This is a genomic window from Pseudalkalibacillus berkeleyi, assembly GCF_021608225.1.
In the GTDB taxonomy this organism is placed as follows: Bacteria; Bacillota; Bacilli; order Bacillales; family Fictibacillaceae; genus Pseudalkalibacillus; species Pseudalkalibacillus berkeleyi.
In genome coordinates this window covers 1-57,671 of sequence record NZ_JAKIJS010000005.1, presented here as the reverse complement: position 1 = coordinate 57,671, position 57,671 = coordinate 1, and the positions used below count along the sequence as shown (strand labels likewise).

The 57,671-nt window shown below is 40.5% G+C and carries 54 protein-coding genes, 2 tRNA genes and 2 riboswitches; of the genes, 6 read left to right on the top strand and 50 right to left on the bottom strand.

Annotated elements, in window-relative coordinates:
* Positions 1 to 52 precede the first annotated feature (52 nt).
* The 15 genes from L2716_RS17735 to L2716_RS17665 all read right to left on the bottom strand — a co-directional run bounded on the left by L2716_RS17735 (position 53) and on the right by L2716_RS17665 (position 16,606).
* Positions 53 to 343: a hypothetical protein gene (locus L2716_RS17735; RefSeq protein WP_236338961.1), complete on the bottom strand. Its 291-nt coding sequence runs from the start codon at positions 341 to 343 to the stop codon at positions 53 to 55.
* 37 nt (positions 344 to 380) lie between these two features.
* A complete protein-coding gene (locus L2716_RS17730) occupies positions 381 to 1,640 on the bottom strand; it encodes a hypothetical protein (RefSeq protein WP_236338959.1) in 1,260 nt (419 codons plus the stop codon).
* Between the two features lie 38 nt (positions 1,641 to 1,678).
* The gene (locus L2716_RS17725) at positions 1,679 to 2,401 is read right to left on the bottom strand and encodes a CS domain-containing protein (protein ID WP_236338951.1); all 723 of its coding nucleotides are present in this window, start codon (positions 2,399 to 2,401) and stop codon (positions 1,679 to 1,681) included.
* Between the two features lie 5 nt (positions 2,402 to 2,406).
* Complete coding sequence (locus L2716_RS17720; protein ID WP_236338942.1) at positions 2,407 to 2,781, bottom strand: TadE/TadG family type IV pilus assembly protein; 375 nt, start codon at positions 2,779 to 2,781, stop codon at positions 2,407 to 2,409.
* A gap of 13 nt (positions 2,782 to 2,794) precedes the next feature.
* Positions 2,795 to 2,998 (bottom strand): hypothetical protein, encoded by a 204-nt coding sequence (locus L2716_RS17715; RefSeq protein WP_236338939.1) that lies wholly within the window; start codon positions 2,996 to 2,998, stop codon positions 2,795 to 2,797.
* 51 nt (positions 2,999 to 3,049) lie between these two features.
* Positions 3,050 to 3,988 carry a type II secretion system F family protein gene (locus L2716_RS17710; protein WP_236338937.1) on the bottom strand — a complete coding sequence of 313 codons (939 nt, stop codon included), beginning with the start codon at positions 3,986 to 3,988 and terminating at the stop codon, positions 3,050 to 3,052.
* Between the two features lie 4 nt (positions 3,989 to 3,992).
* Positions 3,993 to 4,922, bottom strand: coding sequence for a type II secretion system F family protein (locus L2716_RS17705; protein ID WP_236338935.1), 930 nt, complete (start codon positions 4,920 to 4,922; stop codon positions 3,993 to 3,995).
* Positions 4,922 to 6,196, bottom strand: coding sequence for a TadA family conjugal transfer-associated ATPase (locus tag L2716_RS17700; RefSeq protein ID WP_425589740.1), 1,275 nt, complete (start codon positions 6,194 to 6,196; stop codon positions 4,922 to 4,924). Before L2716_RS17700 ends, L2716_RS17705 begins: the two co-directional genes overlap by 1 nt.
* 82 nt (positions 6,197 to 6,278) lie before the next feature.
* Entirely contained in the window at positions 6,279 to 7,397 is a 1,119-nt protein-coding gene (locus L2716_RS17695; RefSeq protein WP_236338923.1) for a CpaE/TadZ family protein, read from the bottom strand.
* Positions 7,398 to 7,419: 22 nt separating this feature from the next.
* Entirely contained in the window at positions 7,420 to 8,148 is a 729-nt protein-coding gene (gene cpaB, locus L2716_RS17690; protein ID WP_236338921.1) for a Flp pilus assembly protein CpaB, read from the bottom strand.
* A gap of 503 nt (positions 8,149 to 8,651) precedes the next feature.
* Positions 8,652 to 9,947 carry an NCS2 family permease gene (locus L2716_RS17685; RefSeq protein ID WP_236338911.1) on the bottom strand — a complete coding sequence of 432 codons (1,296 nt, stop codon included), beginning with the start codon at positions 9,945 to 9,947 and terminating at the stop codon, positions 8,652 to 8,654.
* 148 nt (positions 9,948 to 10,095) lie between these two features.
* Positions 10,096 to 10,197, bottom strand: a riboswitch (purine riboswitch).
* Positions 10,198 to 10,275: 78 nt separating this feature from the next.
* Entirely contained in the window at positions 10,276 to 11,814 is a 1,539-nt protein-coding gene (gene guaA, locus L2716_RS17680) for a glutamine-hydrolyzing GMP synthase (RefSeq protein WP_236338909.1), read from the bottom strand.
* A gap of 210 nt (positions 11,815 to 12,024) precedes the next feature.
* Positions 12,025 to 12,126, bottom strand: a riboswitch (purine riboswitch).
* Between the two features lie 43 nt (positions 12,127 to 12,169).
* Entirely contained in the window at positions 12,170 to 14,383 is a 2,214-nt protein-coding gene (locus L2716_RS17675; protein ID WP_236338898.1) for a DUF4129 domain-containing transglutaminase family protein, read from the bottom strand.
* Positions 14,370 to 15,635: a DUF58 domain-containing protein gene (locus L2716_RS17670; protein ID WP_236338881.1), complete on the bottom strand. Its 1,266-nt coding sequence runs from the start codon at positions 15,633 to 15,635 to the stop codon at positions 14,370 to 14,372. The genes L2716_RS17675 and L2716_RS17670 overlap by 14 nt, the downstream gene beginning before the upstream one ends.
* The gene (locus tag L2716_RS17665; RefSeq protein WP_236338879.1) at positions 15,632 to 16,606 is read right to left on the bottom strand and encodes an AAA family ATPase; all 975 of its coding nucleotides are present in this window, start codon (positions 16,604 to 16,606) and stop codon (positions 15,632 to 15,634) included. Before L2716_RS17665 ends, L2716_RS17670 begins: the two co-directional genes overlap by 4 nt.
* Positions 16,607 to 16,902: 296 nt before the next feature.
* Here L2716_RS17665 and L2716_RS17660 point away from each other — a divergent pair, with 296 nt between their 5' ends.
* Positions 16,903 to 17,160 carry a hypothetical protein gene (locus L2716_RS17660; protein ID WP_236338877.1) on the top strand — a complete coding sequence of 86 codons (258 nt, stop codon included), beginning with the start codon at positions 16,903 to 16,905 and terminating at the stop codon, positions 17,158 to 17,160.
* Between the two features lie 647 nt (positions 17,161 to 17,807).
* Here L2716_RS17660 and L2716_RS17655 read toward each other — a convergent pair.
* From L2716_RS17655 to groES, 5 genes are all read right to left on the bottom strand, one after another.
* A complete protein-coding gene (locus L2716_RS17655) occupies positions 17,808 to 18,548 on the bottom strand; it encodes a hypothetical protein (RefSeq protein ID WP_236338867.1) in 741 nt (246 codons plus the stop codon).
* 154 nt (positions 18,549 to 18,702) lie between these two features.
* Positions 18,703 to 19,488, bottom strand: a complete 786-nt coding sequence (locus L2716_RS17650) for a GNAT family N-acetyltransferase (RefSeq protein ID WP_236338864.1) — start codon at positions 19,486 to 19,488, stop codon at positions 18,703 to 18,705.
* A 371-nt stretch (positions 19,489 to 19,859) separates the two neighbouring features.
* Entirely contained in the window at positions 19,860 to 20,576 is a 717-nt protein-coding gene (locus L2716_RS17645) for an Rv1352/Rv1906c domain-containing protein (protein WP_236338854.1), read from the bottom strand.
* A gap of 392 nt (positions 20,577 to 20,968) precedes the next feature.
* Positions 20,969 to 22,612 carry a chaperonin GroEL gene (gene groL, locus L2716_RS17640; RefSeq protein WP_236338845.1) on the bottom strand — a complete coding sequence of 548 codons (1,644 nt, stop codon included), beginning with the start codon at positions 22,610 to 22,612 and terminating at the stop codon, positions 20,969 to 20,971.
* 85 nt (positions 22,613 to 22,697) lie between these two features.
* Positions 22,698 to 22,982 (bottom strand): co-chaperone GroES, encoded by a 285-nt coding sequence (gene groES / locus L2716_RS17635; RefSeq protein WP_226552736.1) that lies wholly within the window; start codon positions 22,980 to 22,982, stop codon positions 22,698 to 22,700.
* A gap of 237 nt (positions 22,983 to 23,219) precedes the next feature.
* Here groES and L2716_RS17630 point away from each other — a divergent pair, with 237 nt between their 5' ends.
* On the top strand, positions 23,220 to 23,927 hold the full coding sequence (locus tag L2716_RS17630) for a CPBP family intramembrane glutamic endopeptidase (RefSeq protein WP_236338828.1): 708 nt from the start codon (positions 23,220 to 23,222) through the stop codon (positions 23,925 to 23,927).
* A gap of 2 nt (positions 23,928 to 23,929) precedes the next feature.
* The gene (locus L2716_RS17625; protein WP_236338826.1) at positions 23,930 to 24,133 is read left to right on the top strand and encodes a DUF4305 domain-containing protein; all 204 of its coding nucleotides are present in this window, start codon (positions 23,930 to 23,932) and stop codon (positions 24,131 to 24,133) included.
* A 28-nt stretch (positions 24,134 to 24,161) separates the two neighbouring features.
* On the opposite strand, the gene L2716_RS17620 is transcribed toward L2716_RS17625, so the two are convergent.
* Both L2716_RS17620 and L2716_RS17615 read right to left on the bottom strand, forming a co-directional pair.
* The gene (locus tag L2716_RS17620; protein WP_236338823.1) at positions 24,162 to 25,688 is read right to left on the bottom strand and encodes a zf-HC2 domain-containing protein; all 1,527 of its coding nucleotides are present in this window, start codon (positions 25,686 to 25,688) and stop codon (positions 24,162 to 24,164) included.
* Entirely contained in the window at positions 25,685 to 26,185 is a 501-nt protein-coding gene (locus tag L2716_RS17615) for an RNA polymerase sigma factor (protein WP_236338821.1), read from the bottom strand. The genes L2716_RS17620 and L2716_RS17615 overlap by 4 nt, the downstream gene beginning before the upstream one ends.
* A gap of 146 nt (positions 26,186 to 26,331) precedes the next feature.
* Here L2716_RS17615 and L2716_RS17610 point away from each other — a divergent pair, with 146 nt between their 5' ends.
* On the top strand, positions 26,332 to 26,757 hold the full coding sequence (locus L2716_RS17610; protein ID WP_236338820.1) for a hypothetical protein: 426 nt from the start codon (positions 26,332 to 26,334) through the stop codon (positions 26,755 to 26,757).
* Between the two features lie 79 nt (positions 26,758 to 26,836).
* Here the strand turns inward: L2716_RS17610 and tatC are convergent, their stop codons facing one another.
* From tatC to moaC, 4 genes are read right to left on the bottom strand one after another with little or no spacing between them, the layout of a single operon-like run.
* Positions 26,837 to 27,589, bottom strand: coding sequence for a twin-arginine translocase subunit TatC (gene tatC / locus L2716_RS17605; protein ID WP_236338817.1), 753 nt, complete (start codon positions 27,587 to 27,589; stop codon positions 26,837 to 26,839).
* A gap of 18 nt (positions 27,590 to 27,607) precedes the next feature.
* Positions 27,608 to 27,820 carry a twin-arginine translocase TatA/TatE family subunit gene (locus tag L2716_RS17600; RefSeq protein ID WP_236338808.1) on the bottom strand — a complete coding sequence of 71 codons (213 nt, stop codon included), beginning with the start codon at positions 27,818 to 27,820 and terminating at the stop codon, positions 27,608 to 27,610.
* Between the two features lie 31 nt (positions 27,821 to 27,851).
* Positions 27,852 to 28,493, bottom strand: a complete 642-nt coding sequence (locus L2716_RS17595) for a redox-sensing transcriptional repressor Rex (protein ID WP_236338806.1) — start codon at positions 28,491 to 28,493, stop codon at positions 27,852 to 27,854.
* 30 nt (positions 28,494 to 28,523) lie between these two features.
* The gene (moaC, locus tag L2716_RS17590; protein ID WP_236338803.1) at positions 28,524 to 29,006 is read right to left on the bottom strand and encodes a cyclic pyranopterin monophosphate synthase MoaC; all 483 of its coding nucleotides are present in this window, start codon (positions 29,004 to 29,006) and stop codon (positions 28,524 to 28,526) included.
* A gap of 458 nt (positions 29,007 to 29,464) precedes the next feature.
* On the opposite strand from moaC, the gene L2716_RS17585 reads away from it, so the two are divergent.
* Both L2716_RS17585 and L2716_RS17580 read left to right on the top strand, forming a co-directional pair.
* Complete coding sequence (locus L2716_RS17585; RefSeq protein ID WP_236338801.1) at positions 29,465 to 31,393, top strand: ABC-F family ATP-binding cassette domain-containing protein; 1,929 nt, start codon at positions 29,465 to 29,467, stop codon at positions 31,391 to 31,393.
* A 439-nt stretch (positions 31,394 to 31,832) separates the two neighbouring features.
* Positions 31,833 to 32,237, top strand: a complete 405-nt coding sequence (locus L2716_RS17580) for an SET domain-containing protein (protein WP_236338799.1) — start codon at positions 31,833 to 31,835, stop codon at positions 32,235 to 32,237.
* Positions 32,238 to 32,393: 156 nt separating this feature from the next.
* Here L2716_RS17580 and L2716_RS17575 read toward each other — a convergent pair whose 3' ends face one another.
* From L2716_RS17575 to L2716_RS17460, 24 genes are all read right to left on the bottom strand, one after another.
* A complete protein-coding gene (locus tag L2716_RS17575; RefSeq protein ID WP_236338797.1) occupies positions 32,394 to 32,645 on the bottom strand; it encodes a GNAT family N-acetyltransferase in 252 nt (83 codons plus the stop codon).
* Positions 32,558 to 32,824, bottom strand: coding sequence for a GNAT family N-acetyltransferase (locus L2716_RS17570; RefSeq protein ID WP_236338972.1), 267 nt, complete (start codon positions 32,822 to 32,824; stop codon positions 32,558 to 32,560). The genes L2716_RS17575 and L2716_RS17570 overlap by 88 nt, the downstream gene beginning before the upstream one ends.
* Before the next feature lie 175 nt (positions 32,825 to 32,999).
* On the bottom strand, positions 33,000 to 34,223 hold the full coding sequence (locus tag L2716_RS17565) for an MFS transporter (RefSeq protein ID WP_236338795.1): 1,224 nt from the start codon (positions 34,221 to 34,223) through the stop codon (positions 33,000 to 33,002).
* Positions 34,224 to 34,285: 62 nt separating this feature from the next.
* A complete protein-coding gene (locus L2716_RS17560; RefSeq protein ID WP_236338793.1) occupies positions 34,286 to 35,530 on the bottom strand; it encodes an MFS transporter in 1,245 nt (414 codons plus the stop codon).
* A 281-nt stretch (positions 35,531 to 35,811) separates the two neighbouring features.
* On the bottom strand, positions 35,812 to 37,041 hold the full coding sequence (locus L2716_RS17555) for a helix-turn-helix domain-containing protein (protein ID WP_236338791.1): 1,230 nt from the start codon (positions 37,039 to 37,041) through the stop codon (positions 35,812 to 35,814).
* 467 nt (positions 37,042 to 37,508) lie between these two features.
* A complete protein-coding gene (locus L2716_RS17550) occupies positions 37,509 to 38,549 on the bottom strand; it encodes a zinc-binding dehydrogenase (RefSeq protein WP_236338789.1) in 1,041 nt (346 codons plus the stop codon).
* Positions 38,550 to 38,646: 97 nt separating this feature from the next.
* On the bottom strand, positions 38,647 to 39,663 hold the full coding sequence (gene tsaD / locus L2716_RS17545) for a tRNA (adenosine(37)-N6)-threonylcarbamoyltransferase complex transferase subunit TsaD (protein ID WP_236338786.1): 1,017 nt from the start codon (positions 39,661 to 39,663) through the stop codon (positions 38,647 to 38,649).
* Positions 39,663 to 40,112 carry a ribosomal protein S18-alanine N-acetyltransferase gene (rimI, locus tag L2716_RS17540; RefSeq protein ID WP_236338775.1) on the bottom strand — a complete coding sequence of 150 codons (450 nt, stop codon included), beginning with the start codon at positions 40,110 to 40,112 and terminating at the stop codon, positions 39,663 to 39,665. The genes tsaD and rimI overlap by 1 nt, the downstream gene beginning before the upstream one ends.
* Before the next feature lie 9 nt (positions 40,113 to 40,121).
* A complete protein-coding gene (tsaB, locus tag L2716_RS17535) occupies positions 40,122 to 40,814 on the bottom strand; it encodes a tRNA (adenosine(37)-N6)-threonylcarbamoyltransferase complex dimerization subunit type 1 TsaB (RefSeq protein WP_236338773.1) in 693 nt (230 codons plus the stop codon).
* Positions 40,795 to 41,265: a tRNA (adenosine(37)-N6)-threonylcarbamoyltransferase complex ATPase subunit type 1 TsaE gene (gene tsaE / locus L2716_RS17530; RefSeq protein WP_236338770.1), complete on the bottom strand. Its 471-nt coding sequence runs from the start codon at positions 41,263 to 41,265 to the stop codon at positions 40,795 to 40,797. Before tsaE ends, tsaB begins: the two co-directional genes overlap by 20 nt.
* A gap of 20 nt (positions 41,266 to 41,285) precedes the next feature.
* Entirely contained in the window at positions 41,286 to 42,260 is a 975-nt protein-coding gene (gene thiL, locus L2716_RS17525) for a thiamine-phosphate kinase (RefSeq protein WP_236338759.1), read from the bottom strand.
* 411 nt (positions 42,261 to 42,671) lie between these two features.
* Positions 42,672 to 43,622, bottom strand: coding sequence for a threonine ammonia-lyase (ilvA, locus tag L2716_RS17520; protein WP_236338757.1), 951 nt, complete (start codon positions 43,620 to 43,622; stop codon positions 42,672 to 42,674).
* A gap of 56 nt (positions 43,623 to 43,678) precedes the next feature.
* On the bottom strand, positions 43,679 to 44,254 hold the full coding sequence (gene leuD, locus L2716_RS17515) for a 3-isopropylmalate dehydratase small subunit (protein WP_236338753.1): 576 nt from the start codon (positions 44,252 to 44,254) through the stop codon (positions 43,679 to 43,681).
* A 14-nt stretch (positions 44,255 to 44,268) separates the two neighbouring features.
* Positions 44,269 to 45,681 (bottom strand): 3-isopropylmalate dehydratase large subunit, encoded by a 1,413-nt coding sequence (gene leuC, locus L2716_RS17510; RefSeq protein ID WP_236338744.1) that lies wholly within the window; start codon positions 45,679 to 45,681, stop codon positions 44,269 to 44,271.
* 40 nt (positions 45,682 to 45,721) lie between these two features.
* Positions 45,722 to 46,837, bottom strand: coding sequence for a 3-isopropylmalate dehydrogenase (gene leuB, locus L2716_RS17505; protein ID WP_236338742.1), 1,116 nt, complete (start codon positions 46,835 to 46,837; stop codon positions 45,722 to 45,724).
* Between the two features lie 33 nt (positions 46,838 to 46,870).
* A complete protein-coding gene (locus L2716_RS17500; RefSeq protein ID WP_236338741.1) occupies positions 46,871 to 48,412 on the bottom strand; it encodes a 2-isopropylmalate synthase in 1,542 nt (513 codons plus the stop codon).
* Complete coding sequence (gene ilvC, locus L2716_RS17495) at positions 48,399 to 49,424, bottom strand: ketol-acid reductoisomerase (protein WP_236338739.1); 1,026 nt, start codon at positions 49,422 to 49,424, stop codon at positions 48,399 to 48,401. Before ilvC ends, L2716_RS17500 begins: the two co-directional genes overlap by 14 nt.
* 15 nt (positions 49,425 to 49,439) lie before the next feature.
* On the bottom strand, positions 49,440 to 49,964 hold the full coding sequence (ilvN, locus tag L2716_RS17490) for an acetolactate synthase small subunit (RefSeq protein WP_236338729.1): 525 nt from the start codon (positions 49,962 to 49,964) through the stop codon (positions 49,440 to 49,442).
* Positions 49,961 to 51,670: an acetolactate synthase large subunit gene (ilvB, locus tag L2716_RS17485; RefSeq protein WP_236338717.1), complete on the bottom strand. Its 1,710-nt coding sequence runs from the start codon at positions 51,668 to 51,670 to the stop codon at positions 49,961 to 49,963. Before ilvB ends, ilvN begins: the two co-directional genes overlap by 4 nt.
* A 503-nt stretch (positions 51,671 to 52,173) precedes the next feature.
* The gene (gene ilvD, locus L2716_RS17480; RefSeq protein WP_236338715.1) at positions 52,174 to 53,841 is read right to left on the bottom strand and encodes a dihydroxy-acid dehydratase; all 1,668 of its coding nucleotides are present in this window, start codon (positions 53,839 to 53,841) and stop codon (positions 52,174 to 52,176) included.
* A 17-nt stretch (positions 53,842 to 53,858) separates the two neighbouring features.
* Positions 53,859 to 54,761, bottom strand: a complete 903-nt coding sequence (gene ilvE, locus L2716_RS17475) for a branched-chain-amino-acid transaminase (RefSeq protein WP_236338713.1) — start codon at positions 54,759 to 54,761, stop codon at positions 53,859 to 53,861.
* Between the two features lie 460 nt (positions 54,762 to 55,221).
* Positions 55,222 to 55,297 (bottom strand) — tRNA-Asp (locus L2716_RS17470).
* A 188-nt stretch (positions 55,298 to 55,485) separates the two neighbouring features.
* A tRNA-Met gene (locus tag L2716_RS17465) sits at positions 55,486 to 55,562 on the bottom strand.
* Between the two features lie 291 nt (positions 55,563 to 55,853).
* The gene (locus tag L2716_RS17460; protein WP_236338711.1) at positions 55,854 to 56,987 is read right to left on the bottom strand and encodes a trans-sulfuration enzyme family protein; all 1,134 of its coding nucleotides are present in this window, start codon (positions 56,985 to 56,987) and stop codon (positions 55,854 to 55,856) included.
* Positions 56,988 to 57,671 lie beyond the last annotated feature (684 nt).

Here is a 57,671-nt window from a genome sequence, read left to right as displayed (position 1 = left end):
TAAGTATATAAATACATTTCCACATTCTATCCGTATTCATTGATTAATCCTACTAACTAAAATCTCCTCTCAAGTACCAAACGAACATTAGTCCGCCAACTGTAATTCCGATCCACAATAACGTTTGACCGATGACTTTAGCATCTATTATTCCACCATTACGACTTCGTACTTCCACAAGAGTTATAGTGCAAATGCAGATGCCTATTAACACTAACATCCAATTAAACCACCATGGACGCTCTATCATTCTCCTGATGCCATTTCCAACAGGATCAGTTGCAGCAAAATAAGTAAACAAAATCCCACTAATTGAAATTACATAACATATTATTTGAATCATTCTCCATTTTTTATTACTCATAGAGTACTCCTTGTGTCTATTTATTTTTACTGGCGTTTACTTTTTTATCTGAAGAGTCTGTAAAAATATCACCAATTTGTTTTTTAATATATTCATAGGTGTATTCAGCGCTAGTGTTATTGACAAATTTAGTTACAACTGCATCTGGTATTACAAAAGTCAATCCTACTGCTGATCCCACTAAAAAGTCCGTACCAGTAGCATCACCTTTAAAGGCTTGAATAGCAACATTAGATACTCCTCCTAGTGTTGCACTTCCAAATATCGGCGAAGCCAAGCCTTGGAATGTTTTTGCCGAACTCCAAAAACTTTTTGTTAATCCAAAGCCAAGAGGTGCGGTTATTAAAGCAATTCCTGTATCAACCACCATCTCTCCACCATTAATATCCCCTGTAAAACCTAAGTTAACTAAGTGTGAAAAAGCGGTTATTAAGGACGCTGGACCTCCAACCTTCATCCAAGCTCCACCTAGTCCTTTTGCTACTTGCAATCCTGCTCTTATACCGCTTCCTGTTGCGAATCTGTTGAGGAAGTATCCTAGTCTCATCGTTGCGAGTTGTCGACCTGCAAATACTCTTAACGAACTTAGGCCTGCACTAACAGCACCAATGGCTTGACCGACACCACCAATTATAGCTCCTCCTGCTGTCCACCCCAGCGACCCTAAGAAACTGTATGCTTCAGATCCGCCGTTTAGTAGATAGTAGAGTCCGCCTGCTATTCCTGCTCCAGCAACAGCGACTGCTGCAACGGGTGCGGATATGACACCGGCAATTGCCGTACCTACGACCGCTGCTGAAACCCCTAAGAATGATATCGTTGATTTGACCCAATCAGGAGTGGCTGCCCAAACATCGCCAGCCCATTCAGTAAAGCCTTCCCAGGCATTCTTCGCAAATGCCCAACCATCGGAGAGCATTCCTTTTGCCCAGTTCCACCCCTCAGAAAACTTGTTTTTCATCCAGTCCAAGCCTTCTGAAACCTTATCTTTTATTAAATCAAACGCATCACCAACTGCATCTACTGCTGGTTGGAAGAAATCTTTAGCTTTCCCGAAAAGACCTTTAGCACCGTTTAGCAAGTCTTCCAATTTACCAAGTAAACCGTCTTTATCCCCGTCGTCCTTTTTACCGTCACTTTCGGTACTCGTCAGTCCATTATCCTCATAATCGAAGTTTCCTATGTTTGCACTTACCTCAGAAACCGGTAAGAGAAATGCAAATAGGGCGACCATCACTAGAAGTATAGTCTGCCTTTTTTTCGTAGATTCCATCATTCCCTTTCCTCCCGAGTTCTCTCACAACTCCTAATCGTTTAATGCCACCATCCACCACAACTAATATCAATTTTTTTGGGCCGTTTGATTGTAGCTGAAGCATCCGCTTTAATGCCATCAAACAACGAATCTTCTGCTGTCACATAAGTACCTTTCTTCTCAGATTCTACGATGATCCTAAATTTTTTCTTGTCGAACTTGACCATTACGTTTTTATCAGCGCCATTTTTCTTCGCGTATTCTTCGGCTGCTTTTCGAATCCTATCCATATTGTTTGAAACAGATGAACATGCCACTGTACTAAGTTCATCCTCATCATAAAAGTACTTCAACGCCTCCACAGGGTCGACCTTTACCTCGGGATCTTCTAACCAATCTCGTAGATTGGGAGGCATCGTTGCTTCTTTGTATGATTTGTTTACTTCATCTATGATGCTATCAAGTAAAGAATCTTCTTCTGGAGGAGGATCACCTTCCTCCCCCTCTTCTTCTTCACCTGCAGCTTTTTCGTCGTCAAAAAGATCTCTTAAGCCCTCTAGTTCGGTCTTAATCATGGAAGTATATTCTTCCTCATATACTTCTCTGGCTTCCTTTGCAGCTGCAAGAGCGGCTGCGTCAGCACTCGTTTGACTTACTCTTTTGGAAATATATACGTTAAAGAAATCGAAGAACATAAAACTGATAAAAATGGAGGCAAGAAGCATTCCTACAATTATGAATAACATGCCGCCGCCACGTTCATTTTTTAAGTACTTTTTCATGGTCATCAACTCTCAAATTCTTTTTCAATCGGTATGGTAGCATCCGCATCCAATGTGTAGTTAATTTTTCCGATGAACGGAATGGATACAGTCGGAACCTTAGCTACTACTATCACGGTAACTTCTTCAGCAGATTCATTAGTAGTGACACTTTGTAATTTCAGACCACCTGCTGATCGTTCCGCTACTTCTTTTGCATTTCCTTCTACAGCCGCAGCACGGGCACCATCACGGGCTGCAGATTCAGTAATGACAACCGTGTAAGCAACTAAGGCCATTTGCCAAATAAACAGCATCGCTAATATGACCATTGGAAACACCGCGATAAACTCAATTAACTGAGAACCACGTTCATTTTTGACGATTTTTCTCGGCTTCATTTTCATCATTAGACTACATGTTATTAATTAGTTCTGCTATTTTGGATACGATGGCATCCCCAATCGCTCCGCCGTTACCTTTAACAGCTGTAGCAACTGCAGCCATGACCGCCAACACGACCAATCCTAACGCTACCCACTCAAGCGCTTGAGCTCCTCGTTCATTTTTTACGTATTTATTAAGTGCTGACGTCATCTTCACATACATGTTCATCATAATAAGATTTCTCCTTTAGTTTGTTTTTTTATTTATTGTGAACCCTTCCTATTAGAAGAAGGAGTCTAGACCAAATGCACTCGGATTATATATAACATTCAAAATTAACATACCAATAATAAGGAAGAATACAGCTGGTGCTACAAAGAACGTTGTAACAAGAGTAATTTGCGGGCTTGCTTTTGCAGCCTTCTCTTTAGCCTTAAAGCCACGCATCGCACGTAGATCATCCGCCTGTATTTTAAACGTTTGTGAAACTGGCACACCTAGAGATGAACCTTGAATTAAAGATGTTACGAGCATCTTCAGTTCTTTAGAATAATTACGATTCAGTAGATTTTCATATGCCGTTCGCCTCGGAACACCTAACTCAATCTCTCTACTAAACCGATCAATCTCTTCACTTAGTGGTCCAGATAATTGTTTTGTTACTTGCCTAAGCGCACCATCCAAACTAACACCCGCTTGGAGCGTTACACTTACTGTATCTAGAAAATCCGGCATCGTCGCGCTAATTTGCTCTTGTCGTTCTCGAGCTTTTAACCATAGCCAGATGTTTGGCCCGAAGAAGCCACCCAAAGGCAAAAGAACCATCATCATAAGGCCGAACGGTAAACCTAGAAAGACATAAAGAATAGTGAATAGCAATGCGCTCAGGCCTAAAACAAACCTTAATCCATAAAAGCTTTCTAGCCGTAAGTCCATGGGGTTTCCAGCACTGACAATCAATCTTTCGTCTTTCTCTTTGTCCGAAAAAAACGGATATTTAATCCCAGTTGGTCCCGCATACTCTGCAGCCTTGATAATCGGTTTAGCCATTCTTTCTCTGAATTTCAGTCGTGCTCTCATTTGTGTTTCAGATATTTTCACATGGGACATCAACCGTTGTTTCTTCCCGATGAATAAATAAACGTATACAAATCCAATTAATAATAAGAGTAAAATTATGCTAAACAGCAATACTGTATAAACGCTGAATTGTGAGCTCATCTCTTTACACCCTTATCCTTGTAATCCGTTTAATAAGTATGAAAGCAAATCCAATCATGCAAGCGAATACGGCTAGCAGTATCAATCCGAAAGTCGTAAAAAGGACATTCAAAAACCCTTTAATGAATAGGTTCATCATCACAGCCATCATGAGTGGCATGATCACCAAAATATAAGCAATTGATTTCGATTCTGCAGTAACGGTTTGAATTTCCTTATACACTCGCGCACGTTCTTCAAGTGTTCCTGCCATCAAATCTAGAATTTCTGCTAAATTTCCACCTACACGCCTTTGTATCAGGACTGTACTCACGAAGATGTTAATTTCATTGCTCGAAACTCGCTCTCGAAATCTGTCCATCACTTCATCAAGGTCATCTCCTAATCGGAGCTGTTGATCCATCTGTTTAAATTCAGGACCAGAAGGCGCCTTTACTTCATTTCCAACCATCGCAATTCCTTGTGGTATCGTTTGTCCAGCTTTCACGGCATTGGCCATCATCCGACAAATTTCCGGTAATTGTTGATTAAAGCTTTCGTTCCGCTTGTTTTGCCTAGAACTAAGATAAAGCTTGGAGGCTAGCCAAGTAATCAAATAGGAAATCGTTAAGCCGATAAACAAATATAACCCTAATATAAAATAGTTAAAAAACCATAATGATGTCAGCGTGAGTATATAAATACCCATGTATTCGGAAGGCTGTAATTGAATATTGGCCTGGACCAACTTTTTCTTCAGATCACTTGAGAGTTCAGATTGATCAAAGCGATCCCCAATTAATAGAACAAAACTCTTCCGCTCTAACTGATTGGCATCCTCAAACCATTCTTCAGCTCTGCTTGTCGTTTTCTTAATGGTCATCATGCGCTTGAAGTAATAAGCGGATAAAATAAAGGCACAAAAGGAAGCACTTAAGAAAATCCACGGCAGCATTATTCGAGCACCCCTTCCTCAAACATCAAATCAGGAACTTGGATGCCATGCGCCTTAAACCGTTCATATGCTTTTGGTACATACCCGGTTGCCTCGAAGTGACCTTTTACATTTCCATTTGTATCTACTCCTGTACGAACAAATCGGAAAATGTCCTTGATTACGATCTCTCCACTTTCCTCATATACCTCAGCAATACTGACCACCTTACGCTTTCCATCAGTTTGCCGTGATGTCTGGATAATCAAATCTAATGCACCTACAAAATAACCTCGAATGACATCAACCGTTAGCGATAAACCAGACATAATGACCATTGCTTCCAGACGCCCTAGAGCATCCTTTGGTGAATTAGCATGGACTGTTGTGAGTGAGCCTTCATGCCCAGTATTCATCGCTTGGAGCATATCTATCGCCTCCGAACTTCTTACCTCACCTACGATAATTCGATCAGGGCGCATCCTTAAAGCATTTTTTACAAGTTGGCGAATGGTTACTTCACCTTTCCCCTCCATGTTTGAAGGTCTCGCTTCCATTCTGACGAGGTTATCGTATGTAAATCTCAATTCTGCCATATCTTCAATCGTAACGATCCGTTCACCCTTTGGAATGGAATCAGATAAGACATTTAGCAATGTCGTCTTCCCACTACCTGTTCCACCTGAAACTAGGACATTGAGTTTTGCCTGAACCACTGCCTTCAGAAATTCCCCCATCCGATTCGTGAAGGAATCGAATTGCATTAAATCTTCCATTGTAAAAGGTGTCTTATTAAACTTCCGTATCGATATAGACGGACCATCCAGCGTAATAGGTGGAATAACAGCATTTACACGACTACCATCCAATAGTCGAGCGTCAACCATCGGTGAACTCTCATCAATTCTTCGTCCTAATGGCGCGATGATTCGATCAATGATATGACGGATGTGCTGATGATCTTTGAACTGGATTTCTGTCCGTTCAAGCTTTCCTTTCCGCTCGATATATACCTCTCTCGGTCCATTAACCATAATTTCAGTAATGGAGTCATCTTGTAGTAATGCTTCTAGAGGACCATACCCCACAGATTCATTTATAATTTGGCGGATAATCTGATCCATTTCATGCTGAGGAATGATGACCTTCTCTTCTTCAATCATCTGCTTCACTAAACGTTCTATGGTTTGTTTTCGTTCTTGAGGAGGTAAAGTCGTAATTGATTCAAGATTAGATTCTTTAATTAAACGACTCTTATAATGCCTGACCCAAGAATCCTGTTGTTCAGACTCCACATCCCAATTCTTTTCAATACCGTTTTGTACCGAAGTTGACCCTGATGCTTTTTGTAACCAAGACAATTTCCATCACCACCTTTTATAACAACACTTTTTCTACATAAGAACGAACATCTTTAGCAGGTTTAAATTGTCCTTTATCCTTTTCCTTCTTATAGAAGCTGTCACCTAAATTTAAGTAAGGTTGCAGAGCAAAGTAGTCTGAGCGAATACTTGCGTCAATTTCTTTTCCAATTAATTTCGAAACATCCTTTTGACCTAATTCACTCTTAGGGTGAACACGGTTTAATAAAATAGATAAACTGCCTCGATTTCCTAGTTGAAATCTTTCAAACAATGCATTTGCATGCTTATAGCTTCTTAAAGATAGACTATCTGGGTTTAAGATGTAATGGATTTTGGTTGCCTCGTTTAATCCTGCAAAGCTAATCGTGTTGATCGCTGTCGGTAAATCTAAAATGACGTGATCGAAATGTGCACGACATGTCCGAATGATCTTCGTGATCAATTCCTCTGAAGTTTCTTCCGCCTTAGCTGGGTTTGCCGGGCCCAACAAAATATAGTTCCCGGTCTCCTCATCCTTTGTCGCTACATTTTCAATATGGTTGAGGGATAGTTCTTGCATAACTGGTTGTAGATCCAAATACGAACGACTATCTTTGACACCATACACGGTTTCTAGTCCGCCAAATTGTGCACTTAAATCTATTAAAATAACCCGTTTGTCGTGATGAATTTGCAAAGATTGTGCAATCATAGAAGCCATAAGCGTCTTACCGCTTCCACCCTTTGCACTGTAGAAGGCATTAACCTGTCCGCCGCCAAAGGTTGTATCTCCAAAGCTCTCTTTTTGCTTTTCCACCTTCCCTTTTACAGAAGAGATGATGTCATTTAGGCGCGATTGCTCATCAGGGTAAACGACAACATCATACGCCCCAGCCCTCATCCAGGCTCTTCCTTCATCAAATGACCGTTCAGAACTCATGCCTATGATGAAACTTGAAGCGGGTGCTGTAAATTCTTCTATCATTTTTAACGATTTATAGTCTATGAAATAAAATGTATAGTTTGCTTGAGCAAATGAACGTTTCCATTCGATATTCACTTCAGCTTCAATTTCATGAGCCTCTAGGATTTCTATTAGAGAATGTTGTATTGTCTCGTTTTCAGTAATGATTATTGCTTTCATTTGGCTCATTGACGACCGTCTCCTTTAACGATTACTGATTGTTTTTTTGAGCATCTTCACTTTTCTTTTCTTTATCCTTTTGCTTAGGAGGGTTCCCCTCTGATTCCTTGGGTTCCTCACTCTTTTGTTCAGGTTTTTTGGATTCGCTACTTTTCGTAACTTGATTGACTCTCAGGACTCGAATTTGTTTAGCGGCATTCTGTGTATAAATTAACTTTTCAGCATCTGTAACAGATAAAGAAACCTTTATCGCAGGTGGTCCTTCTTTCTTTTCTTCAAACTGTACGACTTTTATGTTTTGAAGGAGACGTTCTGTCGTAACACCTTCTTTATTCTTTAAAACAGAAATGACATCGACGAGATCTCCTTCTGCTACTCCTTGGTCTACTAATACGTTTTCACTTGGGTTCAACCAAACCACACGGTGATCCGCGGGTATATCTATTTTTTTACGGACAACACTCTTAGTAACGAGGTCTCCTTCTTTCAAATTGACAATTGTAATAGAATCCTTCATATCGTCAGATTTCTTAATAAAAGAATCTACCTGAGCAGTCATTGGCATCTCAACCCATTCAATGTCACTCTCGTTAATTGAGGTGTACGATTGAATATCTGTATCTGCTGCAGCCACTTTAACTGTCTCTCCTAATGAATCTTGCGCCATTTGTATTTGATTGATAATAAACCCCGCTGCCACAACAGCTAAAATAAAAGCCAAGGTTAAAAATATAAATGCTTTTCGTTTGGCATCGATCATTGCTTCGTCACTCCATCACTTAATGTTTGGTTGAGCATTTGTTAATTATGTATTACCATCTTTTAACGATGGTCCTTTCGCATGATTAAACACAAATATGACAAAATTTGTTCATATCCTAAGGAAAAACTACCAAACTACTATAGGTAGGTCAAAATAACTTTTATACCAACAATGTATTTTTTTGTAATTAATAATGGACTTCTTTACCGACCTCTCGAATTAAGGGTTTTTTCTTGTGAATTTCAGCGGTAAAAAAGACACCGCTACATTTTTTACAAAATTAGCCTTTTTTCTTGTTTATTCTTACATACCTCTATTGTGGTTACTGTTAAACCTGTTTTTAATAAGAAAAATAAGTCACCAGAAACATTTCGATAAAATTACAATTATGTTTATTAGATTTCACATTATAGGACTTCAGTCATTTTCTTGTTTTCTATTCATTAAAAGCAAAAAAGAGACTCCCCTTTAAGGGAAGTCTCTTATATTTGTATGTTATTCTAAGCCAAAAACACGAAGTATAGTATGAAGATGAAGAACATGGCGTACATGATTGGGTGGACCTTTTTGCCTTCACCTTTCACGATCATGGTGAGTGGATAAAGAATGAATCCGAGTGCAATTCCTGTTGCGATACTATAGGTCAATGGCATGGCGATGATCGTGAGGAATGCAGGTGCTGCAATTTCGAAGCGATGCCACTCAATTTTACCTAGTACCCCTACCATTAGTACCCCAACGATAATAAGGACGGGTGCGGTTACAGCTGGTGTAATGACACCTAGTAATGGTGAGAAAAGTAATGCGAGCAGGAAGAACCCTGCTGTTACAACCGATGTAAATCCTGTTCGACCACCAGCTGCGACACCCGAAGAGGATTCAATATACGCTGTGGTTGTCGATGTTCCAAGAACAGAACCGATCACTGTTGCTGATGAATCTGCAAGTAAAGCGCGGCCTGCTCTAGGTAATTTGTTCTCTTTCATCAGACCTCCTTGGGTAGCAACTGCCATCAACGTACCTGCTGTATCAAAAAAGTCGACGAATAAGAAAGTAAGGACGACGACAAGCATATCGATGGTCGAAATTTGGTCTAAATAAGAGATTGCAACACCGAAAGTTGGTTCTAAGCTCGGAACAGCCCCAACAACACCAGAAGGTAGAGGAATCAGCTTGAACACCATTCCGACAATGGCTGTGAGCACCATCCCGTAAAAAATACCGCCCTTCACACCTCTAACCATGAAGATGACGATGGTGACCAGTCCGAACACTGCAAGTAAAGTTGAGCCATTTGTTAAATCACCAAGCTGGACGAGTGTAGAATCATTGTTTTCTACAATACCAGCATTTTGTAGGCCGATAAATGCGATGAAAAGTCCAATACCACTAGCTGCAGCGTATTTCAATTCTTGTGGGATTGCATTAATAATTGTTTCTCTGATTTTCAATAATGTAATAACGATAAAAACAAGTCCAGAGACGAGAACGCCGGCTAATGCGGTCTGCCAAGGAATCCCCATAACCATGACGACTGAATAGGTGAAAAATGCATTAAGTCCCATACCTGGTGCTAGTGCAATCGGATAGTTTGCGAGTACACCCATAATCAGTGTCCCTACTGCAGCAGCAAGGGCAGTCGCAACAAACACTGCCCCTTTATCCATACCCGCGTCACCTAAGATCGCCGGGTTAACAAATAAAATATAAGCCATTGATAAGAAAGTTGTTAATCCTGCTATAAATTCTTTACGATAGCTCGTCCCATGTTCCTTAAATCCAAAAAATCGATCCATTCCCTAACACTCCCAATTGTCTATATTTCTTTCTATCTCTGATGAGCAACAAAGCAAAAAGCTCCAGGCAGGTTACCTGGAGCTTTAACGACAAAGGGAATAGAACGAACCAAAACGGAGCATCCATATCAAATGGACAGTCTCGTTCTATTGTATGAAATCCCTTCGTAGTCAAGCCATTTACGGTAGCCTGGTAGAAACTTTCGAGCCTTATTCTCGACGTTATACGATGGTTTTAAGTTGTATTTTTCTAAATTGTATGGGTTTTGACGAAATTTGTCAACACCATTTCCGAACAATGTGCTATCTTCTTTTATCTATCGTTCGTTTATTCCCACTCGATCGTGGACGGCGGCTTAGATGTGATGTCATACACGATTCGGTTGACATGATCGACCTCATTCACAATTCTTGTCGAAATTTTCTCTAGTACATCCCAAGGGATACGCGCCCAATCCGATGTCATGCCATCAATGGACGTAACAGCACGGATTCCAACTGTGTAGTCATACGTTCTTGCGTCTCCCATTACCCCTACACTTCTCATGTTCGGTAGAGCAGTGAAGTATTGCCAAATGTCGCGATCAAGACCAGCTTTCTTAATCTCTTCACGCAAAATGAAATCTGATTCACGGACGATTTTCAGCTTTTCTTCCGTCACTTCACCAAGCACTCGAATGCCAAGTCCTGGTCCAGGGAACGGCTGACGCCAAACGATTTCATCAGGCAATCCTAGCTCTGTACCGACTTTTCGAACCTCGTCCTTAAAGAGTGCATTGAGAGGCTCAATCAATTCAAATTGCATATCCTCTGGTAATCCACCGACGTTATGGTGTGATTTAATCGTTTGAGCAGTATCGGTACCACTCTCGATAATATCTGTATAAAGCGTACCTTGGGCAAGATAATTAATGCCTTCAAGCTTTGCCGCTTCTTCATCAAATACATAAATGAATTCGTTACCGATGATCTTCCGCTTCTGCTCAGGATCTGATACGCCTTCAAGCTTACTTAAGAAACGATCTTTTGCATCGATCTTGATCAAGTTCATGTTAAAGGATTCACCGAACGTCTTCATAACGCTATCCGCTTCACCTTCACGAAGGAGTCCATGATCGACGAACATACAAACAAGTTGATCTCCAATAGCTTTATGAATCAGTGCCGCAACGACTGAAGAGTCTACTCCGCCACTTAAGGCACAAAGTACTTTCTGATCTCCAACGATGTTTCGTACTTTTTCAACCTCTTCTTCAATAAAGTTTTCCATCGACCAAGCCGCTTCACACTTACAAATGTTCATGACAAAATTCTTTAGTAGTTCATTTCCATATTCACTATGTCTTACTTCTGGGTGAAATTGAACACCGTATAGGTTGCGAGATGGATCACTCATACCTGCAACTGGACAAGAAGGACTTGTCACATCTGTTTGAAAATCTTCAGGTGGAGCTACGACTAGGTCACCATGACTCATCCAAACCGTTTGCTCTTCAGGAAGGTCCTTGTATAGATCGTTGGCTTCTCGGATTGCGATTGTTGCTTTTCCATACTCACGATGATTCGCTTTCTCAACCTTGCCACCAAAGTGATGCGTCATTAACTGCATTCCATAACAGATACCTAGGATTGGAATGCCTAATTCAAAGATCCGCTCATCACATTGTGGAGAGTCTGGTGCATAAGCGCTGTTCGGCCCTCCTGAAAAGATAATCCCTGTCGGATTAAGCGCCTTAATTTCCTCGGCTGTAATCTTATGTGAATGGAGCTCACTATATACACCAAGGTCACGAATTCTCCTCGTAATTAGTTGATTGTATTGACCACCAAAGTCAAGTACGATAATCGTTTCTTCAGTTGCATGCATGCTTGTCAGCCACCTCTCTTAAAAACTTGTATTTGTATAGAATGAACGATGGAACAAGATTCGATCCATCATGTGAAAAGATGTACATAAATATATAAAGAAAACTTGGTAAAACCAAGCTATTTCGCGCAGGTTGAGCCTTAGTTGAACTCATATACAAAGGTATAAAAAAGAACCCATACCATTGAAGGCAGGGTCCTGTTGTGCGCGCATAACAGTGCCTGCCTTCATAGTCAGATCATTTACGGTGATCTGGTAGAAACATTCGGGCCATATTCCCAAACATATATGAAGGAAGAAGAATAATCCTAACGTATAAAATATGGATTTATTCTAACAGTCACCTATACCGCGGTCAAGGTCGTATCCTTTTAATTAAATTTTCCCACAATTCCTTCGTATCATTCCAGTCGACATGCTGACTCTGTAAACCATATCTTTCCTTCTCATATTTCTTCGTCAGTAGCTTCATATCGCCCGTATCGAGATAACGATCTACTTCAATTGCGTATTCACGCAACGTTTGTTGAGGTCTCTTCTTTACACCGTATTGCTCTAATAACCAGAGCAGTCGATGGTATGCGTCTTGGAACACCTTCTCATCTTCCCGTTTTCTAAACCGCCATAGAAAGAACTTATTCAACCATTTCTTTCTCGTCACAAAGGCTATTGTACCACCTAAAGCAGCCAGACCAAGAAGTCCTAGCGCGCCCCACTTTAGTACTGTAAGCACTTTTTCGACATCAAACGGTAGATTGAAACCTGATGATTTAGAGCCATCTTCAAGGTTTTTATTTTGTTGATTTTGATCGTCTTGCTCGACTGGAACATCTAGGTTCGTATCGTCTTCTTGGTAATCATCTACAAAGTTACCAAGGTCTCTAAATCCACGTGTCGGTTCAAATGGGACCCAACCAACACCTTCAAAATAGACTTCAACCCATGAATGAGCATTTGAATTAGTAATGACGTACTCACGAACACCGTTTTCGAGTGTTTTTTCATACTCCCCGCCAGTGAATCCTTTCACCCACCGCGTCGGTATGTCAATCGACCTTAACATGACCGCCATAGATGTGGAGAAGTTATCACAATAGCCAATCTTTGTATCAAACAAAAATTGATCAACGTAATCATCACTTTTCCCTGGTACCGCAACATCTTGTGTATTATACCCATAACCGTTATTAGCAAAATACTTTTCAATCGCTTTCGCTTTACCGTATGGGTCGTTTTCCCCTGCGGTAATTTCTTCCGTGAGCTTTTTCACACGATTCGGAAGGTTCTCAGGTAATTGCAAATATCGCTCATTAATATAGTCTGGATAATCTGTACTCGCGCTTCGAAGCATCGATTCTGAGAACTCAGGATACGTATAGTTGACCGTATAGTTTGGAATTCCTGACTCTCCCGCTTGTTTGAACGTCATCAACTTACCCGTTACCGTATTCATTTGGTAATCTCTATTTTCCTCGGTACCGACCGAGTTGATTTGACCTGGATAGATGATGAAAGGATAAAGACCCTTCTTCAATACTTCTACTTGTGCGGTCATTTCCTCTGTCCGAACGTCATCTCCATAAGTGATCGCATGAGGTGAATTTACAGTAATATTCTCAGGATTAACTTGTTCACTTGGAGGATCTGCAGGGTTTGTCTCCCAACCCTTACCTGTATAGAACTCTTTAGATTCCACTCTCCAGTAATGAACGTCTTTTATTTCTGTACTGAAAACAGGCGTATCATCAAACACAAACGGTCCACCGAGACGTGCATCGTTCGTTCCATAGCCAATTTTCTGTATACCGCCACCTCTACCTGCGCCTTCTCCTTCACCCGCTTGACTTCCGACCGCAGTAATAAACGGTACAGGATCCGGCCATTGCGGAGCTGCTTTCGGCGCTAAGTAACCGAGAACAGATGAAAACGAAATTAATAAGGCTAACGGTATAACCCACATAAGCGGAAATTGGTTTCGGTATACACGGAATCCTTTTTGTTCAATAATTCTAATAAACCGGAGGATGCCTAATAATACAAACCCAATCATCACCGTTCGAACAATGGCTGCTGTTGCATCATAAACGGTGAACGTATCTACAACGGTTACGTATAACACCGTAATGATGAAGAATAGAAATATTCTTCTTGCTTGAATCAGCCAGTAATGCATTAAATAGCTGATTAGCCATAATAGAATCAAGAACAAGAACGTTTTGCTCAAATTACTCATCGAATTCCAATCTCTCATCCATACAAGCTTAGACGCTTCGATTAGGTCATTAAATAAATAAGTGACCCATTGAACATCGAAAAAAGAGACAGGAAAATAGATCGTATGTAGCGCATAAGCGAGCGCTAAAACTTTGATTGGAGTGGCCACCCAAAACGATAGTTCAAAATAAGAAATCGTAAATAGAAACGCTGAAAAAAGCACAAAAATCGATAAGTAGTTCGTATCGGTAAACGTCGAAAGTGGACGTAACCATTCCCAAAACAGGAAGAATCCGAGCATGTATAAGAGAAACGAGCCTACTGAGAATTTTTGACGGTCATCAACTTGTGGCATTTTGAACACCCGCCTTTACAACCTCGTTAAAGTCATCAATGGTGACAGCGTACACGACTACATTACGTGCTCTCAATCTTGTTAAAAGGTGCTGCTCTTCCTTCGAAACTACCTTTTGCTTCGCAATATAGAAAAACATCGTTTGGATTTTGTTTGCAGCCATCCGTTCAACAGTGTTCACGAACGTATCGGAGAGATCTGGTGTAATGATTAAAACCGATACACCCTTAGCCATTTCGTGCGCTTCGTGCTTTAACACCGCTGTTAACGAAGACTTCGTATCCGGTTGAATTCGGGCTAAATGATACATCCATTTAGACTCGAAATTTTGACCTGACTGGAAGGATAACTGAGCATGCTCCCTCGCAATCGTATGAAAATCAACTGATGTCCCTTTAGTGATCGCATGCTTTAGAAGAGATGCCGCAAGTGATACGGCTCTTTCGAAAAGATGCTGACCATTTCGCTGGTAACCAGGGTGGCTACCATCAAGAAATACGACAAAGTCATCGTTTCGCTGCGTTTCAAACACTTTTGTAACAAGCTTGTTTGATCGAGCCGTTGCTTTCCAGTGTAACCAAGACATTTTATCCCCAGGTGTATAGTCACGGATACTAACAGCTGAAGTGAAGTCTTGCTGCGCTTGTTTCCCTGCTCTTTTTATCCCAGAAGGATGGGTCTCGAAAACGTTCCAGCCAGATAACGGTTGCGTTTTCGGATACACTTGAATCGACCTCTCTAAAGGAATCGATACCTTTTTGTTAATAAAACCAAATAAATCTCCTGTATCTAGAGATACGTTATTGAACGTGTGTATTCCCCTAGGAACAGGTTTAATGACATACGTGTAAGACGCCTTTCTTTTGAAAAGCGGAAATAACAGTGCTTTCGATTCTGATTGATAAACATAATGTTTCTCACTTGCATGGTTGCCGAGTAACTTCGGCAATTCGTCATTGATGACAAGATAGAAAAGGGGAATCGGAAGCTTACTATGAATCTTAATCGTCACTTCCACTGATTCACCAGCAATGAAATTTGATTTTTCTATCTCACGTTCTACTGAGATCTTAGATAAAGGAAAGAAAATGATGAACGTTGTATACAGCACTAGCGGTAGCACTGAATAGAACAAAAACCAGCTGACGAAACCTCCTTGGAACATCGCATAGGAAAAAGAGCTTGCGATCAGCAGGATAATGCCCACGATTCCTAGTGCTGTGCGATAGCGCGCAAGCTGTTTCTGAATCATACTCTTTCTTTCCTAAGTACCGGAACCGGCGTCCGTTCTAGGATTTCCTCCACTACTTTTTCAGGTGAGTATCCATCAAATCTAGCCTCAGGCTTTAAGATGATCCGGTGGCATAGAACTGATTTCGCCAAATATTTAATGTCATCAGGTACGACATATTCTCTGTTCAGTAGTAACGCATATGCTTGAGCTGTTTTCATCAGTGCGAGCGATCCACGCGGACTGACTCCGAGATGGATACCACTATGTTTTCTCGTACGGATGACAAGGTCAATGATGTATTGTTTAACTGATTCTTCAACAAAAATCGTTTTTACCTGTTCTTGTAGTTTCAATAAATCTTCTATTTCTAAAACTGCCGCCAACTCATCGATCGGTTGATGCTTTTCATTACGGGATAAAACTTGCATTTCCTCAGCAGCACTCGGATATCCCATATTGATTTTTAATAGGAAACGATCTAATTGCGCTTCTGGCAAAGGATATGTACCTTCATATTCAATCGGATTCTGAGTCGCCATAACAAAGAATGGATTCGGTAATTTATGAGTTACACCATCAACTGTAATGCTCTGCTCTTCCATAGCTTCTAAAAGTGCAGACTGCGTTTTAGGTGACGTACGGTTTATTTCATCAGCAAGCACAATGTTCCCCATTAATGGACCTGCTCTGAATTCAAATTCCATACTCTTTTGATTATAAATCGATACCCCTGTTAAGTCAGATGGTAATAAATCCGGTGTGAACTGAATTCGATTGAATTTCGCACCAATGGATTGTGCAATAGAGCGAACCATCATCGTTTTCCCAACACCTGGCACATCTTCAAGTAAAATGTGTCCCCCCGTTAGTAAGGAAACGATGCTTAACTCTGTCGCTTGCCGCTTGCCGACCATTACGTTTTCAACATTATCCACGACCTTCTTTAATTGTGGATGATATGACTCGTACCTTATGTTATTTGCTGCCATGTGATTTAATCCCCCTTAATTTTTACACCACTTAACCCTATACCTTTATCTTTATTTATTTCGTAGTATATTGACAAAATCCTTGTTTTTTTGAAATATTCACTCACATTGTAACAAATTGACAGAATAATAGATACGCCGGGTGGCAGGAACCAAATAAAATAACTAGAATCCCATTTCAAGGAGCTCCATTTTCAATCCTGACGACGAAGGTAGTGCGTTTAATCAAGAGAATGCGTTTTTTGTAATTGCGTGTATATTTTGTACATATATTTGATCGAAGGAGTGGTTGAAAAGTGAAAAAAATTTCTTTATTTCTTAATGGGTTTTGGCGCGAGCCGCTTTGGTTCAAATCGCTTATACTTGTATCGCTAATCTTATCTATCGTGTTCAGTTCATTCTTGATGTCTGATCTCCAGTACAGCGAACCAATCGCCAAACTATCTGCTGCCTTATTCTTTGGCATCTTTGCCTATAAATTTAGAATGAACCGTAAAGTATCAGGGGCGTTTATCCTCCTATCTGTGTTATGTATAGGAATTGTTGTTTTTTAATACCCCAACCTCTTGGACTGTCGAAATGATACTCAAATTTTGTAGATATTCCTCGGGAAATTGTAGAGAAATGAAAAAAAGCCCGCAATATTGTACATATCGCCTGCCAATACGTAGTTGAATGTGCATGATTGCGCGCTACAAGCCGTTAAGATGATTCATATGTAAGGTTTCTGTCCGCGGTAGAACGGAAATGACAATACGGCGGACAATAAGTAGGCTTTTCTGTCCGCGGTAGAACGGAAATACCAATATGGCGGACAGTATGTGGGCTTTTCTATCCGTGGTAGAGCTGAAATACCAATACGGCGGACAGTAAGTAGGCTTTTCTGTCCGCGGTAGAACGGAAATGACGATACGGCGGACAGTAAGTGGGCTTTTCTGTCCGCGGTAGAGCAGAAATACCAATATGGCGGACAGTAAGTGCCCTTTTCTGTCCGCGGTAGATCGGAAATACCGATACGGCGGACAGTAAGTGCCCTTTTCTATCCGCGGTAGATCAGAAATACCAATACGGCGGATTGTTAGCGAGGTTCCGCACACCAATCTTGATGTATCGCCAGGCGCTACACCTCATTCCAGCTATCTTTGAATCACAAAAAATGAACCGACCAATATGCTGACCAGTTCATTAACAACGCTTATTCTCATTTACCGAAGATGGATAAGATACCGCTCCATCGCCCTTTAGGCTTCTGTATCGCTTCTTCTAGACGTTTATTAAAATCATTTTGGGCACGCCACTCTTTAATTTGTTCGTCCCTCATACTTTTCATTTCTCTTTGTAAGGTCTCACTCTTTTTCTTTTCTTGTTGGAGCAATTCTTCATAGTGCTCTTTCTCTTGTTGTAACAATGTATCGTAATGAGCCTTTTGTTGTTTTGTTAGATTTTCGATTTTAACATTCGTTTTTTGTGCTGCATTCCCAATGCTGGAGCTAATCCCATGATGGTCTTGCTGCAGTTGAGAAACTGTGGTCTTTAGCTGTGACATATCGTTTTTCAATTGAACATTCATTTCTCGTGTAGCGGCGAGTTCGTTGACCACACCCCTTAGGACCTCTTTTAGTTGATTAGGATCAAAGGGTAGATTTTCATATGTATCGGGTATCGCTATCTCTGTATCATTTGAGACTTTTAATCTTTCTTTTTGTTGATACACAAGTGATTTGGCTGTATCGTCAAGGGGCTTGTTCGTATCGCGTAACGCTATGAGCGCTACGATATCTGTCTGAACAAAGATACGACGATCGCCATCTTTCAAAAATTCATAGCCATTCCGCTCTAAGATCTGCCCATACTTCCTTACAGTAGGTGTGGCAATTCCCACTTCTTCTGCTACTTCTTTAGTCGTGAATGCTCTTTCATTCTGTTGTATATCGCGTCGCATATCGGGCCTCCTCTACTATTAAATATGAGGGGTTTCGACAATAAATGCAAGACCTATTGGAAAGCGATACACAATTGTAATCAAATAAGTCTACTTCATCATTGGAAGTAGACTTTTACCTTCAATCTATCACCCAAGTATTCCTCATCATTTACTAGCTTTGTACTCCCTTAATACTTTTCCCATCTTGAAAAGCGTGACCGCATTGCAAGGTAAGTATCGTTTTAAATCCATTTCTGCTATAAACGTTTTCAACTCGTTCATTGATCGGGTGTACCCATAATTTGTCTAGCTGGAGGTTTTGAGCTTCTTTTTGCACATGTTGCAGCAACAAGCCAATTAGTCCCTTTCCTCTGTATTCTTCAATTGTGGCAACACTTTCTACTCTTCCTTGATTGCCATGAACAAATAAGCATGCTGTCGAACAAGGTGAACCTTTATATTTTAATAGATAGTGCGAATAACGAGGATCGTTAAATTCAGTTTCAAACGCTTTTTCGCGTACTACTCTTCCTCCAAATTCTTTAATCTGACACTCCACCCATGAGGCATCGTGTTTATTTTTAGTGGTTACTTTTTCTATCGTGACATCCTTATTTAAAGGTAACTGTATGACTTCTTGATTCCATAATTGAATGGGCTGCGAAAAGTCTTCGAATTGAAAGCCCTTCTCTTTTAATAAAGCAATGAAGCTTGCCATATGCTCAATGTCATACAGATAAAACCTAGGTGTAATACTCAAGGCTCTATAAAATGAAATGACCTCATCGATCACTTTTTCAGGATAATCAGGTTGTTTACTCACATGGGCGTGGTTTGCATCATAATAATCTGGTTGATGTTCGTTCGAAAACAAAACACCCCATTCAAGATCTTCTTTATTTGAAAAGGACTGCAAAAGTGCAAAATCAAGCTCTTCAATCTGTTTTCTTAAATCCATTTGTTTTCCACCTATTCTTGTGACCTTATAATTGACCTACTTATACAGTAACATTAAGAAAAATAATACTCTACTTGTGAAATCAAGACCATATCGCCTAGCGATACACATTTGTAAAACCGCAAAAAAAAGACTACCTCCGTAGGAAGTAGTCTTTTTAGGGATAAAAAATAGCTATACTATTTTCCAAGGGTGTGGCGCATGATTTTTCTTGAAAATACAGAACAATATAGGACGATATAAAACGTTCTGACCTCAGCTGTTTTTATTAATGTAATACGAGTAAATATCTTTATTTATATACTACTATGTATGCTGTTTATGAATTCACAATGTGGTCATATGGTCATAAACGTATTATATGGTCAAATTTATTGTTTAGTCCAAGTGCCTCCTCCAGAACTTTGGAAAGCAAAGTCAGACTCAGCTATTGTAACTATTGTAGCCCCATCAGGATTACCGTTAGCAATAACATCACCTAATTCCATCGATACACCCTTCAATCTAGCCCAGTACGTGCCAGATCCATCTAATTTATATTTACCAGGCTCAATATCAATCCCTACAATATGAACCCCATCACCGAATGAAGTTTTTATTTCATGTTTTTCCTTCTCTGTATCATCAAACAATCGCCATCCACTTGATTTAAAAGTTACTCCTTTATCTGAATCCTTAACTTCAATGTACCAAGGACCCATAGGGTTTGCATTAGCAATGATGTCTTCTAGCTGACCACTAAAACCTTTCAATCGATCAACATAGACCCCACCATCAGGATTATAATATATCCCTGGTTGAATATCAGAACCTACTTCATACATCCCTGAATCAAACGTCTCTACCTCTGGTTCTGCTGGCTCTTCTTCTGGTTCAGTAGATGTTTCTTCGCTTTTTTCATCGTCTGTAGATTCTTCTTCGTTGGAACTAGTATCTTCTGCAGCTACCTCATTGTTTGCTTCTTTTTTCGCAGGCTGGTCAGCGCTCTCGTCTCCTCCATTAGTTGCTATGGACCCAACAATAATTACAGCAAGCACCCAAACCCACCATCTCTTATAAATCGGCTTTTTCATTTTATCCTTTCCCATTGCAATCCCCCCAAAAAGTTTATTTCGATAACAATTTTACAACAGACTATTCCATAAATCTACATTTGTAGGAAAATATGTTTTTGGGAATGCATATAAAATTGTAATAAAATGATCTTGTAATACCCCTTTCGGCATACTCACACTTCTTTGCTTGCTGAAGCTGGAGTAAGTCTGAAAAATAATTATGGAACGTTTAGATACTGAGATGATACAACAACAACAACACAAGTTTATTCTCACACAACAAAAACTGTAAAAGAGGATGATTCCCATAAGTTCAGCGAACTGAGGGTAAAAGTAGTGTTTTCTAAATAAATATTGTCAAAAAAAGGTCACAGTATAAACTGTGACCTTTAAAACCTTATTACGAAAGGGGTTTAGGGGGCAGGTTACATCATGCCGCCCATTCCACCCATGCCGCCCATTCCGCCCATGTCAGGCATGCCTCCGCCGCCGTTGTTTTCTTCCGGCTTATCTGCGATAACTGCTTCAGTTGTTAGAAGCATTGCAGATACGGATGCAGCGTTTTGTAGAGCTGAGCGTGTTACCTTAGTTGGGTCAACGATACCAGCGTCGATCATGTTTACCCATTCTCCAGTTAGTGCGTTGAATCCAATTCCAAGGTCTTCACCTTTCAAGCGTTCAACAACGACAGAACCTTCAAGTCCAGCATTGTGAGCGATTTGACGGATTGGCTCTTCTAGTGCACGTACAACGATGTTTACACCCGTTGCTTCGTCACCATCAGCTTGAACCGCTTTAACAGCTTTAAGGACGTTTACAAGTGCCGTTCCACCACCTGAAACGATTCCCTCTTCAACTGCCGCACGAGTTGAGTTCAATGCGTCTTCAATACGTAGCTTACGTTCTTTCAATTCAGTTTCTGTAGCTGCACCGACTTTGATGACTGCTACTCCACCAGCAAGCTTCGCTAGGCGCTCTTGTAATTTTTCTTTATCGAACTCAGAAGTTGTTTCTTCTAATTGTGCACGAAGTGTGTTTACGCGAGAAGAGATTTTCTCAGTATCGCCAGCACCTTCAACGATTGTTGTGTTATCTTTCGTTACAACAACTTTAGAAGCTGTTCCTAGTTGACCAATGTTTGCAGATTTAAGGTCAAGACCTAGGTCTTCAGTGATCACTTCTGCACCAGTCAATGTTGCGATGTCTTCAAGCATTGCTTTACGACGGTCACCGAATCCAGGTGCTTTAACAGCAACTGCATTAAATGTTCCGCGTAGTTTGTTTACAACGAGTGTTGCAAGCGCTTCACCTTCAACATCTTCAGCGATGATCAAGATCGGCTTACCTTGTTGAACAACTTGCTCTAGTACTGGAAGTACTTCTTGGATATTACCGATTTTCTTGTCTGTTACAAGAATGTATGGGTTCTCAAGAACAGCTTCCATTTTATCTGAATCGGAAACCATGTAAGGAGATGCATATCCACGGTCGAATTGCATACCTTCTACAACTTCTAGCTCAGTAGCGAATCCTTTAGATTCTTCGATTGTGATAACGCCGTCGTTTCCAACGCGCTCCATAGCTTCAGCGATCAATTGACCGACTTCATTGTCTCCAGAAGAGATTGCAGCTACTTGAGCAATTGATTCGCGTCCTTCGATTTGCTTAGAAATGTTCTTAAGCTCTTCTACAGCTGCAGAAGTTGCTTTTTCGATTCCCTTACGGATGACCATCGGGTTTGCACCAGACGTTACGTTCTTCAATCCTTCACGGATCATTGCTTGCGCAAGAACAGTTGCTGTAGTCGTACCGTCACCAGCTACGTCATTTGTTTTGCTTGCAACTTCGGATACGAGCTTAGCACCCATGTTTTCGAATGCATCTTCAAGTTCGATTTCTTTTGCAATCGTTACACCGTCATTTGTAATGAGTGGTGAACCGAATTTCTTCTCAAGAACGACATTACGTCCTTTTGGTCCAAGCGTTACTTTAACAGCATCTGCAAGCGCATCAACACCAGCAAGCATTGAGCGTCGTGCATTTTCACTAAACTTAATATCTTTAGCCATTGTATAAAGAACCTCCTTGATTGGTTGTATGTAGGGAATCCGTTCCCCTTTGTTGAATTAATCTTTTAGAAGAATCTAGATTGGTTTAGCCAACGATTGCTAGTACATCAGATTCACGTAAAATCAAAAATTCTTTACCTTGATATTTCACTTCAGTACCAGCGTACTTAGAATAGATAACTGTGTCGCCTTCAGAAACTTCAAGTGCAACTTTTTCTCCGTTATCTGTTACTCGGCCTGTACCGACTGCAACGATTTTTCCTTCTTGCGGCTTTTCTTTCGCAGAGTCAGGAAGTACAATCCCGCTTGCGGTCTTTTCTTCGCTTTCTACAAGCTCAATTACAATACGATCACCTAACGGCTTTAACAAGTGAAACACCCTCCTCAAGGATTATGTTATTTTAATTATTAGCACTCTGTATAAGTGAGTGCTAATTCCATTTTTAATTTTATCAACTTTTATTTTTTTTGCAAGAGATAACTGAAAATTTTTTTATTACGTTTATGTAAAATTGCCTAAAAATCTTATGAAAGGTATTTCGCTTGATTCTGTGTTAAAATGTAGCATTGAGTAAATTGGAAATCTCTTATGAAAGAGGAGATGTAATTGAATAAACGATATGGATGGATCCTCATCGTATATATAACAACATTATTATCCGGGTTTATTGGACTACCTATATTACTGGAGTTGGATATACCCCGAGATAAAATTCCAGGACTATGGAATGTCATCAGTTTCTCAATCGGATTCTTGATTATCTTATTGATCTTGTTACCGGAATTCCGTAACCCGCTCAATCGTGATGAACGAGCGAGTTGGTCGAGAACGGCTGGTTGGGCATTTATCGGCATACCTATGGTGTTCGTTGCACAAATTATTGCCGCAACGATTGAGATGCAACTGTTAGGTATTAAACCTGGTTCAGAAAACACGGAGATGATTGTAGAACTGACCATGTCTGTACCGTTACTCATATTGGTCGTGTCTGTCATCGGACCGATCCTTGAAGAAATTGTGTTTCGGAAGATCATATTTGGTACACTCTATAAACGAACTCATTTTATCATCGCTGCACTTGTCAGCTCACTTATATTTGCTTTAGTCCACCGGGATTTCAGCCATATTCTCGTTTATACAGCAATCGGATTCACACTCAGCTTCTTGTATGTGAAAACGAAACGATTGATTGTACCAATTATTGCGCATGTGGCAGTCAATACAACCGTCATGCTTTTCCAAGTTGTTTACCGTGATGAGATCCAAGACCTACAGAAGCAACTGAAAAGCGTTGAATTCATTATTGGAGGCTGATTATGAAATTTTCACCAACCTTTTGGATTTTCGCCTATCTCGTTTTAGGCGTCATATTTACTTATTTAGCAATTTTCTATGCACAAGAAGACGGCGTCTGGTCATTCTGGCCAATTCTCAACATGGCACTCGCCGCTTACGACTTCTTTAACGCATATAGAATGTTCGAGCTACGCAAAAAAATAAAAAGCATGAAGAAGAAATAAAGGATCGACCAATTTGGTCGATCTTTTTTTAATACGGTTTATTGTATTGGAATTCTTCCTTACCGGTTTCTGTATTAATGAGCCTGGCTGAATCATTTTGGTTCACCCTATTTAACTCTTGACCATTCAAAAGTTGATATTCATGGACAAGTTCATATTCACCTGTTATCTGACTTTGAATCACAAATGTTCTGTTATGTGTATATCTTCTCTTAGTAATAAATTGTGCATCCTCTTCGGCAACAATCTTCTGAAGTAAGACTAAGCCTTCATCAGGTGACAGATTCTCTTTAAACGATTTGTTAAAAAAAGATTGATCTAGTTGAACACCGTTAATCGAGAAGTGATCCACATTACCTGTACGAACATGAACTGAGATCAAAAAATAGTCAGATTGACCTTCTAAAAGTGGATAACTTTGATTAACTGGGATAAAAGAAAAGTTATGCCAGTCTTCCCTTTCAGAAAAAGTTTGTTTATTGATGCCTTTATATTTGAGCTCAACTTCCGCGTTCTCTCCATAGAGCCTTTCTAGAAAAGTTAATATCTTCACTTCAGCTTCTTCTTTACTGACGTTTTTATTTACATCTTGTTCTTCATGATGCCTATTAAAACGAATAATATTCCCAGTAAAAACATCTACGTATCCGCTTATATGTTTGCTTCGGAATTTAGCCTTTCCAATATCATCGGATAGCGGTGATGTAGGTTTTAAGTCAATTTCAGAGGGTTTGATTTTAAAATAACTACCTAATTTATCTTTAACTTCTTCGTCCGTTAAACGTTCGACATTTTCAGGAAGCCGATGGGAGCGATTGTAGTGATACGTTAGTTCGTTAATTTCTTTTACGACAGCCTCTATCCCTATGATATCCACCATTTTCAGATAAGAACTATATCCATGATGAAACCCCTTATATTCCTCCTCCACTTCTTGCTGGTATAGAGCACTATATTCTTTAAGGCTTTGATAGGTTTGTTGATCGACTTCATCCCATTGCGTATTTTTTCTTTTGTGATGTAAAGTCTTCAGCGTCGTATATAACGCATTATTTTCAATTTTTAAATAGTATTCTGTATTGCTTAATTGATACAATTCCCACCAATTAAAGGCGTCATCGTTCGTTGCCCACCATTGTTCAAACATTTCTTTTTGAAATTCTAAAGACGCAATGTCTTCATGTTTCGTTGCTTCGATATAGTCTACCAATTCTCTCGCCTCAGCATATTTACTGTTACTCCAATCAAACACCTCTTGCCTGGAATTTTCGTATTTGTTGAAAAGCATCATCGCAATGATGACAGCTAAGATTGCGGCAATCACTTTCATCCTTCGGAACTTAAGCTTTAATTTGACTCGATCATCAAGTGTTGTTGGAACATCAACATGTTCATCTGTTATTTCTTCACCAAATCCCTCTCCAGTCCCGTAGATCTGTCGGCATGTCGAACAGCTTTCCAAATGTTCGTCCACCATCTTTTTCACTGATGGGCTAAGCTCGTCTTCTATGTACAACGGATACAAATCCTGAATCAATTGACATGAATCCTTCAATTTCGTATCCCCCCGTATTCTTTCGTATACGTGTCTTTAAATTTCTTTCTTGCTCTGAATAGACCTACCTTTACTGAACCTACTTTCTCACCCAAAACTTCGCTCATTTCTTGATAGGTCATCTCTTGTTGGTCACGAAGTAAGATGTATGTTCTCTCTTTTTCGTTGAGGGCTGATAGAACGAACAAGATTCCATCCCTTTCGACCATTGCTTCAAATTCACTTTTTCCACCTTCCCACAGCTCATGCTTTTCTTCACTATGCTCAAATTTTGTAGAGCTTTTGTTTTGATAAGACAAATAAGTATTCCTAGCAATTGTAAATAGCCACGTTTTCAGTGAACTTTCGTGTCGAAATGAATGAATTTGTTTAAATGCTTTCATAAATGTGTCGTGCGTTAGCTCTTCTGCTATATGTGAATCATATGTATTTCTTAAGAGATATGTATAAATCGCTTTTTTGTAAGTTTCATAGATCTCTTCAAAAGGTGCCGACATGTTCGTACCATCCCCCCCTCTCCTAAATATGTAGACTGATAAGAGGCTATAAAGTTACAATACAATTTTATTTAAAAATGGTAAACTATAGAAAAAGTTGTTCGGAGGAGGGAATCAGCCTGGATAAACGGACTTTTAGAAAAAGAATGCTGATCACCTATTCGGTGTTTGCAATCCTAGTGGTTGCATTGTTAATTTCGACTGTGAAGCTTCCGGTCCATGCTGCTGGCTGGATTGTGTCTTTTGACGTAAATGAACTTTTATACATCCCTTTTGATGTTGAAAACAGATATTCAGAGATTAGTGGCTTTGATCGAGTGAAGCTCGTGTATGAGAATTCAGATGAATCATTAACGTACTGGGCAACAACTGAAATAGGCTGGAATAATGTTTCTAGCTGGGATGAAACGTTAACTTTGAACAACGGAACAACCGCTTATTATACTTCAACAGACGAAACCCAAATGATTAGCTGGCGAACTGGCGACGTGGAATACGCGATTGATTACACATCTACAAAACCTATCGCAAAGAGTGAACTTATAAAAGTAGCTTCAAAAGCAGTTGAATAAAATGAGACTTGATGATGAAAATTGATTTGTACATTAACCAAGAAAAAAGCGACCGTTCCCGGTCGCTTTCTTAATTTCCTTATTCTTCTTCGTCTTCCTCTTGTTCTTCTGCTGTTTTCATTGCTTTTTTATATGCAAATCCTGCTATTAGGATGCTGATCTCATACAAGAGTATGAGTGGAACCGTCACCATCAAGTGTGAAATGAGCTCTGGTGGTGTAATCATACCTGCAAGTACGAGCAATACGAAGTACGAGTACTTACGAATTTTTCGTAAAAAGGCTGGTGTGACCAGACCGAGTCTCGTCAAGAACATGATGACAACTGGGAATTGAAATAGAATTCCGAACGGTAATGTCAGCCGGAACAGAAAGTGAAAATATTCATTAATGCCGTATTCTTCTTCCACTCCGAGCAGATCAGATAGTCCATTCATAAAATCTATGACGAATGGAAACAGAATGAAGTATGAAAAAGATATACCCCCTACAAACAAAAAGAATGTCAGCGGGATATACATTAAAGTCACCCTACGCTCTTTCTCTAATAATCCAGGACTAATGAACGCCCAAATTTGATAAAGCGCAACTGGTGATGTGATTAACAAACCAATAAGAAAGGCAAAATCAAGAAACACTGTAAGCGGATCGGTTAATTTGAACACATTCAGTTCCAATCCAGCTGCTTCTGGCGTTTGCTTCAAATATTGGATGAGCGGCATCGAGAGGAAAAATCCTGAAATAAATGCCGCCAAAAAAATAAGTATGACGATGAAAATTCTTTTTCTCAGTTCTTCAACATGGCTTTGAAGCGTCATTTGTCTTTCCGTCATACGAAACTACCTTCCTAACTAGTCCTGATCTTTGTTCTTCTTGTCTTGCTCATTGTCTTTATCTTTTTCTTTTTTATCTTGTTCGTTATCATCATCTACGAGGCCACTTGTCGCATTCTTGAATTCTCTTAATGTCTTTCCAGCTGCCTTTCCTAGCTCAGGTAACTTTTTCGGACCGAAAATCAACAATGCAACGACTCCGACAATAATCCAACTTCCTGGACCAAGCATATTGGTCACCTCCTCAAAAAATGTCTTATATTTATTTTTCCAACGGATAATTCTTCAAAAAGTAAATCAACGATTGGAGTTCAACTGCTAAATCTATATGATGAATCCTGACGTCATCTGGTACAGTTAGTCGAGCTGGTGTGAAATTCAAAATTCCGTTCACGCCTGTTTCGACAAGTTCATCTGCGACCGTTTGTGCTGTTTGAGCAGGAACGGTCAAAATAGCAACCGATACATCATTCGTTACATGCTTCTTCAAATCTTTCAAATCATAAATTGGAACACCGCTGATCTTCGTTCCAATTTTATTAGGATCAACATCAAACGCAAGTTCAACTCTCGTGTTGTCGTTTTTCAAAAAATTATAGTTCAGAAGGGCTGTCCCTAAATTCCCCACTCCAATCAGCATGACTTTCGTGACTTCATCTTGATCGAGTGTTTTTCGGAAAAAGGTTAGCAAGTAGTTTACATTGTAACCATAACCCTTCTTACCTAGTGCTCCAAAATAAGAAAAATCTCTTCGGATTGTCGCAGAATCCACTTTGACCGCTTCACTTAGCTCAGATGAGGATACACGTAGCTTCCCGGATGAGGATAAGTTTTTGAGAAAACGGTAATACAGTGGCAACCGTTTAGCAGTTGCTTGAGGTATTTTTTGTTCATCAACGCTCATAAGATCCCTCCAATCGATTTAGGAACACTATTATATATCGTGCCGGTAATCGCCATTCTTCCCACCCGTTTTTTCGAGTAGATAAGTCGGACCAATTATCATGCCTTTATCAATTGCCTTACACATATCGTAAACGGTCAAGCCAACGGCAGATGCCGCTGTCAGTGCTTCCATTTCAACGCCGGTATTCCCCTTTGTTTTCACGGTAACATCGATGATGAGCTCATATGTATTTTCTACCGTCCATTCAAATGTGATATCTACTGCTTTCAGTGGTAATGGATGACACATCGGTACGATATCAGGTGTTTTTTTTGCAGCCATAATCCCTGCTACTTGGGCAACGGATAACACATCACCCTTTTTGATACGATTGCCTTGAATCGCTTCATATATTTCCTTCGAAACGCGGACACTGCTTCGAACACGAGCTGTCCTAACCGTTTCTTCTTTATCAGATATATCGACCATCTTCGCTCGACCTTGGTCATTGAAATGCGTAAAATCGCCCATAATATCACCACCTAAGAGAGACTATACACCATTTTTCAACAAAAGTAAGGCTTGAAATAATTGAAAATATAACAAAACATTGAATATTGCACAGTTGCTTGCACTTTCCCCCATAGGCTACACTAAGATTAATACGAATGTGTCGAACAAAATCGAACAAAAAACAATAGTGTTCAAAAATTGATGAATAAGAAACAACCGGTTATGAAGTTCAACTAAGATCGTCACGTCCTGTGACAACGTTGAACTGAATCACATCCTGTGATCCTAAGGCACGACGGTTTTGAGGACCGGAGCGTATATGTTTAATACGTGAGGACCAGAGAAACCGAGTAACACTCACTGCCTAACTACGTCACGTCCTGTGACAACGGCAGTACTAGTACGTCCTGTACGTCGAAAATTCGTAGTTTATCATTCGTTGATTTTTGAACTTCCTTTATAGAGAGGTGTTACACATGATCGTCATGCAAGCCCAAGACATAACAAAATATTATGGTGCTGACCTTATTTTATCGAATATTAAACTTGAAGTACAATCCCGAGACCGAATCGCCCTTGTCGGAAGAAACGGAGCTGGTAAATCGACGTTGTTGAAGATCATCAGCGGTCACCTTTCTTACGACTCTGGTGCGATTATGAAGCCGAATGAAATTGAAGTCGGTTACTTAGCGCAGGACGCTGGTCTTGAATCAGAAAACACGATTTGGGATGAAATGATTGAAGTCTTTCACGACCTTCAACTAATGGAAGAACAAATCCGTGCGTTGGAATCAAAAATGGGACAAGAGAAAGTATTGAGTGATGAGAATCTTTACACCAAAGTACTCTCAGAATATGATTCCCTGCAACAAAGCTTTCAATTAAAAGGTGGATATCAATATGAAAATGATATCCGCTCGACCCTTCATGGCTTCCGTTTCTATGAAGAGGATTACAATAAACCGATTGCATCCTTAAGTGGTGGTCAGAAGACTCGACTTGCACTCGTTAAGCTCCTATTAACTCGTCCAGATTTGTTGATTTTGGATGAACCGACGAACCACCTGGATATACAGACATTAAACTGGCTAGAAACATACTTACAATCTTACCCCGGAGCCTTATTAATCGTTTCTCATGATAGATACTTCCTAGATAAAGTAGCGACCCAAGTTTATGAAATTTCGAGAACGAGAAGTAAGAAGTTTTTCGGTAATTACAGCAAATATCTTGAACAGAAGGCAGATCAGTATGAACAAGATGTAAGAGAATACGAAAAGCAGCAATCCGAAATTGCCAAGCTTCAAGATTTTGTGCAGCGAAATATTGCACGTGCATCCACTACGAAACGAGCTCAGAGTAAAAGAAAACAACTTGAGAAAATGGAAGTGATGGACCGGCCAGATGGTGGAGAGAAATCCGCTCAATTTGGGTTTAGAATTGAACGCAAAACTGGTAACGACGTATTAAAGTTGAACAAACTTGCGATCGGTTATGAAGACTCCATATTAGTTGATGATATTGATCTTCATGTTCAACGAGAAGAAAGCATTGCGCTTGTTGGTCCGAACGGGATCGGTAAATCAACGCTCATTAAAACAATCATGCACCCTGACCGGAAAATAGCGGGATCCCTTCAGTTCGGATCGAATGTGAAGATTGGCTATTATGATCAAGAACAAGCGGACCTGAACAGTAATAAAACGGTTCTTCACGAGCTATGGGACGAATTCCCCACTCATCCAGAAAAAGATATTCGTACCGTTCTCGGGAACTTCTTGTTCAGCGGAGATGATGTGTTGAAAGGCGTTAATGAACTCAGTGGTGGACAGAAAGCACGACTTGCACTTGCAAAACTCATGTTGCAAAAAGCGAATGTCCTTATTTTAGATGAGCCGACGAACCATCTCGACCTTGATAGTAAGGAAGTACTCGAAAATGCGTTAGTCGATTTTCCTGGAACCATTTTGTTCATTTCCCATGACCGTTATTTCATTAATCGAATTGCCACACGGGTTGTTGAGTTATCCACAACGGGTCTTGAAAACTTCCTAGGCGACTATGACTATTATCTTGAAAAGAAAGCAGAGCAAGCTGAATTCGAGCGTCTAGAGCGTGAAGAGCTTAATGAAAAGGAAGAAAACACGGTCAGTGACCAAAAAGAGCAATTCCATAACGACAAACAAGCGAAAAAAGAAGAGCGTAAAAGACTTCGCAGAATAGAAGAACTAGAAGCACAGATTGAAGAGAGCGAACAGAAGATTGAAGCGATTGAACACCAACTAAGCCAGCCCGACATCTTTCAAGATTTTGAGAAAAGCCAAGAGCTTAATGAACAACTTGAAAAAGCAAATCATGATTTAGAAACACTACTAGAAGAATGGGAAGGTTTACAAACGGTGTAGACTGGGAAATAAGGAGTTGATCCACACTTTACGAGGGTCAACTCCTCTTCTTTATTTATTAGTTTGCTCACATATACACACAATCCACAGGGTTATACACAGGGTAAACAGTGATTTTTAGGTTTTCTTGTCGTTTTTTCCACAATATCCACAGAATAACTCGAACTTATCCACATTTAGTTATTCACATCATTAAGTCTTTATTTCCCGATAGATTTCTTATGTTTTCCACAATGTTCACAACCTGTGGATAACGCTTTTCCACATCGAGATTCGACTCCATTCGACTTCGTTATACACCTTTCATGTATATTTATTCTTATTTGTATACACACTTTATGCACTGGACTGTATATCGGAAAATTTTTATAATTGCTTTTAGTAGGATCACCTGTCAGACTGATGGATGGTTACATTTTGAGAATAAGTAGGTGAGAAATTGATTGAAATCAGAAGTTCTACAATAACAGATGATGAAAACGACAAAGGCGTATTCGCCACTCGTGATATAAAAAAAGGGGAACTCATTCATGAAGCACCTGTGCTTCCATACCCGAATGAGGAACATGAACATATCGAAAAAACGCACCTTGCTGACTACGTTTTTGAATATGGGCTTCACCACTCAGCGTTTCTGTTAGGATATGGTATGATGTTTAACCATTCGTATCAGCCAAACGCCTATTATGACATTAACTTCGATCAACACACTTTCGACTTCTTTGCTTATAAAGATATCAAAGCAGGAGAAGAAGTATTCATAAACTATAACGGAGAGGTAGAGAACGATTCTCCACTTTGGTTTAACGAAGATGAGGAAGACGAAGAAGACAAAAGCGAATAATCGAGCGATTTCAAAACACCCAAGTTTAATGGGTGTTTTTTTTACTTTTGAAAATATTATTCGCCAAGAGATTCACACAGTAATTCACACCAAGGGCTTATTCAATAAAAGCCACCTTTTATGCAATAACAAATGAAATCCTATTAGCTGATTTAGTTAAGTAAGGTCCTTACCATACCCGATACTTTTAGCTTCAAAGCCCATGCTAAAATAAAATTGGTGTGCATCTTTTCTCTCTTTACGATTTCCACTATTTAAAGCTATTGCAGTAACGCCTTGATTTCTTGCCCAACTTTCGATTTCTTGCATTAACTTTTTTCCTATGCCTCTTCTTCTGTAATTTGAATCAACAACAAAGCTACAATTCGAACATAAGAACCATCGTATTCGTAAAACAAATCCGTACATAACCCTGCCATCCCAACAAGTTGATTCTCCACCTCTGCAACTAATGTATGATAGCATGGATTAGTAAAAATCTTTTCAAACCTCTGTTCAAACTGTTCTATCGCGGTTGGATAACCAAGTTGTTCGATTAAAGAGACCATTTGTGGAACATCAGTTTTTGTAGCTTCCCTAACCTTCATCTATACCTCCATTAATTTATTCAATACTATTCATCGTCTTAAGGAATAGCCCCCTTTACTTGAAGTCTTTTTTATAAATTCTTCTAATTAATTATTTAAATGAAGTTCTCTGCTAGAAGGTTAGCTAATCTAAAGATGAACTTTTTTATAGGCTGTTTTTGTGACTCTCAACACGTTAGCCATTAATTACCTTAGAATTCTCATTAAAATAACTTGAACTAGGGGACTTTAATATGATTGTAAGTAGAACTAATGCCATAAATGTACCAACAAGTGAAAATACTATGCAAATAAATTGTAAAGAGAACCATTCTGCCAGAAATCCCAGAATTAAAGTAAATCCAATTTGAATAATTCCTTGGATCATATCAGTAATACTGCCAAACCTCCCCATAATTTCAACTGGAACATTATTTTGAAAATAGGTTGCGAATCCTGTATTAGCAAATGCCATAAAGAAGCCTAAGAATACAAATGCTATAGTTGCAGTAATAAAATTAATTGATGAATAAAACATTACATACCCAAGAGAGGTTAACAACATTCCAACTCCTAAATAAAACTTTAATGGAATCTTTTTAGTTGCCATAGCTGAAAAGATTCCACCTGATATGGCTCCTAAACCAGTCAAACTCACGATAAATCCATAATCACGGTCTGATAATTCAAGGTTTTGTTTAATAAATGTGACTTCTTGCGAATCTAAAGCAAAACCGATTAACATTGCAGATTGGAAAAGAATATAAACAACTAGGAAATATTTTGCTTTTATAGAAAACATCTCAACTACTTTCCAATCATTTACAATAGTTTTCCAACCAATCGGATCTCTTGCTCCATTTGTATTTTCATCTACATTTGGAAGGAGAAAAATGAAGAATGCACAAATCATAAAGGTAGCTGCGTTAATAATAATGCATAACTCAGTACCAAAATAAATAATTAGTACTCCTGCTGTAGCAGGTCCAGTCAGAAATGCTCCTGAACCTGTCATGCTCATTATTGAATTGAACCTTTTTCTTCTCTGATATGGAATCAACTTTGTTATATAAACAGATGAAACAGGACCGAAAAATGTCCCAAAAGTATTTATTAATAGAAGTAGTAAATAGATTATCCAAAGTTCCCCAATAAAAGGAATGGTGAAAACTAGGATACCACGTACTATATCAATAAAAATCATAAGTTTTCTTTTGTTTACCCTATCAATTACACTTCCTGACCAAGTATTAGTGAGTAAAATCGCGATTGGTCTAATTATATAAAGACCTGCCACTGCTGCCGCTGAACCGGTTAAGTCCAATATGGTAATATTTAAGGCAATTAGGTATATCCAATTACCTATTTGAGAAACACCTATGGCTGATATTAATAAAATAGGCTTTTTCCATTCGCTCATTTACTCACCCTTTTCTCTTTACTTTAAAGATAAACTTAAAAAATTGGGATGATTACTTTTTATCAGTTAACCTTTTCTTCTAATACTTCCACTTGATCCTCTTCGCTTAGTCTCATTATTACAAATAAAGATATAACTCCGGAAAACAATATCATAATTCCGCAAATTAATATCACAAAACTTGCACTAGAAATTGTACCTATAAATCCATTTAGACCCATACCGATTAATGTAATAGTACTTAAAAAGCTCGTTATAACACTGAAAAACCTTCCTAGTTGATCATATGGGATTGCTGTTTGCCAAAATGTTGACGCACTTATATTGAATGTTGAATTGAATATACCGAGGAAAAAAGCTGAAACCATCATGAAATAAAGACTTCCAGACAATCCAATTCCCATGTAAAACAACCCTAACCCAGCAGTTGCTCCACCAAGCTGTACATGAAGTGACAATTTCTTTATATATTTTGAGCCGAAAATTGATGTTAAGATCATTCCACAACTGAGGGCACCTAAAATATATCCTACGAACTCAGCCTCGTAACCACTAGTATTAACATGAGCGGTAAAAGTAACATCAACACCTGCTATTCCAAACATAATAAATACATACATCATTAATATACTGATAATTACAGGAGATTTTGCAGGTGCTAATCCCTCAACCCAACGTTGCCAAAAGGTTTGAGTGTTCTTATTTTTTTCAACACTGATTTTAGTACCTTCAATGTTTTTGAATAACACTCCCATCAAAAAGGTACTAGCAATAACATAAGTTACTGCATCAATTACGAATCCTAAATTCTTTTCACTTTCAGGTAGAACTGCTAATACAGTTGCAGCTAAGCCTGGGCCAATTATTTTTACCAATTCACGAGTTGTTTGAAATGTTGCGTTTGCATCCATTAAATTTTCTTTATCAACAATATCAACAATAAACTTATTAAAAGCAGGATTTCGAAATGAGGAAACAAGGGCTAAGAAAAAAGCGGCAATGAAATAGATCCATAAATAATTTGGTAAGAAATATAGCGAACAAATACCTATCGCACTCACAATATTTGTGGTAACAATTACTTTAACAGGTCTTTTATTTTCAATAAAAACCCCTGCAACCGCACCTCCTATTAAACTACCAATACTTAAGCTTCCTGTTACTCCCATTGTTGTTAACAAAGATTTAGTTGAGCTATATGTCAACACGATTAACAACATATAACTAAACCAAGATCCTACTTCAGAAACAAACAGAGCAGCGGCTAACCTACGGAATTTTTGATTAGTCTTCACTAGCTTAAACATCTGAATCCCCCTATATTTTCATTTTAAAATTTTTTCATAATTCTAACTATTTATATTTTTATAGTATCCTACTAATTAGTTCATTTGTATTGATAAAATACTGAATTTTTATACGACTTATTAACTTATTTGCAAAGATATTTCTCAACAAAATTCAATATAAAAAACCCTTCATTTAGATAATCTTTATACTCTAAATGAAAGGTTCTGTACATATTCATATAAACTGTTTTATTTCTATGAAGTCACTCTCTAAAATCACAAATTTTATATGTTACCATCTAAGAAAATAATTTTAGGTTATTTGCCTTTAAATAATATATACTTGAATTCTTGTACATAAATTTCTCAGAGTAGTAGTGCCCCAGTTTTTCATAACACTCTCTTAAATTTAAATAATCCTCTTTTTCTTCAAAATAGCTTACAGCCTTAGTTAATAACTCTTGATACTCTTTAGAAGATTCATTCTTGTCGATTTCATATTTAAGAATCCAGAGTTTAAACGAATAACTATCTTCTATATTTTCAACATAAGATAAACCTTTATTAAGCCAGTTATATGATTGAGTATGATTTTCTATAATATAGTACTCTTTTGCCAACATATAAGTTGTTTGTATATGTAAATTGTTCTCGATGCTTTTTTTGTAATTTATTATTGCTTCAATGCTTTTTCCTCTATTTGAATTTACCAACCCCAAATTATGATAAGCTATGGATTGTATGTAATCGTTATTAGGTAAATATCTGGATGCCTTTAATGCTTTTGATAAATAAAGTTCAGCAGACTGGTCATCCCCTATACGGTTGTAGCCAATTCCTAAAAGAATATGACAATCAACACTTCTTTCATAATTAGCATTTTTATCAAAAGCTGCCAAAGCTTCATAGGCTGTAATAATCGACTTAGTATTACGCCCAAGTTTACTATATAAAATTGATAGCTGATAGATAAACTCTGGTTCATACCTATGCATTGCTTGGCTTATTTGCTTAGCCTCTTGATAAAAGCGTAACGAAGATTTATAATCCCCACTTAAATAACAATATAGTCCAGAAAAACTATTAAAAAAATATTTTAACTCATCTGAAAAAAATTTTGTTAGATTTTCAACTTTTTCTAAATAATGCTTTGCTTTCTTATAATCTTTTACTAACAAATAATATCTTGCATTGATTAACTTATATAAAGAATTGATAGTTGGATCTTCAACATCTTTAACTTTTAATTTAATTTCTTCCATTTTATTTTTTATTTGTATAATCTCACGTTGTTTAATAAGGGTATAAACATCTAATAATTGTTTTTTAAGTTCCGAATTTAAATTTTGATTATCTTCAAAATTTATATCTAATCGCTTACATAATAATTTTAATGTTTCTGGATTAGACTGAATGCTATCATTTTCAATTTTACTTAGATATGAAATTGAGCAAATCCCATTAGATAACTCATTTTGAGTTAGTCCTTTTTTCATTCTATGATAATATATCTTTGCTCCTCCAATCATTATTGCCTCCTATATTCGAAATAATTGATATTTGGTATTCTCAAATTTTTTGCTCTATATTGTATGTGACGTCTAATATTCCTTTCTCAAATTAAATAATAGTACTCAAATTACTTTCTTCAGTTTAAAATTTCCTCATAATAACAAAACAAATTTGAAGTATTTTAAATAAACCTCTTATTCCAGAAAACTGACCTTTTGTTGAGTAAAGAATTTTCAATAATTTACACCTCAATTTTAACATATTTTTCTAGTAAACTTTTATTGAAACCTCATACACAATTCACGGCCGTTCAATAATTTCTTCTACCTTTGTGAAGGGGTGAGAATACATCTTTTATTTAGGTACAACAAAAACGCACTGTGAATTTCATTGTGAAATCCAGTGCGTTTCGCTTTGATATTTATTTGTTTGCATCCCTGAAGTAATCCTGTTATCGGGCATTTGAGGTGGTTGATTTCAAAACTTACTCTTCCGTGAGTAAGACGATTTTTCCTAGTTTTCCTGCATTTTTGAAGTAAGTTTGAGCTTCTCTTGCTTGTTCTAGGGGAAAAGTACGATCGATGACTGGTTTTATTTTACCCTCTGAAATTGCATCAAGCATCCGTTTAAATTCTGACCTTGTTCCTAAAACGGACCCATATAAGGTAATGTGTTTTAAGTACATCGTGCGAAAATCGAGTTCCGTTTTCTGCCCTCCTGCAGATCCAGAAGTGCAGAATTTACCGCCCTTTTTCAACACTTGTAGGGAGGTTGCAAATAAAGCATCCCCAACGACATCTAATACAGAATCGATCGGTCCTCCGTTCACCTCTATTATTTCATCAGCAAGGCTTTCCGACTTATAAGACAGTACATGACTCGCTCCTAGTTCTTTCATTTTCGTTTCTAAAGCTAAGTCTCCAACGATTGCAATGACTTTCGCACCAAATACTTTGGAGGCAATTTGAACGTTCAAAGACCCCACACCACCGTTTGCGCCAGTCACCATTATCGTTTCATTAGGCTTCGCTTGGATTTGCTCAACCATATGCCATGCGGTCATACCGCTAACAGAGAAAACGGCGCTTTCAATATAGTTAGAAAGAGGCATTGGATAACAAAGGTCAGCAGGCCAGACGACATACTCAGCATATCCGCCGTCATATTCCGATCCTATGAAGGACATATCTTCAGAAATATGCTCGAGCCCCTCTTCGCCACTTGATGTAAATGGGAACAGTACCACATCCCTGCCCATCATGCTTTCATTGACTTGACTTCCTACTTTTACAACTTTTCCTGTAATATCAGACCCAGGAATCCTCGGAAACTGAACGCCTTCTGGTCGCCATCCGGATTTCCCTTCAGTACCGTAAGCGCCTTCTCTCATCCAAATCTCCGTGTTATTAATTGCGCAAGCCTTTACTTGTATAAGGACTTCATTGCTCTTAGGCTCTGGTATCGGCTTTTCTACAATTTCTAATTGATCTACATCTCCGTACCCTTTAACTTGTACAGCTTTCATCATATCCTCACCTTTCAAAGTTTCCTCATTCATTCCTCTATAGACCTTACCAAATTTGAATAACACCTTAAAGAATATCCACTTTAAGGTGTTAGGCTTAGAAAGCCTCCAGATCAAGCCCTGGATTGCCGTTCAGTTTCATGTCGGCACGCTTTCCTTTGTTGTATTCAATTGATCCAGCTGCGGCGATCATCGCTGCGTTATCTGTACATAACCATAATGGCGGGATCGACAACTTGATGTCCGTTTCTTCAAACCGTTCTCTTAATCTCGCTCGCAATCCTTTATTGGCAGCAACCCCACCAGCTACTACGATTTGCTTCACGTCATAGGCTACGGCCGCGCGATGTGCTTTTTCTACTAAAACATCGATTACACTTTCTTGGAAGCTTGCCGCTAAATCGTTCGGGCTAATTTCTACACCACGTTGTGTAGCATTATGAAGTGTATTGATGACTGCTGATTTCAAGCCACTGAAGCTGAAATCGTACGAATCAGGCTCTAACCATGCGCGTGGTAAGTCGATCGTCGCTGTTCCTTCTTGAGCGAGTTGATCGATATGAGGACCACCTGGGTAAGGAAGCTTCAACGTACGCGCGACTTTATCATATGCTTCACCAGCTGCGTCATCTCTCGTTTCTCCGATAATTTCAAATGAACCGTGCTCCTCCATATATACGAGCTCCGTATGTCCACCCGATACGACTAAAGCGAGCATTGGAAATTCCATCGGCTCCATCAACCTATTGGCATAAATGTGACCTGCGATATGGTGCACTGCTACAAGCGGTATACCATGAGCGAGTGCGAGTGCTTTGGCGGAATTAACCCCAATTAATAAAGCGCCGACAAGCCCTGGTCCTTCCGTCACTGCAATAGCGCTCAAATCTTCAAATTCAACCCCTGCTTCTTTCATCGCTTCTTCTATGACAATTGTAATTTGTTCAACGTGATGGCGTGATGCAATTTCCGGTACCACACCACCGAATCGTTTATGACTTTCTATTTGAGAGGCTACGACATTCGAAAGCAGTTCAGTTCCATTTTTTACGATAGATGCTGCCGTCTCGTCGCAACTCGTTTCAATCCCAAGTATGATTTCATCTGTTTTCATTACAAATTCACCCACATTACTAATGCATCTTCACCATTATCAGTATAATAATTTCTGCGAATTCCGCCATTTTCAAATCCATATTTACGGTATAATTTCTGTGCGACTTCATTGCTAAGTCGGACTTCAAGCGTCATTGTCTTTGCTCCCATGCTCTTTGCTTGTTCGATCGACTTCTTCATGAGCGCATCTCCATATTTTTTCCCTCGATACGTCGGAATAATTGCGATGTTGGTAATATGCGCTTCATCGATAATGACCCAAATTCCGCAATATCCGACAGGTTGATCGTCTACTTCTAGAATCAAGTAAGTCGCAAATTGGTTATTTTCAATTTCATTATGAAAAGCAATCCTACTCCAAGGATTAGGGAACGAAGCTTCTTCAATTTTCATTACATCATCAATATCAGCTAACGTCATGACTCGAAACGTTAAGTTTTCCACCATGTAAGGCACCTACTTTTTTTGATTAGCGATCCACTTTGCTTCTGCTTCAGCTAATTGTAAGTAGCTTGGTGTAAAAGCATGGGGATCCTCATTCTCCCGGCTAACCCCGAGTGCAGCCAGTTCAGACGATCGCGGATTGTGGTCTGCAATTTGACCAAATATCGCTTTATCTCCCATCAGTTCCACGATTTTTTCCTGATGAAGAGGAAGATCATTTCCTAAAAACAAGACACGCTTGGCGTCTTCTTTCAAAATATCAATCCAATCGGTCAATTGAATAATTCGTTCTTCTTGGACCATCTGGAAGACCCCGTCGATATTTCCGTACAAACCTGTATAAATCTGACCACGTCTGCCATCAAACAAAGGACATACGAGCCCGTCAAAATATTTGCCGTTACGAGCAACGACTTCAAGACTCGATACGCCTGTAACCGGGATGTTCAACGACCAAGCCATCGTTTTCGCAACAGAAACACCGATCCGCACCCCTGTATAGGAACCAGGTCCTTTTGCTACTATGATTTTATCTAATTCGTTCGGCTTTACATCGACTTCTTGTAAAAGATTTTCAATCGCTGGCATGAGACGGACAGAATGGTTTTTCTTCATATTTGTCGTCAATTCCCCTACGATCCGGTCGTCTACGATAACGGAAACGCCCATGACAAGATTCGATGTATCAATTGCCAGTGCTTTCATATCTATACTCCTCACATAACCTTTTGAAACGTTCACCCTTCGGCTCTAAAGTCAGCTCACGCTCATCATCATTCAGACGACGAATCGTAATGTCGAGCCGTTCAGAGGGCAAGAAATCTTCTATAATATGCGCCCATTCGACGACCGTCACGCCTTCCCCTTCAAAGTACTCATCAAATCCAAGGTCTTCTTGGCTGTCCTCTAGACGATAAACGTCCATATGATATAACGGTAGCCGTCCTTGATATTCGCGAATAATCGTGAAAGTCGGACTTTTGACGACTCTTTTTATATGTAATCCTTTAGCAAGTCCTTTCGTAAACGTCGTTTTCCCTGCGCCTAAATCACCTTCTAAAGTAATTAAGTCTCTGGGCTGTAGAAGCTCACCAAGCTGTTCGGCCGCCTCCATCGTTTCTTCTGGACTTTTTAATATCAATTTATAAGCATTCATTTTCTATCACCTTTACCATTTCACGTGAAATGATTGTATCCTTTTTTATCAATCGGCATAAGCCCATTTTTGCTATTCAGACTCACTTTCGATGGTCCTTCAGAAACGGTTCCAATTTGATGGATCGTTTGACCATTCTTTTCGAATAAATTGCTAAGTGAAATCCAATGCTCTGCAGATACCGTACCGATTAATTGAAAATCCTCTCCGCCATTTAGCATCCAATCAAGTACATTCTTTTTGTCGAAAAATGAGAGTGCTTCAATAGTGGGAAGCTTGTCTTCGGCAATGACGATATGAACCTGACTTGCCTCAGCAATTTCGTGCGCTTCACTTGCAAGTCCGTCACTCACATCGTTTAAGGCAATTCTATACCCACTTTCAGATAGAAGCAACCCAGCTTTTACTTGTGGTGTTGGTAGTTGGTGAGCTTTCGTTAGCTCTTCAATTGGCTTGTCGCTGTGCGCTTCTTCTAACAGTATACTCAAGCCCGCGGCTGATAAACCAACTGGACCTGTTAAGAACAGTACGTCACCAGGCTTCGCATTTCTTCGTAAAAGCTTCCTGTCTTGTTTCACTCGCCCGTGTGCTGTGACGGATATCGTGAGTGGACCGCTCGTCGAAACGGTATCTCCGCCAATCAAGTCCATCTCATAAGACTCCGCGAGTTCTGACATCCCGCGGTAAATGTCATCGAGCTCAGTCTCAGTCCAGCCATTAGGTATCGCAATCGATACTAGATAAAACTTCGGCTGTCCGCCCATCGCGGCAATGTCGCTCATGTTCACAGCAAGTGCTTTATAACCGATCTGATAAGGGGTCATCGTTTTACGATTGAAATGAATGTTTTCGACCATCGTATCCACACATAAAATATCGTCATATCCTGATTCTGGACGAATGAGCGCCGCATCATCACCGATTCCTTCAATAAGCGTCGGTTGATGAGTCTTATTCGGTTTAATACGATTGATAAATTCGAATTCATCCTTCATTTAAAAGACACCCCCTATTGATTTAACTGATTTTCGCGCAACTTGTGGAAGTTTCTGCTCCTCTTGTGGAACTCGGTAACATCTTACTACATATAAAGATGATTTTTGACACAAAAATCTTTCCTTATACGAACAGTCATAATTCTTCGCTCTTACTTGTGGAACTTTTCCTTTCACTCGGGGAAATTTCCTCTCAACTCGTGGAACTTCCTGCTCCTCTTGTGGAACTTCCTGCTCCTCTTGTGGAACTTTCCCCTCAACTTGTGGAACTCGGTACCTTCCTACTACAAAATGAGCCCACCAACTTCATCACATTCAGACAATCAAAAACCTTAGGATTCAATCCTAAGGTTTTTCTTACATTATTTTATCTTATTTCAATATAAAATCATAATCCGATGATTGAACGGTTCACGACATTGAAGTGAGGCGCTGTTCCTCTGTGTATCGCTTGCTTAAAGACCGATACAGCTCAATTTTACTTAGATCGACGTTTCCACCGCTGACGATACAGCCGATACGTTGCCCGATTTCGACTTTGTTGCAAAGTAGTGATGCAATAGCGGTTGCGCCTGCCCCTTCGACAAGTGTCTTCTCCCTTTCCAGCATGAACAGAATGGTATAGGCAATTTCTTCATCACTAACCGTCACCATATCGTCTACATATTGCTCGATGATCGGGTACGTTCTTTTCCCCGGCTTTTTCACTAGAATCCCATCTGCAATGCTCGCGACATGATTCAGGTTCCCTTTATTTTTCCCTGTAAAATGATTGTAGGTCGCAGGCGCTCCGGCAGATTGTACTCCGACCACTTTTATGTGAGGGTGGAAGCTTTTCGCTGCAACCGCCACGCCTGAAATCAATCCGCCTCCTCCGACAGGAACAACAATTGTATCTAAGTCTGGACATTGCTGCATCATTTCTAAAGCGACGGTCCCTTGTCCAGCCATCACCTTTTCATCATCAAAAGCATGGACGAATGTGGATCCTTTCGCTAGCATTTCTTCACTTGCAGCTGTAAACGACTCTTGATACGTCTCGCCAATCAATTGAATGTCCGCTCCATACGATCGTGTCGCTTCCACTTTCGCACGTGGTGTTTTATTCGGCATGAAGATTTTTGCCGAAATACCTCGTTCAGATGCAGCGAGCGCTACACCTTGCGCATGATTGCCAGCGGATGCACAAACAATTCCTCGATCAGCTTCTTCATCCGTTAATGAGCAGATTTTATTCAATGCGCCTCTTAATTTGAAAGAGCCTGTCCTTTGCATGTTTTCTAACTTTAAAAACACTTGCCGGTTCGTTAGTTGATTCAACGTATGTGACTGTTTCAACGGTGTTCGATGGACAGCATTCATGATATTTCCCGCTGCTTCGACAACGTCCGTCCTGTTTAGTAAATTCCCAACACACTTCACTCCTGTCGTAATATTTCATATTGTTCGATTTGGTTCTCATACGAGAGCGTAATCGATATTTCATCCCAGCCATTCAAGAGCATCTCTTTCCAATACGCATCGATTTCAAATTGTGCTTGAAACCCATTCTTGTCGCTTACCGTTTGTTGCTCTAAATCGACTGTAAGCTCATCTGCGTGATCCATTAACCTACGAACATCCTGAGCATTCAACTCAACTGGTAACATACCGTTCTTCAAACAGTTGTTATAAAAAATGTCAGCAAAACTTGGCGCGATGATGACTTGAAAACCGTAATCTTGTAAAGCCCACGGTGCGTGTTCACGTGAGGATCCACAACCGAAATTCTCACCACCCACTAGTATAGATGCGCCTTCGTATTGCGGATCGTTCAACGGAAAATCTTCTTTTACAGATCCATCCGAATGGTACCTCCAATGATAGAAGAGGAATTGACCAAAGCCTTGCCGATCGATTTTCTTCAAGAACTGTTTCGGTATAATCTGATCTGTATCCACATGATCCCGATCTAGCGGGAAGATTTTACCTTTTACTTCGTTAATTCCTGTCAACTCACTCACTTCCTTTAATGTGGAACTGCCATCATTTCACGTACATCTGTAAAATAGCCTGTAATAGCTGCCGCTGCTGCCATCGTCGGGCTCACGAGGTGTGTTCTTGCATCGTTCCCTTGTCTACCTTCGAAATTACGGTTCGATGTAGACGCACACCGTTTACCTGGTGGTACGATGTCATCATTCATCGCGAGACACATGCTACACCCGGATTCGCGCCATTCAAAGCCTGCTTTTAGAAAAACATCATCCAACCCCTCTTGCTCAGCTTGCGCTTTTACGAGTTGTGAGCCCGGTACTATTAGGGCGGTGACATCAGGATTCACTTTCCTGCCTTTGACAACTTCTGCTGCTGACCTTAAATCACTAAGCCTTGAATTCGTACATGAACCGATAAATACATAATCGATCGGGACTTCGTTGATCGCCTTTCCACCTTCTAAGTCCATATAAGTGAGTGCTCGTTGAGTAGCCAACTGCTTCGTCTCTTCGTTAAAATCTTCTGGTCGAGGGATCCTGTCATGGATCCCTACCCCCATTGACGGATTCGTACCCCAAGTCACTTGAGGTTCAATCTCCGCACCCTTTATCGTGAGCGATTGATCATAGGTCGCACCTGCATCAGAAGCGTACGATTGCCACTTAGCTAAAATCTGATCAAATGCAACGCCATCAGGTACATGTCGCTTCCCCTTCAAATAATCGAATGTAACTTCGTCAGGGCTGATGATGCCCGCTTTCGCACCTGCCTCAATCGACATGTTGCAGACGGTCATCCGCTCCTCCATCGACAGGTTACGAATCGCTTCACCTGTGAATTCGATGACATGACCAGACCCTACGCTAACGCCGAATTTAGCGATGATACCTAAAATGAGATCCTTCGCAGTCACGCCAAAACCGAGCTCTCCTTCTACTTTAATTTGCAACGTTTTCGGTTTCGCCTGCCATAGCGTTTGGGTCGCCAACACATGTTCTACTTCACTCGTACCGATGCCAAACGCAAGTGCTCCAAATGCACCGTGAGTAGAGGTGTGACTGTCACCGCAAACAATGGTCTTGCCTGGTTGGGTCAAGCCAAGCTCAGGCCCGATAACATGAACGATACCTTGATCAGGGTGATGAATGTCAGCAAGCTCGATCCTGAATTGCTCGCAATTTTCCTTCAGCCTAGTCATTTGTGTTTTCGACACTTCGTCCTTAATCACATCTCGGTGGATCGTCGGGACATTGTGATCCATCGTCGCAAAGGTCAATTCCGGTCTCCTGACTGTCCGGCCCTTCATTCTGAGACCTTCGAAGGCTTGAGGTGACGTTACTTCATGAACGAGGTGGAGATCGATATACAAAAGATCTGGTTTACCCTCTTCTTTATAAACAACGTGTTCATCCCACAGTTTTTCAATGATATTCTTTGGCTTCAATTTCGACTCCTCCACAACGTGTGTCTGTTCATTCATTCCCTTACATATAGGCGGCTAAAATACCCGAAATTGCATAATTTGGCGTAAAATGTTCTACGACGAAATCGCTCATCTCATCGGTTTTCACTACTGGATGGATTTTTTCATGACCGCTTAAATCGCCTGTACGGTAACCAGCCTTCAGAACCTCATTAATTGCTTGGTCGATCATTTCCGCTTCCTCATGCAATCCAAAGGAATGTCTCAGCATCATCGCAACCGATTGAATCATACCTAGTGGATTGGCTAGGTTCCTGCCAGCAATGTCTGGAGCAGAACCGTGAACGGGCTCGTAGACACCGAAAGTATCCTCTCTCAAACTAGCTGAAGGCAACATGCCGAGGGACCCTGTCAGCATGGAAGCCTCATCACTCAAGATGTCTCCGAACATATTCTCGGTTACGATTACGTCAAACTGCTTCGGTTGATAAACAAGCTTCATCGCTGCAGCATCTACAAGTAAATGCTCAACCTCAACAGTTGGATACTCGGTTGCGACTTCATTTACGACTTCACGCCACATTCTGCTCGATTCAAGCACGTTCGCTTTATCGACTGAAGTCAATTTCTTGCGCCTTTCGGACGCCAGTTGAAATGCTTTATGCACGACTTTTTCAATTTCTTTCTTTTCGTACTGAAGCGTGTCGACAGCTATCTCACGATTTTTGCCTCTTCTTTCACGAGGTTCACCAAAATAAAGTCCACTTGTCAGCTCTCGTACGATAACGAAATCGACATCTTTAACGACGCTCGGTTTCATAGGTGAAGCATCTTGAAGTGATTCAAATGTCTTGACGGGGCGAAAGTTCGCAAACAGGCCAAGCTCCTTGCGAAGTCCAAGTAATCCTTTTTCTGGCCGGAGATCTACGGGATTGTCTTCCCACTTCGGTCCTCCGACAGCGCCAAGCAATACCGCGTCACTTTGTTTACAAAGATCTAGCGTTTCCCTTGGTAGAGGTGTGCCATGATGATCAATTGCAGCACCACCAATTTTTCCTTGGACAATCTCGAATTCATGTCCATATTGGTCTTCGACAGCTTTTAATACATCGAGCGCACCGTTTAACACTTCTTGTCCAATTCCATCTCCAGGTAGTACTGCCACTTGCTTTTTCATCATAATCCCTCCATTTAATAAAAGTCTGTTATCTTAAACTGTCACTTTTTGCTTTTCTCGGTGATGGACGCTTCTTACTCGGTTGACTGCATCTAGGTATGCGCGAGCTGAAGCTTCTAATACGTCCTGTGCTGTGCCTCTTCCACTCGATTGATGGTCGTTATACGTCACTTGGACGTACACTTCAGCCAGCGCATCTCTTCCTCCGCCGACAGAGTGAATCTTGTAATCCAGTAACACTACTGAATCTTCTACTAGTTTTTCAATCGTATTGTAGATCGCTTCGACACTACCAAAACCCGTTGCCGCTTCCTGCTGGTAGACGCCTTCGGGATTAACGACAGCGATTGTGGCGGTTGGAATGTTATCCATGCCATATTGGACTTGTAAACTCTTTAACTCATAAATCGGTGTGCCATCCGCTTCGGTTTGTTTTTCCATTAGAATCGCGAATAAATCCTCATCTGAAATTTCCTTTTTCTTATCCGCTAAGTCTTTGAACATTTTAAACGCATCGTTCAACTTCTGATCGGTCAGTTCGAATCCCATTTCTTTGACCCTCATCCTAAAAGCGTGTCGACCGGAGTGTTTACCGAGAACAAGTCGGTTCGTTTGTACACCGATCAATTCCGGACTGATGATCTCGTATGTTGTTTTTTCCTTCAACACACCGTCTTGATGAATGCCAGATTCGTGTGCAAATGCATTATTTCCGACAACAGCTTTGTTTCCAGGTACGCTCATACCTGTCAACTTGCTAACGAGGTTGCTCGTTCGCTTCAGCTCATCTAGCTTCAAGCCCGTTTTTGCTCTGTATATGTCTTCACGAATATGAAGCGCGACCGCGATTTCCTCAAGACCTGTGTTACCAGCTCTTTCACCGATTGCATTGATCGTTCCTTCCACTTGATCTGCGCCATTTTCAATCGCTTTGAGTGTGTTCGATGTCGCCATGCCTAAGTCATTATGACAATGCGCAGACAGCTTTACGCGGTTGATGTTCGGTACATTTTCCTTAATGAAGCGAAACAACGCGCCGTACTCTTCTGGTGACATATAGCCGACCGTATCAGGTAGATTGATGACGGTCGCACCTGCGTCAATCACTTCCTTAATGATTTTCACTAAAAAGTGCTTGTCGGACCTGCAAGCATCCTCTGCTGACCATTGGACGTGCGTGAACTTTTCGCTTGCGTATTTTACCGATTCAACTGCTGTTTCAAGTACTTGATCGGTCGTCATTTTCAACTTGTACGTCATATGGATCGGTGATGTTGCTAGAAAGATATGAATCCGCGGTTCAACAGATCCTTTCAACGCTTCCCATGCAGCATCAATGTCATTTTGATTTGCTCTTGAGAGCCCGGTAACCGAACTCCCTTTTACCGCTTCCGCAATGCGTTTGACCGATTGTAAATCTCCATTGGATGCTGCCGGAAAACCCGCTTCGATAATATCAACATTTAGCCGCTCCAACTGATAGGCGATTTCCATTTTTTCTAAAAGGTTCAAGTTCACGCCAGCCGATTGTTCACCGTCTCTTAGCGTCGTATCGAAGACATCAATCTTTGCCACTGAACACCACTTCCTTTTTTTCGTCCTTTTTGATGAACGGCATCAATTCTCGTAACTTTCTACCGACGACTTCGATTTGGTGATCTTGTTCGCGTTTGTTTGTCGCATTGTATTCCGGACGATTCGTCTGATTCTCAAGAATCCATCCTTTTGCGAACTTACCAGATTGAATGTCTTCTAATACCTCTTTCATTCTCGCTTTTGTTTCTTCGTTTACGACGCGTGGTCCTGAAACGAAATCTCCCCATTGAGCTGTATCAGAAACGGAATATCTCATGCCTTCAATGCCACCTTCATACATGAGATCTACGATCAGCTTAAGCTCGTGTAAACATTCGAAATAGGCGACTTCGGGTTGATATCCTGCTTCAGTTAATGTTTCAAATCCAGCTTTTACAAGAGAGGTGAGTCCTCCGCAAAGGACGGCTTGTTCACCGAATAAATCCGTTTCGGTTTCCTCTTGAAATGTCGTTTCTAAAATCCCTGCTCGTCCAGCTCCGATTCCTTTCGCATATGCTAATGCTAGATTGTCAGCTTCACCTGTTACATTTTGAAGGACGCCGAATAATGCGGGAACGCCTGCACCACTTTCGAACGTCCGGCGCACGAGATGTCCAGGTCCTTTCGGTGCTACGAGGAACACATCGACATCCTTTGGTGGTACGACTTGATGGAAATGGACGTTAAATCCATGTGCGAACGCTAATGCTTTTCCAGGTGTCAGCCCTGGTTCGATTTCATTCTTATATACAGTCGGTTGCCACTCATCTGGCAAGAGGACCATCACGACATCCGCTTCTTCACTAGCTTCACGAACCGTTTTTACCGAAAAACCGTCACTCACGGCTTGGTCCCATGACTTTCCTTTTCGAAGTCCTACTACTACCTCATGGCCGCTGTCTCGTAAATTTTGTGCGTGTGCATGACCTTGTGAGCCATAGCCGACCACCGCTACTTTCCTACCTTGTAATACCTCACCCTTCACATCATCGTTATAATAGACTTTGACCATTTCCATTCATCCTTTCTATTTGAGTAGTGTGTATTGCTTAATATCGGTTACTGATTTCTGAGATCCGCGTGCGAATGCGGTAACGCCTGTCCTCGATAGTTCTTTAATGCCATAAGGCTTCAAAAGCTCAATAATCGCTTCAATTTTTTCCGTATCACCGGTCACTTGAACGATCAGGGTATCCCTTGATAAATCTATAATTAGTGCCCTGAATGGCTCGACGATTCCGTTGATTTCGGCTCGCGTCTGTCCGTTCGCAAGGACTTTAATGAGCGCTAGCTCCCTTGCGACAATCGCTTGATTCGTAATATCTGAAACTTTGAGAACATCAATCTGCTTGTTGAGTTGCTTCAACAACTGCTCAATCTGTCGATCATCCTCCACGGAGACGACGAAGGTCATTTTAGAAATACCTTCTGTTTCGGTATGCCCGACGGTAATGCTTTCAATATTGAAATGACGCTTCGTAAAAAGACACGTTACGCGATTCAGAACTCCACTTTGGTTTAAAACCGTTGCCGTTACGATTCTTCGTTTCACGGTCTCACCCCGATCATTTCGTGAAGTCCTGTTCCTGGAGCGACCATTGGGAATACGTTTTCCTCTGGACAAACTCTACAGTCGATTAAGACAGGCTCATCATCATGGAGCACTTCAGATAATAACGCCCTTGCTTCGTCTATATTAGAAGCTTGATAGCCTCTCACTCCGTAACATTCAGCAAGTTTGACGAAATCAGGTTGTGTCATGAATACGGACTGTGAATAGCGCTTTTCGTAAAAAGCCTCCTGCCATTGCCTTACCATCCCCATTGCACCGTTATTGACGATAACCACTTTTACGGGAAGGTTCATTTCTTTTAAAAGGATCATCTCTTCGGACGTCATTTGGAATCCGCCGTCTCCAACGATACTGATGACTTTCTTGTCTGGCTCTGCGATTTGAGCTCCAATTGCGGCTGGAAACCCGAATCCCATCGTCCCAAGTCCTCCTGAAGTCACCCATTTATGTGGCTCGTTGAATGTATAATACTGTGCTGCCCACATTTGATGCTGACCGACATCTGTCGTCACAATTGCTTCACCTTGCGTAATCAAGTGAATGTCTTTCATTAATTGTTGTGGAGAAATGACTTGTTTAACCTCTTTATTCCAGTACGGATATTCAAGCTTATATCCGTCCAAATGCTGGAGCCAATCTTCACTTAACGCTGGTGTTCCTTGTTCATCTAAAAGGCTCAGCATCGCTTCCTTCGCATCAGCGACAATCGGAATTTGTGTTGCGACATTCTTACCAATTTCAGCAGGATCAATATCGATATGGGCAACCGTCGCTTCTGGTGCGAAAGTTTTCAAATTGCCTGTAAGTCTGTCATCGAACCTTGCACCGACGCTAATTAATAAATCACTCTCATACAACGCCATGTTTGCGGCGTAACAGCCATGCATGCCGCCCATTCCGAGGAATAGAGGATGTTCAGCTGGGAAGGCACCCAATCCGAGCAAAGTATGAACGACCGGAATATGCTTCGCTTCAGCTACCGCTCTTAGTTGTTCAGATCCTTTGGCGTGTAGCACACCTGCGCCGGCTAAAATGACCGGTTTCTTTGCGGTCTCGATTGCTTCGTTCAGCTTCTTGATTTGTAGGAGGTTCGGTCTTTTCGTCGGTTGAAAACCAGGTAGATGGACGGGACAATCAAAACTGACGTCTGAAACCGATGCAGAAACATCCTTCGGAATATCGACCAGTACCGGTCCTGGTCTACCCGTCTTTGCAATATGAAACGCTTCTTTTACAATTCTCGGAAGGTCTTTCAAATCACGAACCTGATAATTATGCTTCGTAATCGGCATCGTTACGCCGGTTACATCCGCCTCTTGAAAAGCATCTGTTCCGATCACACCAGAAGCGACCTGGCCCGTGAATATAACGAGTGGCAATGAATCCATCATCGCATCCGTAATCCCTGTCACAAGATTAGTAGCCCCTGGTCCCGATGTGGCAATAACAACCCCTGGCTTTCCAGAAATTCTTGCGTACCCTTCAGCAGAATGGATCGCGCCTTGTTCATGTCTTGCCAGTACGTGCTTGATCGGATTACGGTACAGTGCGTCATAAATCGGGAGTACTGCTCCTCCCGGGTAACCGAAAACGACATCAACATCTTCTTGCTTCAAGGCATGAATAAGAGTCTCGGCACCAGTTAACCGCTGCTCTTGAGGTTCTGCCTTCACATTAGCCTTCATTTTGATCTCCTCCCTTTATTCGAAAAGTGTAAGCGCAATGGTAGTCACGAAGGTCACTGGAAGACCTTTGAGGAGCCTGTCGCCGCCGCAAGAGGTCTGAAGTGATCCGAGAGACTGTGCGCTGGAACTAGACATTACATCGTCGGCCTTCCATCAACTTTACTTTTGAAAGCTTTAAAACAATACAAAAAGCCTTTCCACCCACTACGACACGGTTTCGTTTCGTAAAGGATGAAAAGGCTCAATTCCTTTTCATGGTACCACCTTTGTTCATAGCATCTTCACAGACACTATCTCGGCGAGTCCAGCAAAATCTCAAGACTACACTTTTTTGATAACAGGTGTTTCTAAAAGAATCACCTGACCTCATTTACTAGCAACAAGCGTTCAATGTGGTACTCAGAGGAGATGTCACGAATGGATGTATTACCGGCTTCCAGCATGACCGGCTCTCTGTAAATACGTCTTCCATCCACTTTTCCCTCGTCAACGTTTTATCCTTATCAAACTTTTAAAATGCCACCTGTACTTGCTGATGTAACTAGCTTTGCATATCGAGCGAGATAGCCTTTCTTAATTTTCGGTTCAGGCTGAACAAACTTTTGTCTCCGCTCGGTTAATTCTTCTTCTGAAACCATCAGGTTAATCGTTCTATTTTCTAGGTCAATAAAAATTGAATCTCCATTTTCAACTAAAGCGATCGGTCCACCTTCAGCTGCTTCTGGTGAAATGTGTCCGACGGATATTCCTCGTGATGCCCCCGAAAAACGTCCATCCGTAATGAGGGCGACGTCTTTATCTAATCCACGACCTGCAATCGCTGCGGTTGGCGCGAGCATTTCTGGCATCCCAGGTCCACCTTTCGGGCCTTCATATCGGATGACAACGACATCTCCTTTTTGTACAGTGCCATCATCAATACCTTGTTGGGCTTCATCCTGGGTGTCAAAGCATATCGCTCTTCCCATGAACGTTTTGATCGAAGGATCCACTGCACCAACTTTAATGACACCGCCGTCCGGTGCGATGTTGCCATTCAACACCGATAATCCACCAACCTTACTATACGGATTGTCCTTCTTCCGGATCACTTGTTCATTTTTAATTGGATAGTCCTTTACCCGATCAGCCAGGGACGTCCCTGAGACGGTGATCCGATCTTTGTTAATCAATCCATCAATTTGACAAAGCTCATTGATAATTGCACTAATGCCACCAGCTTTCTCAACATCATCCATCGTGTAATCTGACGCTGGACTAATTTTAGCTAAGTAAGGCGTCCTTTCAGCAATTTCATTGATTCGGTTAAAATCGTAGTCAATCTCTGCCTCGTTCGCAATTGCAAGCGTATGAAGAACAGTGTTCGTTGAGCCACCCATCGCCATATCTAGAGCAAATGCATCATCAATGGCATCCTTCGTCACGATGTCCCTTGGCTTGATATCCTTCTTAATCATATCGACGAGGTTGTGTGCAGCTTGTCGAATCAGCTCATGACGCTTTTGGGAAGTCGCGACAATCGTTCCGTTACCTGGTAAAGCTAGTCCAACCATTTCCATAAGCGAATTCATCGAATTTGCTGTAAACATACCAGAGCATGAACCACATGTTGGACAAGCATTTTGCTCGATATCAAGAAGTTCCTCTGAGCTCATCGTTCCTGATTGGTGTTTGCCTACACCCTCAAATACGGATACGAGTGATAAAGGTGCACCGTCTTTTGATTTACCGCCTTCCATAGGACCACCGGAAACAAATACACTCGGGACATTCGTTCTTGCTGCTGCCATTAGCATACCTGGTGTGATTTTGTCACAATTCGGTATGAAGAAGACCCCATCAAACCAGTGTGCATTGATGACCGTTTCTGCTGCATCCGCAATGACTTCCCTGCTGGGTAGAGAGTACCTCATGCCGATGTGACCCATGGCAATGCCATCATCGACACCGATCGTGTTGAACTCAAATGGAATGCCACCAGCTTCTCGAATCGCTTCTTTTACAACTTCTGCAAACTTATTTAAGTGCATATGACCCGGAATAATATCGATATATGAGTTACATACACCGATAAATGGCTTTTCAATATCTTTCGTCTTTACACCCGTCGCTCGCAGTAAACTCCGATGGGGTGCACGGTCAATTCCTACTTTGATCATGTCACTACGCATCTCATCACCCCAACTATTTACCCTGCTTGAACTTCTTTTCGAGTATAGATTTTGTGTCCATCTTCCGTTACCGTTTGTCTGAATGATTCTAATAGCTGCTTCGTAATTTTTCCTGGACTGCCATCACCGATTTGACGACCATCCACTTTCACGACACCAATGACTTCAGCGGCCGTTCCTGTTAAGAAAACTTCATCTGCCGTAAAAACATCATGTCTTGTAAATACTTCTTCACGCATTTCAAAGCCTCGTAACTGTGCAATTTCCATAATTGCATTCCGAGTAACACCTTCAAGTGCCCCAACATATCCTGGTGGAGTTTTAATGACGCCACCTTTGATAATAAACACGTTGTCAGCAGATCCTTCCGCCACATAGCCTTGGTCATTTAGCATCAACGCTTCACTAACGCCCGCTAAGTTGGCTTCAATTTTCACTAAAATATTATTCAAGTAGTTCAATGATTTCACTTTCGGAGATAATACATCCGCTCTGTTCCTTCGACTTGCGACCGTTGCAATTTCCACACCCGTTTCATAAAGCTGTTCAGGAAACAGTGCGAGTTGTTCTGCAATCACGATGACTTGGGGTTCTTTACAATGAGTTGGATCTAATCCAAGGTTTCCAACGCCTCTCGATACGACGACACGGACGTAAGCATCATCAAGTTCATTCCGCCTCAAAGTTTCAGCAACAATTTCCGTTAGTTCATCTTTACTATACGGAATCTCTAGCATGATTGATTTCGCAGAATCGTATAAGCGATCAACATGTTCTTGCAAGCGGAATACATTGCCGTCATACATTCTAATCCCTTCGAACACCCCATCTCCGTATAGAAATCCATGATCATACACAGATACAACCGCCTCATTTTTATTTACATAGCGGCCGTTAAGGTAAATCCATTGTTCGCTCATGTCGATCGCTCCCTTCATCAAGAAATAATGGTCTATAATTGGTCAATGACAGGTGTTTAAAACCGTCAAATTTTTAAGTTGCGGACTATGTTACTCCCGTTTTTTGAAACAGTCAACCTTATTTTTTGACAATTTTGACTTCTCTGTTTATTCGTAAACGCTTACATGATATTGCCTACAATGTTTTAACCCTATTAAAATTTTTTTGAAAGTCCTGTTTTAGGTGCAAAATGAGATGAAATGACAAAAGGAAAATGACTAGCATGGAGGAATTGGAGTGATCGCTTTTTATGATTCATTTGGAGGAGATCATAGATAGAAAAAAAGACCCAAATGAAGGGTCTTTTCGATATATTTTGACATTATGTAAAACTGGGTGAAGGTGAGCCTTACCGTCGAATAAGCATGCAATTAACCTTTTTAAACACAAAAAAACACGAAACCTATGTTTCATGTAAAATGGCGGACCCGACCGGATTCGAACCGGCGATCTCCTGCGTGACAGGCAGGCATGTTAACCCCTACACCACGGGTCCAAAGTATGTATTATGTAAGTTTAATCGACGTAGTAAGTTTTAAATTGGTTGCACCCCTTCGGGTACTCCAGATGTTCATTGAGCAAGCTGTCATTTCAACGTCGTGCAATGAACTTAAATTGGTTGCACCTAAAGGTACTACAGTCTAAAACTAGCTACGATGTAAGTCGACGTAGTAAGTTTTAAATTGGTTGCGGGGATAGGATTTGAACCTATGACCTTCGGGTTATGAGCCCGACGAGCTACCAGACTGCTCCACCCCGCGCCGATAATAAAGTGTACGGATGATGTTTATTCCGTTTGTCGTCCTTTCCTCTACTAGTTCATGCTATCGAAGCTAGTTGCGTCAGGACAAGTCGACGTGATTTCACTAGAAGCTTATGCTCCTTGCTCCACCCCGCGCCGATAATAATTGGACGTTGTTGCTGTCCGTTATGTTTTGTCCTGTTTCAATCGGACAATTACTAATATACCATGTTGATATAGGACATGCAAGTGTTTTCTTATATTCTTTTTCTAATACAGGAAAGTGCTACCAAAATGGCAGCACTCTGCTCTATGATAATGCTACTTGAAACGCTTCTTCTATATCTTTATAATCCTCAATTCCTACTGAAATTCGGATTAAACTCTTCGTAATCCCCATCCGTTCTTGTTCAGATTTGGGTAACGCACGATGAGATGTACCAATAGGATAAGAAATTGTCGTCTCGACACCAGCTAGTGTTGGAACCACACCGATCCAATCTAACTTCTCGCTAAAAGTATTTGGATTAATGTCTTCACCTAACAGAATGGATACAATTGCACCATTCCCTTTTTCTGAAGCGTGCTCAGGATAATACACTTTTTTGATTCCCTCATGCTCTGATAAATAGCTAGCCAACCTCTGAGCATTTTGAATATGTTTTTCCATCCGTACACTCAAAGTTTTCAGTCCTCTACACGTTAACCAAGCTTCAAATGGGCTCAAGTTGCTGCCTAAATTCATGACCTTCTTCTTCGCTTTTTCGATCAAGACTTGATCACCAACAATAACCCCTGCTGTGATATCCGAGTGTCCGCCTATATACTTTGTCGCACTATGCGCCACAATATTGATTCCATCTAAATATGGCTGCATGAGATACGGTGTTGCAAATGTATTATCAATCATCGTCTTAATATTATATTCTTTACCTAACGCCACAATCGTAGATAAGTTTTCCACTCGTAAAAAAGGATTTGTTATTGATTCAGAATACAGCAAGACTGTATTGTCTTTTATTGCAGAACGAATACTGTCTTTTGATTCAAAAGAGACAAACGAAACTTCGATTCCAAAGGTAGGTAATTCTTTAGCGAGTAATTGATATGTACCACCGTAAAGGTCTTCGCATGCCACTATGTGATCTCCATGCTCAGCGACTGCAAGAATGCCTGCTAAAATTGCCGAAATCCCTGACGACGTCGCAACACCCTTAGGAGCACCTTCCAGTTGAGCTACACCTGTTCCGAGATCGTCCGTATTTGGATTACTAACCCTTGAATACATATGAGGGGACTTTCCTTCAAAATAACCCTCTAATTCATCTAAATTAGAAAATTTAAACGCTGAAGTTTGATAGATTGGCTGTGCCTTACTAGTCGATTCTGACTTAAGCTTTTTGTTAAAATGAACTGCTTTCGAATCAAAACGAAACTTTTCCAATGATATCCCCTCCATTTTGATTAAATATAACATGAATAAAAAACCAAGCAAAAACAAACACTCAGCTTCGATGTTGAAGTTGATGTTTAAAAATCATAAAGACGATTTTTGGTTCAAAAATCTTCCTTTTTAGAATTTTACTAACTAAAAAGTAGTCGAAAACTTTCTTATGAGTGCTCCGTATGAGTGCTCCGTAGAATGATTTTCTCTCTACCGAGCACTCATTGCGCAACCTATTTCATATATAGATGATTTTTGTGCCAAAAATCTTTCCTAATACGAGTGTTTCATACAACTTCGTCCATACTTGTGGAACTTTTGCTCTCTCTTAGGGAACTTACACTCTCGCTTGAGGAACTTTCGCTCCTACTTGTGGAACATTTGCTCCCACTTGGGGAATTTGGTGAATTTTTACTACATGCTTTGTTGTTTTAAGTCCTTACGGACTTTAATTCCTTTCAAACACAAAAAAGAGCAGTCTTTCGACTACTCTCGATAGTGCCCGGCGACGTTCTACTCTCACAGGGGGAAGCCCCCAATTACCATTGACGCGCGAGCTTAACTTCCGTGGTCGGCTTCGGTTTACGATGAACGGCGGATCTCTTTGTCATCTACAGTCGTGCCGTCCTCGCGTATATCATACGCTCCGGTCGTCACTCCTTTGTTTCCTCGACCTCCTTGTTC

Bases quoted from the DNA above. Each gene is read 5' to 3' on its own strand.
- L2716_RS17555 (WP_236338791.1), bottom strand. From the start codon at position 37,041: ATGATTGGAGGAGCAAAGATATATTATCATAGAATGAAAAAAGGACTA.
- L2716_RS17735 (WP_236338961.1), bottom strand. From the start codon at position 343: ATGATTCAAATAATATGTTATGTAATTTCAATTAGTGGGATTTTGTTT.
- rimI (WP_236338775.1), bottom strand. From the start codon at position 40,112: ATGGTGGAAAACTTAACGTTTCGAGTCATGACGTTAGCTGATATTGAT.
- L2716_RS17560 (WP_236338793.1), bottom strand. From the start codon at position 35,530: ATGTTTAAGCTAGTGAAGACTAATCAAAAATTCCGTAGGTTAGCCGCT.
- L2716_RS17550 (WP_236338789.1), bottom strand. From the start codon at position 38,549: ATGAAAGCTGTACAAGTTAAAGGGTACGGAGATGTAGATCAATTAGAA.
- L2716_RS17655 (WP_236338867.1), bottom strand. From the start codon at position 18,548: ATGCGACGCGATATACAACAGAATGAAAGAGCATTCACGACTAAAGAA.
- L2716_RS17705 (WP_236338935.1), bottom strand. From the start codon at position 4,922: ATGCTGCCGTGGATTTTCTTAAGTGCTTCCTTTTGTGCCTTTATTTTA.
- tsaD (WP_236338786.1), bottom strand. From the start codon at position 39,663: ATGAAAACAGATGAAATCATACTTGGGATTGAAACGAGTTGCGACGAG.
- tsaE (WP_236338770.1), bottom strand. From the start codon at position 41,265: ATGAATGCTTATAAATTGATATTAAAAAGTCCAGAAGAAACGATGGAG.
- L2716_RS17600 (WP_236338808.1), bottom strand. From the start codon at position 27,820: ATGCTTGGTCCAGGAAGTTGGATTATTGTCGGAGTCGTTGCATTGTTG.
- tsaB (WP_236338773.1), bottom strand. From the start codon at position 40,814: ATGAAAGCACTGGCAATTGATACATCGAATCTTGTCATGGGCGTTTCC.
- L2716_RS17595 (WP_236338806.1), bottom strand. From the start codon at position 28,493: ATGAGCGTTGATGAACAAAAAATACCTCAAGCAACTGCTAAACGGTTG.
- moaC (WP_236338803.1), bottom strand. From the start codon at position 29,006: ATGGGCGATTTTACGCATTTCAATGACCAAGGTCGAGCGAAGATGGTC.
- ilvD (WP_236338715.1), bottom strand. From the start codon at position 53,841: ATGCGTAGTGACATGATCAAAGTAGGAATTGACCGTGCACCCCATCGG.
- cpaB (WP_236338921.1), bottom strand. From the start codon at position 8,148: ATGATCGATGCCAAACGAAAAGCATTTATATTTTTAACCTTGGCTTTT.
- L2716_RS17575 (WP_236338797.1), bottom strand. From the start codon at position 32,645: ATGTACGGATTTGTTTTACGAATACGATGGTTCTTATGTTCGAATTGT.
- ilvA (WP_236338757.1), bottom strand. From the start codon at position 43,622: ATGAATGCTGTCCATCGAACACCGTTGAAACAGTCACATACGTTGAAT.
- L2716_RS17725 (WP_236338951.1), bottom strand. From the start codon at position 2,401: ATGAAAAAGTACTTAAAAAATGAACGTGGCGGCGGCATGTTATTCATA.
- tatC (WP_236338817.1), bottom strand. From the start codon at position 27,589: ATGACGGAAAGACAAATGACGCTTCAAAGCCATGTTGAAGAACTGAGA.
- ilvB (WP_236338717.1), bottom strand. From the start codon at position 51,670: ATGAAGGCTAATGTGAAGGCAGAACCTCAAGAGCAGCGGTTAACTGGT.
- L2716_RS17570 (WP_236338972.1), bottom strand. From the start codon at position 32,824: ATGAAGGTTAGGGAAGCTACAAAAACTGATGTTCCACAAATGGTCTCT.
- L2716_RS17610 (WP_236338820.1), top strand. From the start codon at position 26,332: ATGCTGATCACCTATTCGGTGTTTGCAATCCTAGTGGTTGCATTGTTA.
- L2716_RS17565 (WP_236338795.1), bottom strand. From the start codon at position 34,223: ATGAGCGAATGGAAAAAGCCTATTTTATTAATATCAGCCATAGGTGTT.
- L2716_RS17670 (WP_236338881.1), bottom strand. From the start codon at position 15,635: ATGATTCAGAAACAGCTTGCGCGCTATCGCACAGCACTAGGAATCGTG.
- L2716_RS17685 (WP_236338911.1), bottom strand. From the start codon at position 9,947: ATGGATCGATTTTTTGGATTTAAGGAACATGGGACGAGCTATCGTAAA.
- thiL (WP_236338759.1), bottom strand. From the start codon at position 42,260: ATGAAGGATGAATTCGAATTTATCAATCGTATTAAACCGAATAAGACT.
- L2716_RS17615 (WP_236338821.1), bottom strand. From the start codon at position 26,185: ATGTCGGCACCTTTTGAAGAGATCTATGAAACTTACAAAAAAGCGATT.
- L2716_RS17625 (WP_236338826.1), top strand. From the start codon at position 23,930: ATGAAATTTTCACCAACCTTTTGGATTTTCGCCTATCTCGTTTTAGGC.
- groL (WP_236338845.1), bottom strand. From the start codon at position 22,612: ATGGCTAAAGATATTAAGTTTAGTGAAAATGCACGACGCTCAATGCTT.
- leuB (WP_236338742.1), bottom strand. From the start codon at position 46,837: ATGAAAAAGCAAGTGGCAGTACTACCTGGAGATGGAATTGGACAAGAA.
- L2716_RS17585 (WP_236338801.1), top strand. From the start codon at position 29,465: ATGATCGTCATGCAAGCCCAAGACATAACAAAATATTATGGTGCTGAC.
- L2716_RS17710 (WP_236338937.1), bottom strand. From the start codon at position 3,988: ATGAGCTCACAATTCAGCGTTTATACAGTATTGCTGTTTAGCATAATT.
- ilvE (WP_236338713.1), bottom strand. From the start codon at position 54,761: ATGAGCGAACAATGGATTTACCTTAACGGCCGCTATGTAAATAAAAAT.
- L2716_RS17645 (WP_236338854.1), bottom strand. From the start codon at position 20,576: ATGGGAAAGGATAAAATGAAAAAGCCGATTTATAAGAGATGGTGGGTT.
- L2716_RS17720 (WP_236338942.1), bottom strand. From the start codon at position 2,781: ATGAAGCCGAGAAAAATCGTCAAAAATGAACGTGGTTCTCAGTTAATT.
- L2716_RS17650 (WP_236338864.1), bottom strand. From the start codon at position 19,488: ATGGATTTAAGAAAACAGATTGAAGAGCTTGATTTTGCACTTTTGCAG.
- L2716_RS17695 (WP_236338923.1), bottom strand. From the start codon at position 7,397: ATGAGCCAAATGAAAGCAATAATCATTACTGAAAACGAGACAATACAA.
- L2716_RS17675 (WP_236338898.1), bottom strand. From the start codon at position 14,383: ATGCCACAAGTTGATGACCGTCAAAAATTCTCAGTAGGCTCGTTTCTC.
- guaA (WP_236338909.1), bottom strand. From the start codon at position 11,814: ATGCATGCAACTGAAGAAACGATTATCGTACTTGACTTTGGTGGTCAA.
- ilvC (WP_236338739.1), bottom strand. From the start codon at position 49,424: ATGGTCAAAGTCTATTATAACGATGATGTGAAGGGTGAGGTATTACAA.
- L2716_RS17665 (WP_236338879.1), bottom strand. From the start codon at position 16,606: ATGGCAGCAAATAACATAAGGTACGAGTCATATCATCCACAATTAAAG.
- L2716_RS17715 (WP_236338939.1), bottom strand. From the start codon at position 2,998: ATGATGAACATGTATGTGAAGATGACGTCAGCACTTAATAAATACGTA.
- L2716_RS17730 (WP_236338959.1), bottom strand. From the start codon at position 1,640: ATGATGGAATCTACGAAAAAAAGGCAGACTATACTTCTAGTGATGGTC.